Origin of the sequence: Haloimpatiens massiliensis (genome assembly GCF_900184255.1) — a bacterium.
Taxonomy (GTDB): Bacteria; Bacillota; Clostridia; order Clostridiales; family Clostridiaceae; genus Haloimpatiens; species Haloimpatiens massiliensis.
Map to the genome: position 1 here is coordinate 1095220 of NZ_LT854640.1, position 57671 is coordinate 1152890.

A 57671-nucleotide genomic window follows, 5' to 3' on the forward strand; every position below is an offset into this window, starting at 1 on the left:
GCAGAAACAGATGCAGAAATGGTAAATGAAGCTTTTCGTGATATGGAGGACTCTTTGCAGAAACAAAATCCATTGCATTCTAAAGAAAAGAAATGGAAACAAGCTGATGAAGAAACACTTGCTAAGTTATACGGATTAAAATAGATTAAAAGAATTATTCTGAGCATTTTAAGATAAAACCGTGCAATTTATGCCACTTTCTGGTGATGCTCAGAATAATTTATTGATAAGAATAAAGCAGCTTATTAAAACATAAGAATAAGCTGCGGAAAGAGCTATCAAACCTTTTGTAATAGGTAGAAAAAATTTCCTTTTTGCAAACACCGCTAAAGGTGCAACTGCAAGTAGCAATATTTATAGTATTGTTGAAACTGCCAAGGCTAATAAACTAGTTGTAGAAAGGTACTTAGTATATTTATTTGATAATCTATTAAAGATAGATATATCCGATAGCGAAAGCTTAGAGAATCTTATGCCTTGGAGTAATAAGATTCCTGAAAATATGAAAATTAAAGATAAGAAATAAATTAATCCTAGTAAAGCATATTCTTGCCTTACTAGGATATTTTAATACTATTCTTGGAATTATAAAAGGTGCTAAAACTTTGACGCTTACGACGCTGAAGGTGTTTTTTCTAAGAGGTTAAAACCGCAATTGTACCTAAGTACAGGATTAGTCGCAAGTCTATCGACTAACTTATTAAAGTATTTAATTTTTTCAACTTGCATGGCAACTAAAGCATACAATAGTGCTAGCTCATTATGCCCTTTCGGGCCACGCGTAGCGTGTAACTGGGCTAAACCATTTAATACATTTGAAAAATCTAGTTGAGCTAGAATTAATTCAAGCCTAGTTTTAGGCTGAAATTTCATTATTTCTTCAAAGGAAAATAAGCACTCTTGTCGAATATACATAAGTATTCACTCCTCTTTGTTGTTTATTTTGGGTGCTACTTAAATATTCGACTTTTGGGGTGAATTTCCTTTTTGAATAATAAAAAAGTTAGTAAAATCAATGATTATAAAATATGAAATTTACTCAATTATAAAAAAATAGGAGAATTAATTAAAAATTGTCCAAAATGAAATGGAGAATTCGTGAAACGCACTTGTCTTTTACTAGAGATTCCTGCTATCAAGAGCACAGTGTACTTTCAACACCAAGTTATTGCACTTGCTAAATCACTAAAAATAATATTATCTATAGCATTACTTATATTCAAATATATATCTAGGCATTATATTATTTTTTGACAATATTGTATTCTGTTCAAGTCTATTTAGTGTTTGTGTATTTAACACATCAACTTTTGTTATAATGCTATTAGGTTGAGTTATGCTAATTAAATAAAGTTTATTATCTATTATTTGTCCATCAATAATAATCCTATCTTTAAGTGTGACTACCTTATTTATTTCAAGAGTTTTTCTGTTAAGTTTAACAATATCTCCTGTAATGGAAATAAAAAATATATCTGAATCATTGTAAAGAATTTTGCAAACATCAATTCGATTTTTTATAAGATTATTAAATTTAATTGTTGAAAATGAGTTATTTTTTATATCATAATAAATAAAATAATTTACCTTGGCATCTATTCCAATAAAAAGTTTATTATCTACTATTTCAGAAGATAATACTCTCATATTACTTGGTAATTTTTTTTCTTTTACTATACTAAAATTAGATCTGTCTATTATAAATAAAAAAGTTTCGCCAAATTTATTATCGAATTTAGCTCCTAATACATAAATAAATCTCTCATCGAAATCTCCACATAATAAAAAAGAATTTTTAATATCAACTGTTTTAGTATTATCTTTATGAACAAATTGTATTCTGTTAATGTTTCCTTTAGGAAGGTTAAATAGCATTAATCGACAATTATCATGTAATTTAATAAAAGTAGCTCCATCATCAGTTATTGATTCTGATATTTTAAATTGTTCATTTACAGAAAGTAGCTTATTACTAATAGAGGTGGGAATAATCATAGACTTTCCTTGCATCGCTAACATTGGGGCATCGGCAATATCTAATTTAATTATTTTTTTAGCTTTTATTTTTTTATTAAAAAGTACTATTTCACTTTTGCTTGATGAACCATCTGAAAATAATATTCCAAGTACTGGCTTATTCACATTAATATTTAAAAAATAAATCATTAAAGATGTTAAAAATATTATTATTGTAATTATACCTAATTTTTTTTTCATATTATCACTCTCTTTCTAATATAAAATAGTTTATAGTGGTACTTTAATTATATTGTAAAAATTAAAGCTCTAGTAGTTTATACTAGAGCTTTAACCTTTACAACATTAAATTAATCTCCTATATTTTAATTATTTAGATTATTAATCCAAGTAATTGGATTATAAAATTATCATTACTTCAATTATGTTGAGAATTTTCTACATGCAAATTATTTTAACATAATTTACTAGAACAAGAGATTAAATTAATAACTTTTATAGAAAATGGTTAAATCATTATCAATTAAATCAGTAGGAAATACTGCATTACCGCCATCTTTATCTAAATCTATACCTTGATCTATATAAGCTCTCCATACAAGTTGAGAACAGTAAAATTTATCAGTTCTCCATTTGTTTGCAAATTGAGCGTTGTACCCATAATTAATTTTAGAAGTAGCATAGTTAATTGCATCTGTCATGTTCATAGCACTTCCAACATGACCTACAACAATTTTTGTGTATCTAGTTCGCCAATCATTTACACGACGTTGAACCCCATCACTAGGATAGCTTTCTACAGTATAATCTGAATTCCAGTCAACAAGACCTGCATGTCCTGTTAAACTTCCACCGCTTGCCCAAGATACAGGTGTTATTAATACATCACCATAGCTACCTATAGACGTAGAAGATGTAATTGCAGCTGCCCTAGAAGTTGCCAATTTTGAATCATATGAATTTTTTGTGAGTTTTTCTAAATACATGCTCTTTTCTTTTATAATTTGATTTTCCTGTTCAGGTGTAACATTAACTTTTATTTTGTCCCAATTTTCAATTATGTTTTTAGCTTCTTCTTTATTTCTTTGAAGTTCTAGTTGTTGAGATTCTTTTAAATTTGAAGTATTTAATGCTAGTGCATTAACGTTAGACGTTACTCCTAAAGTTGTCAAGGTAATGCTTAAACAAACTAAAGCTTTGGCAAATTTACCTTTCATTTTATACCAACCCTCCCAAAATTTATATTATAATTATATTATATTACAATTGTTTTAAAAAGTAAATGTATCTTTTATATAGGTCTGTTTTTGAATCTAAGTATAACTTTTCAATATTCAAGTGAATAAGAACTATAATTTATAAAATGAGTAATAAACAAATAATATTCTGCCTTATTTATATTCAGTACAATATTTATTATACTTTTATAAATCATTTTAAAACGAACTCTTGATAAACAAGAAATTTCAAAATAAAAAAAAGAGAGAATACAGTTTTTGAATATATAGAAATGTTCTATATTATAAAAATACTACATTCTTTATTAGTTTATTTTAACCAAATAAATTCGAAACTCCATTTTAATAAACTTAACTTAGTATAAATTAAATTTAAAAAATTCAAATCAAAATTAATTTTAGTACCTAACTTATGTTCTGCAATTTTAAAAGTCCAATTACCAATTATGGTTATAAATTTATTTTAGGTAATTTTAATCCAGTAACTAAGCTTAGACTTATCCTACATCAATACAATTAATTTTTTTAAGAAGCTAGTTTTAGTTCACCTAGTATTATCTCTATAGGAATATTGTCTTTAGCTTTTTTATATACGAGGTACACTAATTCTTTAGCCGATAGGCTTTGCATTACTTCAATAGTATCACCTAATGTTTCTACTTCATTAAGATGATATAACCTATACAACTCTAAAAAATTGATTGATAAAAATACAAGCAAGAAATATCTCCCGATAGAGAGTATACTTTGAACCTTATATTCATCAAAACCTAAATGATTTTTAAGATATTTATAGTTAGTTTCAATACACCATCTATTTTGATAGTATTCTATTATAGTTTGAACATCAAGTTCTATGTCCGTTGACATAAAGTATACAGGTGATTTAAAGCTTTCACCATTAGCTTCATAGCATATTAAAACTAATGCATTTTCAACTTTTGAAACTTTACCTTCGTATTTATATACTCTATACTCTTTACCTTTGACAGTAACTACATCTAAGGTAGAGGGATTAATATATTTTACAAATTCTTTAAGCTGCATTGTAATTCCTAACGGAGATATCTTTCTATTGGACTTCAAAGCACCAATTAGATGAAATCCTTGCATTAGACTGCTATCTACAAGCTTTTGGCTAGTATACCAACTATCAACGAGGCAATATATCTTATCACAATTAGATGGTTTTTCAAAAAAAGCTATAAAATCCACAGCTATATTATATTTACCCATGAAGGATTTGTTATATTCCAAGCAATTTTCTTTACTAAAGTAAGGTTTATAGTTTAAGGGGATAGATATATCTCCTACAACAAAATTAGAAGTAACCACACAGTGAGACCAAAGATTCTTACCTTCCGTATGGGAGTGATTATAGCTTAACCCCTGCATTTTCTTTGCTTGTACTTTAGGATTTACAGTATCATCTATAACTAAAAATCCTACGGATTTAGGTTTTACAAGCTTATCAAAATGTAGCTTTAAATAATTAATTCGGTTTCTATCGATGAGACTATCGTCCCATTTTGAGCGACTTAAAAATCTATATATAGAGCTGCTACTTTTAGCGGTCAATATATTTTTTGAAATTTTATATAAAGATTTTGTGCCAGATAAATTTATTAATCCATTTATAATGGTGGTTAGATGATGAACTTGTGGTTTATTCATTCCATAGTTTACATCATTTAAGTAGTTGTAAATTTTATCATCAATGGATACAATATGATTAGTAATTTTATTTGGCATACTGATAACCTCCCGTGCTTTTAATTGTGTGGTAACTTTTATATATCACGTAAAGCATCAGTGTGCCATATTTATTTTTTGGTAGTATTACCAGTTGAGTTTTTTATTTTGCAGAATTAAAGTACCTAATTAAATGTACAGTATTATTTAATCTTTTAATTTCTTAATGAAGTTTATGGATATCTTTAGTTTTATTAGTATATTTATTATTAAAGCTACAATCAAGGTATATGACCAAAATGTCACAAATTTAGGTTCGTTAACATTGTTTAGATTAAGCCAAAACACAATAAATAAAACTAATAAAGACAATATAGTTATAAAATCAATAGTGAAAATTAATTTAAGCTTTTTACCTTTGTTTACCAATACGCATAGTATTGTACTTAATAATAATATTATTAGAGACATAAAAGGACTACTCATTCAGATTCCTCCTTGTATAATAATGATGTAGTCATTAAGACTACTCATCTCAATTTAATTGTTTCTATAATAGATAACAGAAGAAGGATTTCTTCCTTCATCAGATGTTATCTTAGTTAATTATCATGCTTGACGGTTCCTATATAGACTCCAGACTTTTCATAAAGTATAATCTTCAAGGATAGGACAAATAATGTTTTCCTCCTTGGGAAGTCAGTATCTGCTGACTCATACCCGTGATTTAGTCAATTAGTCCATTCAATGAGGTTTTATGATTCGGCTGGTTGGGAGCCTCAGGCTATACCTGTATAACTCGCAAGGTTGTGTACTCATTAGATGGAAATGGATTCCTATCGGAAAGGAGCTTTTGCTCATGTCAAACATTTTATTTAAAAATTTATTTATCTCGGTCGGTATTGATGTTGGTGCAGATTTCAGTTGGATGTCTATCGCACTTCCTAACCAGACCTTTGTTGGAAAGCCTTTTAAAATACTACATTCAAACATTGATTCCCTTGAACTCGCTGTTTCTAAAATAAAAGAAGCAGAAGAGTTGTATTCTTTGGAAAGTCGCATTTTCCTAGAATCCACGGGAATTTATCATTACCCACTCTTCTGCTATCTTCGTGATACTGGATTTAATGTTAACCTAATTAATCCTATCATCACTAAGAATAGCACAAACATTAACATTAGAAAAGTGCATAATGACAGATTTGATTCAAAAAAAGCTGCCTTAATAGGCTTAAAGCCAGATTTAAAAGTATCTCTTATGCCATCAGATCTTGCTCTTGATTTAAGAAATCTTTCAAGAGAGTATTATGATTTGATGGACAACCGTTCTGCTTATGTGAACAAACTTCAAAGTGAACTTCGGATGGTATTTCCAGAATACCTTAAAATTTTTTCAAAAATAACTACTAATACATCATTAACCTTATTAGAAACATACACATCTCCAGATGCATTTTTAAATGCTTCCAAAGAAGAGATTATTGATTCTATAAGATCTACAGCTCGTTTTGGGCTTACATATGCTAATAATAAGTATAATGCCATTATAAAGGCTGCCAATGATGCAAAGACCTTCGGTTATTCTGTAAGTAGTAATTTTAAGCGTATTAGATTATACATAAGCTTTATTCGAAAGTATGATGAAGAGATTTCTTCTATACTCTCTGAAATGCATAAGCTTGTTGATGAAAATGAAAATACTGATTTTGTAAAGCAAATTCACTTGATTGAAACATTTAAAGGTGCAGGTTTTCTTTCTGCTGTAAGCCTCATGGGAGAAATCGGAGATTTCTCTGCGTTCAACTCACCAAAACAGCTTTTTGCTTATTTTGGTTTAGATCCAGCAGTAAAGCAATCTGGCAACTTTAATGGCACAAAAATCAGTATGTCAAAGCGAGGCTCTCGAATTGCCAGAAGAGTAATTCACACTATGGCATTAATCAGCATAAGCAAAAACAAAGATGGCTCCGCCAAAAATCAAGTACTTCGAGAATACTATCTTTTAAAGTGCCAAAGTAAGCCTAAAATGATTGCTCTTGGGGCAGTTATGCATAAAGTTTGTAACATATTATTTGCCATTCTTCGTGATGGGAAAGAATTTGAAATAATTACACCAGAAGAACACCAAAAGAATTATCTCAAAGCGAAATGCGGCTTCGCTGCGTAGTATAATTCCATAAATATAATTTCCGTTTTTTGTTAGTCTAACAAAAGTTTATTAAGGTTACCCTTTTTTAAGATAATAAAAATATTAATTATTTTTTTAATTCTTATTGACATTTCTTAGCTGGACTAAAATAATTCTTAGTTGTAACTATTCAGCCATCCTAAATAATTACTATTTTTAACAAGCTTGTTAATATAATTATATCACAATATTTACCATTTATGTATTTAAAATATTTAACGTTATAAATATTTCCTATATTTTACAAAATGAAAAACACCTTATTTTCAAATTTTCATAGACAGTAAGGTGCTAGTATTAAATTTGTGTACACTAAAAAAAGGTGGGACACCTCTCTTAGTGGAGTTTTAAATATTTTCAACCAATCAGATACCTCATTATTTGAACGAGCATAATTAAATAAACTAGCTTCGATATCATCAACTTTTGGAACTCTATTTACCCCTTCTTTAAGAATTAACCCATTTTACCTTTATTAGCAAGTTCGCTCTAATAACTATTGACGGTAATTCCCTTGTATAATTACTAAGAAACAAAAAAACTGACTTTGATGCAGAGCAATCAATTAAAACATCATATTGCCTTAAATCATTATTTTCAACATAATTGATAAATGATACAGTAAAACCTTCAAAATGTATATTTCTATCTAAAATCTACATTTTATTAAGCTTATTTGCAATATCTTCCGCTTTATTTCTAGATATTGAATCAGAAAATAATGCATGTCTTACAAGATTATGAGGTGATAATATATCCTTATCTATAATTGTAATATTTGTATATCCATTTCTTGCAAGATGAAATATCATCTTCGAGCCTAATGCACCAACACCAACAAATAATATTTTAGGATTTTTTTCAGATGCTAATGTTGATATATCAGCAGCTAATCTTCTACTTAGTGGTTCTAAATGACTAAGTGCTAAAGCCCTTCCATCTCCTTCTATCTTTGTTGTATTAGCAATAACATTTTCATCAAATCCAATTACCTTGGTAGGTCTATTTATTGCCGATATTAATAAAAACTTATCTGGTATATTTTTATCCTTAAGAATCTTTAAAGCCCTTTTAAACTCATTACCTAGTTTTTCATTAAACGCATATAGTTCTTCTAGTTCCATCGTAATTAATCTAAAATATTCACTATAGCGAGAGCTTTCTGTACTCCAAATAACTATGTCTAATATTTGAACTGAAAAACTATTTTTATCTATATCTAAAGAGTGAATTCCTCTCTATTATTAACGCAACATAAAGTATAAGCAACGCCACTTTTCCCTTTATTCTCACGCCAGTATGCTTCAATAAACTCTGTAAGCATATGATATGAAAATACTGCATTCCCCGTTTCTCCGTAAAGAATCATAGCTCAAAATCATCCCCTGTTCTTATTAGATTGCCACTTGCAGCATCACTAAACCAATTACGAATCCTATTAATAAAATCTTCAATTAAATGTTCTACATACCAATCGTCAATGCTACCTCTATGCAAACATATATAAGTAGGTCCCTTCCACAAAGCTACGGTGTGTGGTAACTTCTCTGAAGGGGAGTCTAATCTTCTAGAAAAAACAACAGGTGCCTTATATCTTATTTCGCTTGTAAAACATATTAAATCAATAGGCTCAACTAATTTAATATCTACATCCATTGTGGTTCTTCTGCAATGTAAGTTTATTTTCAGTTCTAATGTTACTATAACAGAATCCCTTGTATCTTCATACAACTTAACATTATTAACGTTATAACAAGATATCAACCCATTGTAAAAATTAGAAAAGTCATCACTTATGCTATATGGTTCAGATATAGCTTTTGGTTTATTTGCCATATCTTTTAGGTATTGAAGCTGTACTAATTAATACTAATGACATTTTCTTTTCTGTGACTTTTTCTGTTTCTTGCTTTAACGGTCCATTCTTAGTTAATGTAAAAGTTAATGGCTTTGGTTCATCTGTAGATGGATATTCGGATAAGCAATAAAAGTTATCATCTTCTACAGCCTTTTTATAAAGATTAGCAGCTCTATAGTGGGGAGGATTGTCCTCATTTCTTTTAATTTCTTTACATGAAGCTACTATTACTCTTACATTTCCATTATTTTGTTAATCACATATAGCAACTATTTATTGATTATAGGCAATTATTTTGTTCTAACCATTTGATTTTATTTAGTAAAAAAGCTGTTATACACTTTTTTTGTATTCTCTCTTACAGTTAGACTGTTATCTGAAGTTTTCTATCACTACTTGGATACTTACTTTCCCATTGAATTCATTAATACTTGGATAAAATGCCAAATCAAGAGTCATACGGGTTTGTCCAAAATATAATCTATCCAATCCATCAGCTCCGTATTTATCTATAATGATTTTCTCAAATTCTTCAATGTCACCAAAATATATGCCATCAATGTATATTCCATTTCTCATCAACATTTTTAATTTTAATACATTTTTAGTTTTACCAAATATTCTTCCTTTTACTACAGTAACTTCCTTTTCACCAAACAATGGTTTTGGATTATTTTTTCCAAATGGTTCTAATATGTTTAAGTCACCTATTAAGTCAAAATCTATTTTTTCTAAAGGAAGTTGCATATCAAGGTATATCTTAGGAATTATGTCTTCATCAGTTAAAATTGTCTGATCATTTAATTTTTTTCTTAATGGTTCTATATTACATTCTTCTAAAGATAATCCTGCTGCCATAGGATGTCCACCAAAACGTCCTAAGAGCTCTTTACACTTGTTTAATTCTTCAAACATATTGTAACCTTGTATTGACCTTCCAGAACCTTTAATGCATTCATCAGTTCGTGTAAGAACTATTGTTGGAACATTATAATATTCTCTAATTCTACCTGCTACAATACCTACTATACTTTCGTGAGTATTTGGAATATAGACTACCAATACTTTATCCTTTGACATATTATTAGATTCGATACTCTCAATTGCTTTCTCTATACCTTCTTGAGTCATATCTTTTCTTTGTTGATTAAGTTTATGTAACTCTGTAGCTAAGCTCTTTGCATCAGTATGGTTATCTGCCAGCAATAACTTTACTCCTTTTTTAGCATTATCAAGTCTACCCGAAGCATTTATACAAGGTCCTATAACAAAACCTAAATGATAGGCTGATATTTCCTTATTTTCAATGCCGGCTACTTTAATTAATTCAGTTAAACCAAGATTAGATGTTTCATTTAATAGTTTTAAGCCATTTTTTACAAATATTCTATTCTCGTCTACTAAATCCACAACATCACATACTGTTGCAATAGCAACATATTCAATTAATTTATATGCTTCACTTTTGTCTATACCCATTTCTTCATATAGAACTTCAATGAATTTAAAAGCTACGCCTGCACCACATAATGCTTTAAATTTATATTTACAGTCTTTTTGTTTAGGATTTATTATAGCATCAGCTTCAGATCTTACAAATTCTCTTTCTCCATTTTCCTTTTCTATAAAAGGAATATCATGATGATCAGTAACTATAATAGTTAGCCCTAATTTTTTGCTATATTCTATAGCTAAAATCGCTGAAGCCCCGTTATCACACGTGATTATTGTATCCACCCCTATATTATAGGCTTTGTCAATAATGTTAGTGTTTATTCCATAACCATCTTTAATTCTGTCTGGAATATCATAAACTACATTAGCACCACATCTTTTAAGGGCTGTATATAATTGGACTAAACTGGTAACCCCATCTACATCATAATCACCTACAACCATGATTTTCTTACCTTCTTCTATCTTTTGCTTCATAATCATGACACCTTTCACTAAATCTTTCATTTCACGAGGATTATGAAGATTTTCATAGCAAGGATTTAAAAAGCTTTTTATAGACTCTTCCTCTATAACATCCCTATTTACAAGAATCTTAGCTACTACTTCACTAATATCAAACTTCTCAGCTACTTTCTTGTAATCAGTCTTTTTATTTTTAACGAACCATTTTTTCAAATAAATTACCCCTTCCTTATTATTTAGACTTATTTTTGTTTAAACTTCTTACATTAGAATTGGATCTAGTTCTAAACTCACCTCTTACTTTAGTTAATTCAACCAATAAGTCCATATTTTTCTTGCTTAACGACTCCATTTGTTCTATTAAATTCTTATTTTCATACTCTAATGTCTCAATTCTATCTAAAAGAATCTGCTCATTTAAATTACTATATTGCATTTTTCGCAATGAATCTTTTAATTCTTGCATTTCATTATTTTTTTCTATGATCATATTACAAATATCTTGTTTATCAACTTCTTGTTGTCTCTTTGTTATATAATGAGTAATGCCATTATTATACATTGTTTGTCTTGACACTCCAATAGTCTTAACTATCCCATTAGTGCTTATTTTGCTATTTTTATAAATATTTAAGGCTTCTTCTTTTGCCTTTACGATACTCTGTATTCTTTCCTCGACATTTAGTAAATATTCTTGTATATTAGGCTTCAAATCTTTAAATAATGACATATCAAATTTTATTAAATTCTCATTTGTTATTTTTACTAAATCTTTCTTTTCCAATCTTTAACCTCCATCATTATCTTATCTATTTCTTCTGTTATTTCTTTCAATTGTGGATATTTACGAATTATTTCTGTCTCTCCTTGATTATCAATTTCCACTTTAAGTTCTTCAAGCTCGTATTTTAAATTTCTATCAATTAACCTTCTCAATTTCCCCTTTTCTATTTTAGCTTCCTGTTTAAAGTTATTCTCTTCATTGTATTTTATTGATTTAACTTGGTTCTTAAATCTTTTATAGGATATATCTGCGTTTATAAAGCATGTTATATGATTTGGGCACATATCGAAAGCACACATAACTTCATTATACTTACACTTCTTACCGAAAGCACTTTTTATACAAAATCCAAGGGCTCTTTCTCTTATAGGAATCTGTCCAGCTAAATAATCAGCTATATCATCTATGTCTACCTTTATATTAAAATGCCCTTTCTCTATGTATTCATTTATCTTTTCCATAAGCTGTTCTGCTTGATCCCCAATTGCTTTAAATTCCTTTTTTAAAACCCCCTTAAAGAATTTTCTGGATAGTTCTTTATTTTCAACTTTTTCTTTTCTAATATAATGTTTAGTCATTTCAGGGCTCAAGTGATTCATATGTTCCATAACCCAACCAATCTGAACGCCTTCATTGATTAACTTATTACAAACAGTAACACGGAATTGGTGTGAATTTGGAATAGCTATAAAATCTTCATCATTAATATTTTTTAGATATTTTCTATAATTAATCCAATCCTTTTTACTGTTTTTTGTCATTATATAAGATCCGTCACATTTTTTATTAAAAACTCCAATTTCTTTTGCATTTCTTACAATAAAGTTTCTTTCATATCTCCTTATTGTTGACTGATTAATCACATCTGCAGTTTTACCAATAAATATGTGATTATTATTACATAATTTTCTCTTTTCCTCTGTTAATTCTTCTAAAGTCACATACGCTAAATCTGCCAATTCTGTTAAAAAACTTTTTGTTACTACTCCACCTCGTTCCCTCCTTGTTGTCTTAAATGTCAAGAACCCCAAATATGAAATCTTCGTTTTGCCATCAAAACAGCTAATTTCTTTTCTTTTATTAGCTTCTAAAAACTGCAATTCTTTTATGCGCATTCCAACTTGAGTTAACAATAACACTATACAAGCTTCCATTTTATTTTTATTTGTGATGTTATTATTTTTTATTTCTTTTAATGCACACCTAATTATATTATCAAAGATATCATTTGGTATTTGCGGAGTTTTACCAGTCTCATTTTGAGCTTTTATCAACTCAATATTATTTTTATTTAAAATCTTCTTATACATTGAATAATCTACATTGTTATCCAATTCTATTAGAGAAAGCAATCTCCTAAAAATCATTCTAAGATGACTTCTTGATAATTCACTTTTATAACTTTCATTAATAAAGTTTTCAAATGAATCTATTACTACCTTATTGATGGCTACACAGCTATAAATCTTGTTTTCTATTAAAAAATTTACTATTCTCTTAATCATATAAAAATATTTATTAATTGATGTTGATTTATATTTATTTATTATCAATTCCAATATATATTCTTTTACATAATCTCTGTACTCTTCATTTATCTTGCTAAATTTATATATATTTTTAGTTTGACCATTATTTTCAAAATATAAACCAAAGTCCCAAGTATCATCACTAAAATATATTTCACAGTCGAAAAATGGCAACTTTCCTATATTTGAATTATTTATGACTTTAACATCACCATCATATGCAATTTCTTTTACTCTTTCTTCATCAATATTTAAAGTGCTATTCTTTAAATTACTATTCACCTAATTATTCTCCTTCTTCTTATAAGAATACATTGCTGATAAATAAGCAACATACAATTTTTTTATTGAAACCAAATGCTCTTTTTCGTGTAGAATTTGCTCATTTGCAATTTGATTATTTAATAAATCAAGCTTTTTCTCAAACAGTGGTATATTATCTACTGGCACAACATATTTTTTACAAATTAAACAATCAATATTTTCGATAATATCACATTCTCCAGTACATATTCCACCACATTCACCTACAGTTACTTCACGTAAATCTTTTGGCATTTCCATATTAATGTCACTAATATTATCAATTATTCTACCTTTAATATCAATATTTCCGATATTAACCTTGTAAAATGTTTCCAAGTAATTTCTTACATCTGGTCTAATATAATGTTTAATTGTAGTTGAAATATCCTTATGACCTGATGCCAAAATTGCAAGATTAACTTTATCATTTTTAACGGCATCCTCAAACAATTTTGTCATGTAGGTGTGCCTAAAATCATAAGCAGCATAAGGTCCATTCACCAATTCCAGTTTTTTATTAAGTTTATCTAAATGATATCTAATACTTTCATTACTAACTGGTACAATGTAACCACTTTTGTCTCTTTTAATAAAAATTAAATCTTTAATTTTATTAGGAGATTCATTTGCTAACTCTTGGGTAAACTCTATTGCTTCTTTGATAATTCTTAACGTATATTCAGACGGATTTACCTCAATACTCTTACCAGCAGAAGCTTTTGTTTTCATATTAATTCTATTTATATTTTCTGATACAACCTTGTATTCACCTGTTTTCATTGTTGATACAATACAATCTCTTTTTAAGCTTAGTATTTCACTAGGCCTGAAATTAGTTGAAATCGCAAGATAAAAGTAAAACCAAAATATCTTATCGTTATAACTTCCACTTTTCATATTTGTTTTGATTTCCTTTGCTATTTTTTCCAAATCTTCTTTTACTATAACCTTACTTGATAATTGTTTACTATCTCTTTTAAATTTAAAATAGTTATAAATCTTTGAGTCGATATTATATATTTTTTTATTATCAACAAACTCTATAAACCTTTTCAATTGTGATAAACTACCACCCGCTTTTGCGTATCCTGATGCCTTGCTACTTTTATACTCAATAAACATAAGTATTTTAAATTCGCTAAATATTTCATTATAGTTATCTTTTCGATTTCCAAAATTAATTACTTGGTTAGATTCCCTTTTTATTTTATCATTTTGGATAAATTTAAAATACCCAAAAATGCTACCTATCTCTGTTAATAAGGTTGCTAAGCTTTTATTACTATATATAAAATATTCTTTTACTAATTTCCTCATTTCAATATCTTCTATTACACTAAAATTAACCATCCTATATTCTAAAGGTTTAATTGAAACTGAACTCTTTTCATAGCCATTCGGATTAAGCATCCATTTGTCATGCTTAGGGATATCCTCATATTTGTTGTAATTGATAACTTTAAATCCTTTTTCATATAGATTATTAAACTTTTTATTCTTAAGGAAAACTCTATCTATGCCTGTACTTTCCTCAAATATTTTATATGTTTCCCCCATTTTTTCTAACATATCAAGTAAATATACATAAAAATGACGTAATTCATTAAAAGCAATGTCATTTTTCCTATTATGTGTCATTCCTTTTAAAACTTTATATTGTTCTATAAATGTCTCATAAGTAAAATCTGTATATGTTTCTGGCATTCGATCACACTTAGATAAACTAAGTTTAAACGATTTAATGAATATATTAAGTTGAGTAAAATTTTTAGTAAATTTGAATCTATTATTAATATATCCTTGTAATATTTTCCTTAAGCTTGGGCTATCTATATCTATATAAAATATTTTTTTAACGTTATCACTTGAATAAAGGAAAATTTTCTCTGGTCTGCTGCCTTCGAAAAAATTATCAAAATACAATGTGCTTTTACCTAGTTCCGGCAACGAAAATATCCATTTATTTTTTCTTAAATATTCTGTATCTTTTCCAAATTCAATGTTATTATCTAACAAATGACTATAAAATTCTAAAAGGACATTCTTTTGATATCTAATTTTATTTAGATGCTTACAAATAGTATCCCATGATAATTGATTTACTGAAATATCATTAAAACTATTTATAATACCTTTACGAAAATTTTTATCGGCATATTTAAAATAATTTTTAACATATTCATTAAACTCTTTATTCGTCATAACTATCTCCCTCATCATTATCTAATACTTGTAAATCATTTCTTGCAGTTTGAGACGCATAATTATTTGCATCAAACATATCCTTTTCAGTCGGTCTAAAGTAACACATGACAGATGATATTCCTTTATGTCTTAGAGCACTTGCAACATCTAAAGCTGTTGCTCCGTTTTTAATCAGCTTCATCGCAAAGCCATGTCTAAATCTGTGATTTAAATTATTTCTTTTAGAATTTCTATCTAACTTTAAACCTGCTTTCACAAAAATAGCTCTTAATATTTTATTCCACCCACTGATACTTAATGCAGCACCATTTTTATTTAAAAATACATAATAGTTGTCACCTTCAAGGTCCTCTCCATTAGTCACTTTATCGGATTTCGCATATTTAAAATAGTTATTTCTATTTACTTTACTCATTATTCCATGTGCTTCATCAATGTAATAAAACAATTTATCCATTGTATCCTCAGTAGGTAAGATAACTTGATAACCTATCATATATACCCCACATATACTGTTCTTATAATCTTTCTCATTTTTAGGTTTATAGCATGTTTTAGCTAACATATACGGCTTATCACTAAGTCTATTTCTTATTATAATCTTATTATTTTCTATATCTTCAAGCGTAAGACCAAGAACTTCACCTATTCTTAAACCATTTTCATACATTAATCCTACAATTATTTCTTCTCTTAGAGTATATTCTTTTTTAATTACCTCCATTATTATTGCAAACTCATCCTTACTTATATATCTTGGGACTACTCTATCATTTGAATAGCCTCTATCCGTAACAGCATACTTATCATACGCTTTTTTCTTAGTATGTGCTAAAAGTCCATCAGTGTTTTTTAATACAGCAACTACAGTTTTTTCATTTAGAACTTCATTTTTGATACCTAAGAATTTAAGATAATTTCTATAAAAGGCAATATATTTATTAACTGTATTAACACCTCTTTTTGAAGTTATATTAATTTCATATTCTTGACCCTTTTTACTCTCTCCATAAAGGAATTCTTTTAGCATATTTATTTCTTTAATACCTAAATTATTTATGTCAAAATTGAATACTCTAAGGTAAGAATAGAATAATTTTAAAGCTGTACCTACTATTTCTCTATAATTAAAAGAATATTTACCTAACTCAATATTCAGATATTTATAAACACTTCTTATTACACGCATATTCTCATCATAAAGTATGATATAATTAAACCCTTCCTTTTTAAGAACAACTTTAGCTATATTAACTTTAATGACAGAATTCTTATCTTTATTTCTATCACTAAAATATTCTTTTAAGAAAGATGTTGAATTTAGAGTTCTAATTTCAGTTACTCTTATCATTTTTCCCCTCCATTGTCTATATCTATGTTTTATATTATACTCAGTTTTGTACAATTATCCAAGTAATTATTCCTATGAATTTTAAACAAAAAAATATTTTAAAAATATATTAAACTATAATATTAGACAATTAGTTAAGTGATTATTTACCATTGTCACAAGTCAAAATAACTTCTACACCCTCTTCGCTAAGTTTCTTTATTCTTTCAGAATTCATACCATAACCTTCTAATTCTCTATCTGGCACATGATATTTAATATCTGCACCACAAGCCCTTAATGCCTTATACAATATAGCAGTACTAGTTACTCCATCAGCATCATAATCTCCATATATACATATTTTTTTGCCCATTTCTATAGATTTTTTTATTATTTCTGTTCCCTCTTCCATGTCTTCCATCAAAAGAGGATTGTGCAAATCTTTAACTGAAGATTCTATAAATCTCTTTATATCTTTAGTTTCTTTGATTCCTCTATGTATCAAAACTTTCACCACTGTAGGATTTAAATTTGTTTCTTTTGATAGCTTTTTAATATCTATTTTAGTAGTTCTAAGTAGCCATTTAGATTTCATTTTATACCTCTTCTCATATAATTTTCATGTAAATTTTATTATATATAATGATTATTTCACAAAAGCATTACATTACTTGAATTATGAAATTTCTCTGGAATGACTTTCATAAGAAGCGAAGGAACTGTTTAAATTTAATTTTAAAAATTCTTCTTTTAGACAGATAAAATTATCGTAAGCCTGGCAAGGACATCAGGCTAGCGAACCTGAGGCAGGACGCTGAATGTGAGTGTTAGATAATTTTATATGGCTAAAAGATTAGAATTTCTAAAATTAAATTTATTGTTCCGAGCTCTTATTAAAGGCATGGAGGAAAAATTTCATAATTCCATCGCATTGTACCTTTTTGTGGGTTAATCATATAATATTATCTTTAATCCTAAATTACAATTATACACTTCGCTTTATTTTATCATAAATTTTGAGTAGTGTGTCACAAAGTTAAAAAGGCTACTAAATTATACTTTACTTTATGTTATAATATTTATGCTGATTATTGTGGACAATATCAGATATGTTCACTAATGAAAGGATTGTTTAAAATGGATAAATTATTGTTTGGTATTTCAGGTCTCCCTTTAGGAGAAGATGAAAAAAAATTCACATACAAAACTGGTATAGAATATCTTAAAAACTATGGTTTGGATGCTATGGAACTTCCTTTCGTAAGATCTGTAAATGTAACAGAGAAAAATAAGGCTGGTATATTAAAAGCAAAGGAAGACAATAAATTTTACCTATCTGCTCATGGTTCTTATTTCATAAATTTGAATGCAGAAGAAGATGAAAAACAAGAAAAATCATTAGAAAGAATATTAAAGGGAGCTGAGGCACTACAAAAAGTTGGTGGAAGAAGCCTTATATTTCATCCTGGATTTTATTTAAAAAAAAGCAAGGATGAAACCCTTAATAAAATTAAAGAAAATCTAAGCAAGCTTCCTTATTTTGGAGTGGATTATAGACTTGAAACCACTGGTAAAGGCACACAATTTGGTTCTCTAGAAGAATTAGTCTCCCTATGTAAAGATTTGCCTCACTGTAAGCTTTGTATAGATTTCTCCCATTTACACGCTAGATATAATGGAGCTTTAAAAGATTATAATGACTTTGCCAATATTCTAAAATATATAAAAGATAATTTAGGACAAGAGGCTTTAGAAGATTTACACATGCATTTATCTGGAATAAATTATGGCCCCAAAGGAGAAAAAAATCACCTTCCCTTAATGGAAAGTGATTTTAACTATAAAGCTTGTCTAAAAGCTTTAAAGGATTTTCATGTAAAAGGATGCCTTATCTGTGAAAGCCCTATTTTAGAAAGAGATGCTATTCTCCTTAAGGAAACTTATTATAATTTTTGTTAGTTATAAGTAACAAAGATTATTTATATACTTGTTTTTCCAGAAAACTTTTTTACAAGTCCCTAATCCCAAATAAATAGTTTAGTTTAGTTTATTTTAATGCTAAGTGATTGTAAAATATAATTTATAGGTTATGATGCATTTCTTCGGTTTTTTTACCAGCACTTAATATAGTTGAATAAAAAGCCTAAACTCTCGAATAATTTCTTAATCAATAAGGTACATGAAAAGAAATAACAAGTCAAAGATGCTGGTATATTTTGTGTCAGACAAGGAAGCAGGTTCCGCCGCTAGTAGAACTATCGGCGGAACCTGCTGACGCAATATGACGCAAAATAGACTAGCATACTGACTTGTTATTTATTTAAATGCGCCTAAATGGATATTATGCATTGAGATTAGGGATTTACTTTAAAGGATTACTTTATTCAATATTAACTTTTTCCTTCTATGGCACCTTTTCTAGGATTCTTTTGAAATTCTTTATCTTCTATAACTTCTGGCTTTGCTGCTTGATGATTAGATTTTCTTTTAGCCTTTTTCCCTTGGCTATGCATTTTACACGCTCCTAATCTTTATAATATTATAAAGCACTCATGACCTACTGATATCTAAGTGCCAACTCCTAGTAATTATAATTTTTATTTTTCTTCTGGAGTATTTATTTCTCTTTTATTTTTCTTACCTTTATTTTGAGGTCTTGCACTTTCTTCCATTGAAGGTCTCTTCATACCTTTCTTAGCCATGATTTTCCCCCCTTTCTTAATCACTAATCGTATTTTATCCTAATTACAATAAATTATTCTAAATATTTTGTATCACTAAAAATTTTAAATTTAATATAATAATAATGGGAACTAAAACACTGCCCACAATTGAGGTGGAATATAATGTATAATAATATAAACAACAAAAATTTTAAAAAATTAATAGTTGGAGCCTACTGCAAAGTTCCTATATGTAATGGTACCTCAACCTACTATATAAATTTTGATAATGCCGCTACAACACCTGCTTTTTTAGCGGTTATGGATAAACTAAATAAATTCGCTCCATGGTATTCCTCTATTCATAGGGGTACTGGATACAAATCCAAGCTATCCACTGATATGTATAATTTATGTAGAACCGTAGTTGCAAATTTCGTTAAAGCTGATTTAAGTAAAGATGAGGTTCTATTTGTAAAAAATACTACCGAGGGTATTAACAAACTTTCTTATTTATTGAAAGGTGATAAAAGTAATGAGGATAAAGATATTGTACTATGTACGTTTATGGAGCATCACTCCAATGATTTACCTTGGAGAAATAAGTTTAATGTGATTTATATAAACGTGGACCAATATGGTAAACTTTGTATGGATGACTTAGAAGCTAAACTAAAAAAATATAGTGGCAGGATTAAATTAGTTGCAGTTTCTGGCGCCTCAAATGTAACTGGTTATATAAATCCAGTGCATCAAATAGCCTCCTTAGCTCATGAAAATGGGGCTAAGATTTTAGTAGATGGGGCTCAGCTTATACCACACGTACCATTTACTATGAAGCCTCACGATTCTTCCAGTCACATTGATTTTTTAGCTTTTTCCGCTCATAAAATGTACGCTCCATTTGGATGTGGAGTTCTAATTGGACCTAAAGATTTTTTTAATAACAATATTTCTGAGCAAGTAGGTGGCGGAACTATAAAAATAGTTACTCCAGAAGAAATAGCTTGGGCAGACTCTCCAGATAATCAAGAGGCAGGTACTCCAAACTTAATGGGTGCTCTTGCATTATGTGCTTCAATAGATGTTTTAAATTCCATTGGTATGGATGTAATTTACAAGCATGAAGACACTTTAAAAAAATACGCTCTTTCCAAACTTTATACCATAGAAGATGTAAAAATATATTGTAAAAAAGATGATTATCAAAATACAGTTTCTATAATTCCTTTTAATATAAATGGATTATATCATGGAAATGTAGCTAGGGCCCTTTCAGAGCATTGGGGTATTGGAGTTAGAAGTGGATGCTTTTGTGCACATCCTTATGTAGAAAGGCTTTTAAATGTTCCAAAAGATGAAATAGAGTACATGATGCGTAATCCTGACAATCCAAAGAAAGGCTTAGTAAGGATAAGCTTTGGTTTATATAACACCTTACAAGAAATAGATATTTTTGTAAATGCCATTAAATATATTGTAAAAAACAAACAAAAATTTAAAATTTCTGATGAATAGAAAGTTATTAAATAGAACAACCTTTCCAGTGAAAAATACTATCACTAGAAAGGTTGTTTTCTCTCTATTTAACTATATTTTCATTAGCCTTGAATTTACCACTAGTGTCCATATGTCCATTAATGGTTTCTATGTCTTTTCCATCTATTAAAAATTTAACTTCATTTATTCCCAAATCCTTGTTTAAGATTAATGTGTTAGATATAGAATACACAAACATACTTTCTCCTGTAGATCCAGCATTTATCTTTGTAGCGATATTCTTTTCCAAATCCACATAGGCAACATTTTCCTTTACACTTACCTTAATCTCAGCATCCTTTGGCACTGCAGGATAATGATTTTTTTCCTTTGGCCCTTCCTGTAACTTTTTAATTAAAATTTCTGGTGTAACTTCACCTAATTCTACTTCTTCCTTATTTAAATACATAGCTTGATCATCTACAAAATATAGAAAAACTTTCTTAACAGTTTCTTTTTTCGTATTCTCTTGCTTTTGTTCTGAATCCTTGTTGTCACCATCTTTTTCTGCAGACACTGCTGCTTTTTCTTTTTGTTCCTTTTCATTTGAATTGCTGCTAGTTTTACCACAGCCTACAAAACTTACAGCAAGTAAAGAACATAATATAAAGTACATAATTTTTTTCATATATTTTCGCCTCCATTTTAATTAAAATAACTATTCATAAGAAAAATTTTTCTATATCTTAACCATTTCTATGAATCATTAGTATCTAAAGCCCTTATTTCCAGTATATGTTTATGAATAAAGTACTATATGCTAGTTGCTATAAAATAATTTTTAGATATTATCTTACAGCTTGTTGCAACTCACTAATTTAGCCCTAGGTAATTAATTTCTTAGATAATTTATGTGATTCTAATATGGCTATAATTACCGTTTGTTAATTTTAAATTGCAAATCTTACATTACTTTCTACTATTTTTATATAAAAATTATATCATACTATTTTTAATAAAACCATTTTTACTAACTATTTTTCATTAAATTACATCTTTCCCAACACTCTCAGTACTACTTACCCTATTTAAATAATTTGGTAAGTGCTCTTGGCGAAATTTGTATCAATTTATCGTATTATACATTGATATTTCTATTGAAAAATTATAAAATATACTTAATATTAATTATTATCTATAAATGTGTAAACAGTTACACATTTATATTGTTACATTATTCAACTTTCGCAGTCATAAAATAAAAATATAAAATTTAAAATGAAGAATAAAGCTCTTTTAGAAATTAACTATAATTTGAAATTTGCAGGTAAGTAGTAGTTAATAGCTAATAGCTAAGAAATAAGAGTTAAGGATAAAACTCAAGGAGTTTTTTATAATTACTTTGCAAGTAACAGGTAATAAGTAATAGTTGTGATGAAAATTCAGCTTTGCTGAATTTTTTAAAGAAACTCTTACCTTTTACCTATTAGCTCTTACCTACTCTACAAATTTCTATTTTACATTCTAAATTTTAAATTAAGAACCCTTATTAATCTAATGTAGAGCTTGAACTTTATGTGCGAAAATTGAGTTATATTATACTATCGTATAGGAGTGTGAAAACTATGGACAAAATATTGAATATTATAAAAGACACTACTCTAACTTATGAACAAAAAGTCTTAAGTTTAGCAAGAGCTGCAGAAGATTCTTTAGATGTTTTAAATATAGATAAAGATTCAAAGGAATATTTGAATGAAGGAGTTATATGCGATTTAGGTGAAGGACATGCACCTTATAGGCCTAGATATATAGTTCCTGATTACGAAAAATTCATGAAAAATGGCAGCGAATTTTTAGGTCTTGAACCAGCCAAAGATATATTGGAAGCAGTTAACAACTTACTAATTTTATATAAACATGTACCATCTATAACCTCTTTTCCTGTATCATTAGGCAATATTGACTATTTATTAGAACCTTATGTACAAGATGAACAAGAGGCTTATGGGGCCATAAAGATGTTTTTACTTCACATAGATAGGACTTTGACTGATTCCTTCTGCCATGCAAATATAGGTCCAAGAGACTCTAAAGCAGGCAGAATAATATTGAAAGTACAAAGAGAACTTCAAACAGCTATTCCAAATATTACTGTTAAATACAACAAAAATACTCCAGAGGATTTTGCTATAGATTGTATAAATACAGCACTTGTAACTGCTAAGCCTAGTTTTGCTAATGATGAAATGTTCTCTAAAGAATTAGGTGAAAATTATAATATAGTAAGCTGCTATAATGGTCTTTATACAGGAGGTGGAAGTTATACTTTATGTAGACTTAACCTTGCTTTTCTAGCTAAAAAAGCTGAAAATAAAGAGGATTTCTTAAATAAAGTTCTACCTAACGCTGTAGATAGAATGGCACGATACATGGATAAAAGAGTTAAATTTCTTGTAGATGAAAGCGGATTTTTTGAGAGCAACTTTTTAGTAAAAGAAGGCTTAATCTCTAGGGAAAACTTTTCTGCCATGTTTGGAATGTTTGGTCTTGCTGAATGCGTAAATAGCTTTATTTTCTCTGATAAAAAGGAAGATAGATTTGGTCATGGAGAACAAGCTAATAAATTAGGATTAGATATAATTGAAAAACTATATGAAGAAGTCTCTAAACATAAAGCTCCTTACTGTGAAAAGTCAGATAATAAATACTTACTTCATGCTCAAGTAGGTATAGATAGTGATAAAAACATAAGTCCTGGATGTAGAATACCTATAGGTGAAGAACCAGAACTTCATGATCACATAGTACAATCTGCACCTTTCCATAAATATTTTCCATCAGGTATTGGTGATATATTCCCTTTTGAAGAAACTGCCAAGAGAAATCCTAAATTTATATTAGATATTATAAAAGGTGCTTTTAGTTTAAATATGAGATATTTTTCTCTTTATTCTTCTGATTCTGATGTTATTAGAATCACAGGATATTTAGTTAAAAAATCAGATATAGAAAAATTAGAAAAAGGCAAACAGGCCCTTCAGGACACTGTAGCTTTAGGCCTAGGAGCAGTTAAAAATCAAAGAGTTCTGGAAAGAAAGGTAAGAAAATATGAATAAAGCCCTAGTAAATAGGATAATACCTTTTAGCGCAGTAGATGGTCCTGGCAATAGAACCGCTATATTTCTTCAAGGTTGTAACTTCAATTGTCGTTATTGCCATAATCCTGAGACTATAAACAAGTGTGTACACTGCGGGAATTGTATTAATGTTTGTCCTACTGGTGCTCTTTATTTTGAAAACCACAAAGTTCACTGGAAAGAAGAGCTTTGTGTAAAATGTGACAACTGTTTAAAAAATTGCTCTTATAGCGCTTCGCCTAAAGTTAAAGAAATGTCTGTGGAAGATATTATTATACAGATAAAAAAAGTCAAACCTTTTATAGAAGGTATAACTGTTTCTGGTGGTGAATGCACTCTCCAAAAGGATTTTTTAGTTTCTTTATTTACTGAAGTTAAAAAACTAGGATTGACTTGCTTTGTGGACACCAATGCTTCCATACCTTTATATAAAGACTTTGCTCTTCTTGAAGTAATGGATAAGGCTATGATAGATTTAAAATCCTATTCTTTAGAAGAGCATAAAATGCTTACTTCTATGGAAAATAGTATTGTACTAAAAAATATAGAAAAACTTAGTAAATTAAATAAACTATATGAAATAAGAACTGTAATAGTTCCAGATTTGTTAGATAATAAATCTAATGTTCACAATACTAGCAAGTTACTAGCATCTTTAAATCCTAATATAATATATAAAATAATAAAATACAGACCATTAGGAGTTAGAGAAGAACTTATAAATAGTTCCACTCCTTCTAAAGAATTTATGGAAGAATTGCAACAGATATCAATAAATAACGGTTGTAAAAATGTGATTATAGTTTAAGCAAAAAAGAGATGATGACAAATTCATCTCTTTTTTTTGCTTTTTTGCATCACTTTTTCACTTTAGCACAATAATTTGTTGCAAAATTTATAGTAACATGAAAGAAAACTTTTAAAATTGTATAAAATTTTGAAATTTTAAAAAGGAATATGCGATTTTTTAGTGAATATATATAGTGTAGATTAAAAATTAATTAGTTACGGGGTGAGTTTTAATGATTACTAACTTAGATATTTCAAATGCTATGACTATTAAATTGGAGGAGAAACTTCCTGAAATGCCTGAATTTGTTGAAGGCATACGACGTGCACCAGATAGAGGATTTACTCTTACAAAAGCACAAGCGAAATTGGCTTTAAAAAACGCTCTTCGCTATGTACCTGAAAAATATCATGAACAGTTGGCACCAGAGTTCATGAATGAATTACTAACTAGAGGTAGAATTTACGGATACAGGTTCCGTCCAGAAGGAAGAATTTATGGTAAATCCATAAATGACTACAAGGGAAAATGTACTGAAGGTAAAGCTTTTCAAGTAATGGTAGATAACAACTTGGATTTTGAAGTTGCTCTTTATCCTTATGAACTTGTTACCTATGGAGAAACTGGCCAAGTATGTCAAAACTGGATGCAATACAGATTAATTAAAAAATATTTAGAAGAATTAACTGAAGATCAAACTCTTGTTATAGAATCAGGACATCCTCTAGGATTATTTAAATCAAAACCTGAAGCACCAAGAGTTGTAATAACTAACGGTCTTTTAATAGGTATGTTTAATGACCAAGAAAATTGGCACACTGCTATGCAGCTTGGAGTTTCTAACTATGGTCAAATGACTGCTGGTGGATGGATGTATATAGGACCTCAAGGTATAGTTCATGGTACATTCAACACTTTATTAAATGCCGGTAGATTAAAATTTGGCATTCCTCATGACGGAGATTTAAAAGGATATTTATTTGTTTCTTCTGGTCTTGGTGGAATGAGTGGTGCTCAACCAAAAGCTGTAGAAATAGCTAACGGCGTTGGAATTATAGCTGAAGTAGACTATTCAAGAATTCAAACAAGATTAGATCAAGGTTGGGTTAGCAAAGCTTCTTCTAATTTAGAAGAAGTAATTAAGTGGGCTCACGAAGCTATGGAAGCTAAAAAATCTATTTCCATAGCATATCATGGAAATATTGTTGATCTATTAGACTATGTAGTTAAAAACAATATAAAGGTTCATTTATTATCTGACCAAACTTCATGTCATGCACCTTACGATGGGGGCTATTGTCCTCAAGGTCTTACTTTTGAAGAAAGAACTGCTCTATTAAAAAGTGACAGAAACAAATACAGAGAACTAGTAGATAAAACTTTAAGAGAACATTTCAGACTTATAAAAATACTAGTAGAAAGAGGAACTTATTTCTTTGATTACGGTAACTCATTTATGAAATCTGTTTTTGATGCAGGTGCAAAAGAAATATCTAAAAATGGCGTAGATGAAAAAGATGGATTTATATTCCCATCATATGTGGAAGACATTATGGGACCTATGCTATTTGACTATGGCTATGGACCATTTAGATGGGTTTGCTTAAGCCATGATCATGAAGACCTAGTAAAGACAGATCATGCAGCTATGGAATGTATAGATCCAAATAGACGTGGACAAGATAGAGACAACTATATCTGGATTAGAGACGCTGAAAAGAACGGCTTAGTTGTAGGTACTGAAGCTAGAATTCTTTATCAAGATGCTGAAGGAAGAATGAGAATAGCACTTAAATTCAATGATATGGTTAGAAAAGGCGAAATAGGACCTGTTATGATAGGAAGAGACCATCATGATGTAAGTGGTACTGATTCACCATTTAGAGAAACTTCTAACATTAAAGATGGCAGCAACATAACTGCTGATATGGCAGTACAATGCTTTGCAGGTAATTCTGCTAGAGGCATGAGCCTAGTTGCTCTTCATAATGGTGGCGGTGTTGGCATAGGCAACTCTGTCAATGGAGGCTTTGGCTTAGTTTTAGATGGAAGTCAAAGAATTGATAATATCATTAAGTCTGCTATGGCATGGGACGTTATGAGCGGAGTTGCAAGACGTTCTTGGGCTAGAAATGAGAATGCCGTAGAAACAAGTATAGATTACAATCTAAAAACAAAAGGTGAAAACCACATTACCATACCTTATGTTGCTGATGAAAAACTTATCGACAAAATAATTTGTGATAATTTAAAATAGAACTTTAATTAATCCCCAATTGTTAATTTCAAATCCTCAGTAGCTGTGGCAACAGCTACTGAGGATTTAGAAACTAGCTACTGGGGATTAATTTTATAGTTTTAACCTTTTTCTTGAAAAAATTCACCTTACAATTACAACATTACTCCATTAACCTAAAACTCTATAGCATTAATGTGCTTTTCCACTATATATGAATAATCCTTTTCTTCTTCCTCACTTAATATAACACTAACTAGTATTACATAGGTTGGCAAATCATAAAGTCCCCAAACTATTTCCACTCCTAAAACTTCGTTACATATTCTGCATATGTCAAAGCCAAAGGATTCTAAAGATACTCTCATTATATTAGGATTTTTACATTCCCTATTTTCTTCTCTAGTACATTTTGAACAAAATAAGCATTTTCCGGAGAATACCGCTCTACTTTTAGGCATTTCCCCTTCTACCTTTAAAAGCTCTTTATCTAATTTTTTCCTAACTTCCGCCATCATTATTTCTGTGGCTTTTTCTATATCATAAGGATTTTCATTTACCAACTTCTGTATATGTTCTGGAAGCTCTTCTGAATAAATTAAAGTTCCTACTAAATATGCAGTTTTATACTTTCTCAAGGTTTCTTCTAGATTAAAGTTATGTGGTGGACATGTCCATACTTTACCATAGTTTGGACACTCCTTACAAAACATCTCTATGTACTGATTGTTAAAATACTCCATTAAATAGTTCATATCTACTCTTTTAAATAAATTTTCTACAAGCACTTTTATTCTCACCCCTTTTTTTAATTAGCTAGTCTAGTGCAATGAAAAAATCTGGCTTTAATAAAGTAAAAAAATTAAAACTTAATACTATTAATCAGCTTATTTTGCTAATCTACAGTATACCATCATAATTTTTTACAAATTTAAAGTCAGATTTTTCACATACACTATTACAATACTATTATTTAGAAGCCTTTTCTAGGTCATCCATTACATTGTTACAGAAAGTCATCATAGAACGAAGCATGTCAAATAACATTTCTTCGCTTACAGAATTTTCATAAGGCACTGTTATTTGAGCTACTACTGAACCCTCTTCATTTATGTAGAATTTAGGGAATCTATAAGATCCATTAATTCTATTTATTAAATTGTAAATTTCTGCGTTATTGCTTCCCTCAGATAATTGAATTAAATCAAATATATTAAAATCTACACAAGTATTATCTTCATCAAAATCTATTACCACATTGACATTGTGATTTTTTATTATTTGACCAAAAGCAAATATAGTTTCATTTTCATTTTCCTGTACCCTTATTATAGGCATAGGAAATCCATTCTTCTCTAAAAGCTTGCTAAATCTTGTAGCAGTATTATTCATTTTGGTACCTCCTCAATTTTCGCATTATTTATTTATTCTACATATGTTACTTAATTCCTTCTATATATTATTTTTACCTGCCAGATAATTTCTTCTTAATTTTGCTGCTTACACATTCACCTACTAATATAATCCTCTCTCTAATATTATATTAGTAGAATTTAAAATGTCCTAAAATAGTAATTAATTTTTCTAACTAATAATCTCCATCATTTTTTTTATATCTTCTGAAGCCATTTGAAACTTAGACTTTTCAATAAGTATATTACCTCCAGTCACTATATAGCAAGGTAATATACGAATATCATCATAATAAAAATTATCATTTCTTAACTTGTAAGTTGAAATTGATGAAATAACATTTTTACTACCATTTAAGAAAAGTACCATTTTATTAAATTTTCTCCCCAAAGCATAACTATCACTGATGCTACTGCTATAAATGGTACAAAAGCTACAGTATCCTTTCTTCCCTTCTTTTTAGTAATTAACAATATAGTTCCTATTACACCTCCTACTATGAAAGAAAGAAGCATTAATAATAAAGATTCTTTTATACCAAAAAATAAACCGCACATAAACATTATCTCTACGTCACCCCAGCCCATACCCTTAGTTGCAAAAGCTATTATTGCTATTATTGCTGCTGGAATTATTCCTCCTAAAATGTAATCTTTTAAAATATATCCATAGGGCGTAACTGTAGTTTTATACATAAAGGCTTCTACAATAATAAATATACTCCCACCCATTATGCCCACTAACGAAGTAGAAAAATAAACTTCTTGAGTATCATAATCTATTATTCCTATAACTAAGATACAACTAAATAAAAATATATATTTAATTGTTATAATAGAATATCCATAAATTACATAAATAATAAGCCATGTTAATGCAGTAAATAATTCAATCATAGGATACCTTAAGGATATCTTTTCCCCACAGTATCTACATTTCTTCTTTAAAAACAAATAACTTATCACTGGTATTAAATCTATAGGCTTAAGTTTATTTCCACAATTGGTACAGTGAGAAGGTGGAAATGCAATAGACTCCTCTCTAGGAATTCTATATATGCAAACATTAAAAAAGCTTCCAAACAATAAACCTAAAATGAAAATTAAAATATAGTTCATTAGTATGCCTCCAACAACTTATCCCATGGTCTTACGAACTTTTATAACACATAAAAATCACTAAAATATTAAAGATATAGTCATGGGATAAATTTTATAATTATTTTATTTATAATATAGAATATCGTATAGGAGCCTCCCATACGATATTCTATAATTAGTCTAAGTCTGGTAATGGTTGTATAGTTATATTTAGTAGCTTATTTATCTTTTGATTATTATCTATAGTACAAACAGCATCATTTGTCATATTTACATTATTAGATGAATTTTTTAGCTTAGGGCATACTTTATAAGATATAATGTATTCTCCTGGCTGAAGTTTCAAGTTTGTAAAAGTTATTATTGTTTTTTGTCCATGCTTTTCAACTTTTAACCTTCCACCATTATTTAATACATTTTCTAGTTGTATTTCCTTTAAAACTCCATTTTGTATTTTGTAAATAGATATATCTTTTTTATCTACTAATATTTGTTCCCCACTGTTTAAATTACTTCCATCACTATTTACAACTATATCCATAGAAAACACTTCATATACATTGGATTGCATTTGAACTCCAAAATTAGATTTTATTTCATTAGCCACTGATACATTTGAACTTTGACCTATTCCTGTATTTTCTAAAAATAGTCCATGATTTATTATAGAAATCACACTGCTATAAGGTCGTATTGTTATATTTTCTATTCCTTGAAAAACTCCCTGTTTGTTATTATCATATATATCTTTGTAACTTAATTTAGCTCTATTTCTTAAGTCTATGTTTCCGGAAATTGTTCCCTGTACTTTAATATTAAAATCTATTTTATCTGCAATATATTGTCCATTTTTCAAACTATATTTTACATTATCCAAGCTTCCTATTATTTTACCCTCTTGGTACTGAAATCCCTTAGGAATTTCTACTGGCTCTAATCCAGGTGGTAATTGAAATTCAAACCTTAGATTTTTAAGAGTCAAGTCTGCATTTATATCTTCTGCTATTTTAGAATAAACATCTTTTATATCCTCTGCCTTTAAAGCTTGCTTTATATTAAAATTAGGTAATTCACCATTTTGCTTTTTATGTTTTGCAAACTCTTCATTTACCGATTTTAAAATTTCTCTTTTACTACTATTTTCTGTAGTACTAGCATTTATCTCATCTATTATATCTTGGCGATTATAATTATTATACTTAGATGCTATGCTTTGCAATTGTTCTAAAGGAGAATCCTTAGAAAAACCTAATAAATAATTGTTAATGTTTGATGAATCCTTAGCTATATTATTAGCTGCAGTAATAGCATGATCTTTAGCAAAGGTGAAACTTTTTATAGGATCATACCTCCCTTGTCCAGTATCTTCTTCTGGAACTCCATCTGTAAGCATAACCAAATACTGTTCATGTGCCTTAGTGTCATACTTTTGCTGCCTTTTTAATATATCTTCACTCTCTTCTAACGCCGCTCCAATATTAGTTCCTCCACTTGACCTCAAACTACTTATCCATTTTTTTGCTTTTTCAATATTAATCTCATTAATATCTTTATTTTCACCTAATTTTATAGTTGGATATTGCTGACTAATATCATAAGAAAAAGTGTTCAATGTTATACTTATACCTTCACTATAGGATTTATCTTTAAAGCTATCTAAAAATTTATATAATGCCTCCTTAACTATATCCAATCTAGATTTATTAAAATTAAATTTTTCATAGTAGTTTTGAATTTTCTCTACCATTTTTATTATTTGGTCATCAGCTCTAACCCATCTGTAATCCCATCCACCCCAAGTATAATACCATTGCTTACACCACCATGAATATTTATTGGGATTACTCAAAAGGTTAAAGTTAACTACAGTATATCTATCATTAGCAAAGCTTATATCTTTTTCCTCTAAATATCTAATATCATTTAAAATTTGCTTTGACTCATTATCATCATAATTATTTTTTTCTAAAAACCCTTTAAAATCTTCTATACTCTTAATTTTACTTATTTTACTTCCATACCAATCTATATTAAATTCATTCCCGTATAAATCCCACGCCATACTTCCAGAAGTATCTATCATTAAAACTACATCTTTAGGCTTTGAAATTAAACCACTTACCTCACTATTTTTTATTTCTCTTGGTGTTATAGAATAATTTAAATTAAATTCTTCATTTAACTTATACTCACTCTTTTCACTCCCTTGAGTTAACGTTAATAAATCCTTTAATTCATTACTTTCTATTTTTACTTTAAGTGAACAATCTAAATCTATAGCTATCTTTTCTATATTTCCTCCATCTTTCACATGGCAAGTTAACTTGGTTTCTTTACTTACAGGGACTTTTTGCCCTTCATTTATAATCAATCCATCCTTTAATCTTATATTATAGGTAACCTTTATTTCCTGAAGGTTATTTTGAAGTTTTTTAAAAACTCCTCTTACTGTATTAGTCCTATCATCAAAACTTATATCTTCCTTGGATGAACCATTAGGATACTGAATCTCCAAAGTTTCTGGAACTATTTGAAAATAATCATAATTTATTTTATCTTCAAATAGAAAATTTTCAAATTTCGTTTTACTATTACTCTTATCCAAATTTAATGTAATAGTTATCTTAAATTCTTGTGGATTGTTTCCTGCTAAAATCTCTGGTTTTTTATCATAATCTAATTTATTTGTTAATTCTTCTTCATATGAACCCTTGTACCCGTTATTTTTTGAAAATGCTTTATGAGAAGGCAAGAACAAACTTACAATAAATAATATCAAAGTAAACAAAGCAAATAATCTTTTTTTCACACTCTTCACCCCTTTCCTCTTATTTTAGTTTCTAAAATATATTTCCGTTTCAACTATCTTTTTTGTACTCTTTTTTCTTCCTTTAGATAGCTGTAATTTCACATAAATACCCTTAGTTCCTGCGAAATATCTTTCATTTCCTGCTGGCTTAATCATAAGTTTGTCCACATCTTTTGCAATTGCTTTTTCATTCTTATCATCACCAGTACTCATATATAATTTGTTTTCCTTTAAATAAAATTGGTAATATGCATTTTTCTTAAATACATTGTCTATTTTTATGCTTTTAATTGAAATAAAATCTTTTTTCTCTTCTTCACTCCTTTCATCACTATGTGAATATACAGTTAAATCATTTTCATTAACCACCTGCAATACCATACTGCATCCCATAGCTTTTTCTGTTATTTTTTCTATAGCCTTATCTCCTTCTTCTTGCAAATTTATTTCCGTTTCTGTACTACTGTAACTTTTATAATTTGTATTGAAAAAAGTATACAAAATTGAAAGGACTATGAAAAATATAGCAGCAGTTATTAAAGTTTCTACGAGAGTAAATCCCTTCTTATTCATATAAACACCTAATTTCTATTTAAGTATTTTCCACTTTGAAACTTTTATTACCTTTTCTCTAGTAAATCTATTTCCCATACTCCACTTTGGATTTATATTTACATAAGAATATTCTCCATTTTCACTTTCAGGGAACATTATTTTGAACGTCTCATAATTATCCGCTATAAGCTTTTTTACTAAAGCATCATTATAAGTTATCTTACACTTCTGTGATAAATTTAAATTTCCTGTAGCTATTATTGTTCCAGTGAAATTTATTTCCTGGTCAATATTTAAATCTCCATCAACAATAAGTATTCCTTTTTTAAAATCTTTAGGTAATGAGTAGCCATCTTTGACTACCAGTATTTTACTGCCATCCTTATAGGACTTTTCCATTGATTTAAAGTTATTCTTATACTCATCTAAACTCTTCAGCTTATCACTCTGAATGGTTACCTCATCATTATAATCCTTTAGCCCATCACCCATATTAAGCACTTCAGTTATATATGTTTTTTTAGCCTCTATAACCTTCTCTTCCCCAGAAACATTATAGCTTCCTGCTCCAACCTCTCCATTAGAAACTACTGCTCCTGCAGTGAAGTATCCTCCAAGTTTAACCTTGTTAAGAATAGATTTACTTTCACTATATTCCTCTTTATTTTTATACTGATTATGATATTCTTTAAAATACTCACTTTTATCCTTAGAAGTTAGCTTGTTTCCATCCTTAAAACTATCTGCCAATGCCAACGGATTATAGTATTTAAACTGTACATCTTTTAAATTTCTATTGCCATTAGATGTATATGAATCCTTAAGAGGATAAGTATACGCTAAATAATTTCCCTTTATTGATAGTGACTCACCTGTTTGATACATAGGTAAAGTTTTAATATAAGATGTACCTAGAATATACGCTGTTCCCCCTACCTTAAGTCTTACATCATTTTCTTTTTCATCTCTTACATCCTCTGAATTAATTATAATAGAACTAGAACTATCTGGGGTATCAGTATCTTGTCCATCCTCTAATCCATAATAGTCTCCTTCTATAAGTGCCTTGCAGTTATTCCCATTAATCTCCAGGTCATCTTTTGTATATATGCTACCATTAAATTTTTCATTTTTATTCACATTTAACTGGGCATCATAAACATTTTTATTTAATATTACATTTCTAGCATATATATCGCCTAATACATTATTCTTAGAAGAATTATTTATAATAAAATCCTCAAAAGCACTTATTTTACCTTGTGAACTTAAATCTCCATTTTCCATAATTTCTAAACTCTTGCCTATATAAGTATTCCCTTCTAAGGTAGCTGAAGCTTTAACATTTATGTTTTCACCCACATTTATTGCCTTTGACCATACACCATTGTTTTGAATTTTAACAGTATTAGAACTTATTTTATTTCCACTATATTTGGGTATACCTATATTAAAATTACAACTTACAACCTTCGTAATACCTTTTTGCGTAAAATCTGATTTTAAATTTAAATCTATACTATTTCTTGAACTATCTTTCAAAAAATCATCTACATCTGTTTCTATTTCATTTCTATTTTCTACTGTAACCTTAGGTATTTCTTGTACCTTTTTTGTTTTTTCAATAATTGCCCTATATTCTTTAGCATCCTCTAAGTCTTCTAATAAAGTTATTGTGTCTTTCTTATCTTCTGAAGCATCTTCATTTTCTTTTAATAATGATATTTTATATTTTTCCTTAAACACCCTATTTTGTTCTTTAAATAATTCTTCTGTATTTAAACTAAAATCCTTATTTATGTAAGGGCTCGAATGTTCCTCTCTAGCTTTATTTAATTCCTTTTGAATAAAATCTTGCATGTACTTTTCTACTTCTTTGTTTGCTTCTTCCGTAGCTCTTTTCACATGTCCATTTACTATGCTATAAGCTATATCTAGCCCTGATTCTGCCCCATAAAGATTTCCCTTAATATCACTTTTTAAATATCTGGTATTATTAGTGGATAGTGCTAATGCCATCATTGCAGTTCCAAATACAAAAAGTATGGACATTATTATTAGCACCATGTACATGGTAGATCCCTTTTTCTTTTTAAACATCTCTCCACCTCCATCAATACCTTTTATATCCCTGTAGTATTTGAAGAATATCTTCATTACCTTTAAAATTCTTTTTACTTACAGTTATATTAATCTTGAATAAATCTCCATAAATATCTTCACTATTTTCTCTGTAATTAAACACATAATTTATCTTTCCTAAACTACTATTTATATTATAAAATTCCTGTAAATCCATATATAAATTTAATTCGCCTTCATAATTTTTTGTATCCAAATTAATTTTATTACCATCAATTTTATTTCCATTAATTTTATTTCCATTAATATTATGCAGTCGTATACTTAAACTTTGTAAATTATTTATATTATCTTCTACTTTAACTTCATGTTCTTTTCCATCATTTGTATTTATATTAAAAGTTATTTTATTACTTTCTTTATTAATAACTAATTTTTCAGTTTCATTAGATAAACTCCCAATGTCTCCTAATGCTATCCTCTTTTCTTCTTCATTTTCTCTATAAATTTTATAAACTTCTACACTATCACCTATTTCCAATAGGTATTGAAAATTAACCTTTTCTATCTTCTCCTCTTCCTTTAAAGGTTTTATTTTATACTTAACTAAATATTTTTTGCCATTTCTTTCTATTTTATGTGAAATTCCATCTGTAATTTCCTTAGCGTCCAATTCACTAATCTTAAATTCTGGAGATTTTATCTTTTCCATATACTCTTGAGCTATAGCCAATGCTTGTTGTTTTTCTTCTGATTTTTCCCCTAAGCTTACTGTAGATAAACCCATGGATAAAAATGGGGTAATTATTATACCCAATATGGCCAAACTTATAAGTACTTCAATTAATGTCAGCCCACTTTTTCTTTTATATACTAATCTCATGTATAATTCCCCCAAAAATTTATTGCACAATTTCGAACTATTTTATCCATTATATTGTAAAATTCTACTCTAATCATAGTCTTACTCTACATAACAATTAAATAACAATTTCTATTTTTCACATATAAAATAAAAAACTCTATATGAAATTAAAAATTTCATTTATCTATATTAATACTTCCTGATTCTTTTATAATATTAACTCTTGGATTAACTTTATCATCATTTTCAACTACTATATTTAAATTTGAGCTTGTTTTATTATTAATTTTAAAATTAACTCCTGCCATATCCCCACTGGATTTTCTAGGATTTGAATATACTTTTATATTTATTTCATTTCCCATTGGATTAAATTTAAAACCTGACTGGTAGCTCATTGGATACTTGTCCCTTGAAGTTTTATATCTATAGTAATACTCTCCGGATTTTTTCCAAACCTCCATAGATACCTGTTCTATATCATTTTTATCTCCATATACATAGGTCTTTTCCTTATTATCTCTAGCCTCTCCTAATATAACTGTTGGCAAATCAGAAGTTTCTGCCCTAACACTCATTAAAAAATCATATTCTTTCTTTTTAATTTCATTTAGATTGGCTTTTGCTATTATTCCCCCTGTAAAAGGATCACTTTTCCCATGTGGTACATCAAAATTATATGGAATATATTCATCAACATTAAATTGAGGTATTCCGTAAATATCTAATGTTAAAGTTCCTGATAAATCACTTCCATTTGAAGTATTTACATTTATATTGGATATTACTATTTTCTTTTGAAAGCTTTCAACAGATTTTATAAAATTCATCAAAGCTGTATGATTTCCATTAAAACTTATATTAATACTCATTTTTTCCGCTTCACCATTTGGAATTTTCTTATTTTTTTTAGTTATATTTTTATTATTTTTTTCATTATTTTCTTGTTTATTAATATCATTATATTTTTGCACTAAATTTGTTAACTCATTAGAATTTGAAACTTGGTCTTCTTTTTTCTTTTTACTATCTTTATTATCCTCTGCCGACAACTTAGTTAATTTAGGCTCTGTAAAATTTATTACATTTCCTGTTAAGTTTGAATCATTTAAAAGCTTATTTATAGCTATTATTATTCTTTCCTGCTCTATTTTAGGAAAAATTTTTCTAACATCTTCCATTATTTTAGAATTAATCTTTTTTATATCACTTTTTATTTGAGGTTGCCTAGCTATTTTCTTTTTTATTTTATAAACTTTTTCTTCACAAGTAGTTTTTTTACTCATAAGAACATTAATTCGTTTATTTTGCTTTACAAGAATTAATTTATAGTATAAAAATATTAAGCATAAAACTATTAAGATGCTCAAAAGTACTTGCTCTCTTTTACTTATTTTCATTAATATCCACATCCTTTAATGTGCATTTTAAATTAAAAATATATTTTCCACTCTCTAATTGGCTTATATTAGAAACAAATATGTTTGTAAATAAGTTTGTTTCTTTTAAATTATATTGAAATTCTGCAATGTCTTCTCTCCTATTTCCTTGTGCTTGTATTTGAATATTGTTATTATCCATATTTATGCTCTTAAAATACACATCTTTAGGTATTGAAATATAAATATTATTTATTAAATAGCTATTTATACGTCCAGATTTCTTTATAAAATCAGCAATAGGAGAAACTTTTTGTTTATATTCCTCTAAAACCATCAATTTCTCCTGCTGTTTCTCAGCTTCTTCTAGTTTTTTAATGTTCTGTTTAGAATTTATGTAACTTTCCATAGTTTCAATCTGTTTATTTAATTTAGCAGTTTTTATTAATTTATATCCAGATGTTAATGCCATAATAAGAACTAGAACTCCTGCTGCAGCTAATATATAATTTTTTTTATTATTTTTTTCCTTTTCATCATAGGATTCTATTTGGAAAAAGTTAAAGTCTTTCATTTTAACCCCCCATTTAAAGTCTAATAGCTGCACCAGCAGCATTTATATAGTCCATTATATTTTCTTGATGTTTGTCCATATTAAAATTAGGCATATTATTTATAGAATTAACTGAAATACCTAAACTTTTACTCATATATTTTGCTAAGCCTTTTAACCTTGACCCTCCACCATATATAAATATCTCCTCTATTGTATCTCCAGAATTTTTCTTTCGATAATATTGTATTATTTTATCTATCTCTACCACAAGATTACTTGTCCATATTTTTCCAAAATCATTTAAAACTTCTTTTAAAGATCCTTTATCTATTTCTTCATTTAAATTTAAAAGGTTTAATTTTTTTTCTTCTCCTTCTTCCTCAGATATAAATAAATTTTTTGATATGTCTACATCTATATATGAACTGCCAATAGATATAATTCTTGAAAATTCTACATTATAATTTTTAAGTATGCTTATTTCACTATACTCACTACCTATATCTATAAATGCAATAGATTTTTCTTTTTCGTATTCTTCTCCATTAATATTACATGTTGCATAAAAAAGTTTGCATATACTATTGCTATTTATGTCTAATGCCAAAGGTGTAAATTTTAATTCCTTACATAAAGCTAAATACCCTTGTGCAATACTTTTAGGGTATGCAACCACATTTACTCTAGATTTCTCCACATCATTTTCTATGAAAGTATCCATTATTTTATGTTGAATAATATAATCCTCCGACATTATAGGAAGGTATCTCTCTATTTGAAATTTTATTAAGGCCTCCATGTCCTTTTCATCTGCAGCAGGTACCAAAATTTCTCTAGTTATAATAGAAGTACTTTTTGATGTAAACACTGCCTTCTTAGTTTTTATATTTTTAAGCTCCAGATTCTTTTCTAAAACAGCTTTTATTTTTCCAATATCATTTATTTCACCATCATTATAAGAATTTTCAGGTGTCTTTATAGAAAAAGCATTGTTTACACTAATATTTTTCTTGTTTACTTTTAAATCTAATATTTTTATGTTTTTTGCTCCTATATCTATAGATAAAATATCGTTTTTGAACATGTTTTTAAACAAGTTATCACCTCTAACATTTAGAAATATATAATTTTCTTATGTTTAAATACTACTCCTTAAGCATATCCTAATAGTATTCAATAAATTATTACTACTACCATAAGGCTTATATTGAAAATTTAATTACTGTATTTTACCAATTTATATTTGACTTTTTCTCTTAAAATTTCAAGTATATTTTTTAATAAAGCACAGCTTTAGATTATAAGTTTAATATCATCCAAGCTATGCTTTACAATGAATCTTGTAGTTAATTTTAACACTATCTCTACTTAGCTTTATCAGGATATATCTGCTGCGCCTTATCTTTATTTTCTCCTATAAGCACCGATACATCACCTTCATTATTTATTTCAACAAAAAACTCGCCTTTAGTGGACTTAGGTTTAGGTACATTTTGAAGTTGCTCTGCTACCAATTTTCCTTCTTCATCCGCACTTGAACTACTAATTTCAAAATTTTGTCCCCCTTCTTTTAAGCCAATTTCCCCTTTAGTAATCAACATAGAAGTGGCATTAGCTATTGTTTTAGCACTAGCTATATCTGCATTTGTTTTTGCTTCCTTTTGAGCGCCTCCAAATTTAGGTATAGCAATCAAAGCCAATATTCCTATAATAGCTATTACTATTATAAGTTCAATTAATGTAAAGCCTTTCTTTTTTGATTTTTTTAAATTTAAACTTGTTTTCATTTTGTATTTATTCCTCCTTCAATATTATATTTATTTTAAGCTTAGAAGGATTTATCTAAAGTCTAGCTAACTCTCTACTTCATCCTATAAAAAATGGGTATTTTAGCCGCTAAACATAGAATAAATCTTTTCATCAGCTTTCTTACTTTTTATGCTGGTATGGTTCTAAATACGTCAAACATTGGGAGCATCATGGATATAACTATAAATCCAATTATTACACCCATTATTAAAATCATTAAAGGTTCCATCATAGCTGTCATTCTCTTTAGCGCAGTATCTAGCTCCTCATCATAGAAGTTGGCAGTTTTGTCCAATATGTCATCTAGTGCACCTGATTCCTCTCCTATACTTATCATAGACATTAGCATGGGAGGAAATAATTTTATTTCCTTAAGAGAATCTGATAGATTTTCTCCCTTCACTACTCTAGTTTTCACATGTTCCATTCTATTTTCCACCACTTTATTTCCTAAAACTTTAGCAGTGATTTCTATTGACTGAACTAAAGGTATACCGCTGTATAGTAATGTGGATAGTGTTCTTGTAAATCTAGCAGTTATTATCTTGGTATTCATGTCCTTAGTTAAAGGATTAGTTAATTTTAAACTATGAAAAAATAATTTACCATTTTCACTTTTTGAATAAGTCTTTATGAAAAAAATAGCTGCTGTAATTATCAATATTATCATATACCAATTTTTCCTTATGCCCGAGCTTATGGCTAAGGAAATTCTAGTTGGCAGTGGCAGTTGGATTCCACTACCCTGAAACATCTCTATAAATATTGGCATTATAAAAGTTACTAAAAAAGTTACTATACCTATGGACAATACCCCCAGTATTATAGGATAAAGCATAGCATTTTTGATTTTATTGTTTATCTTGTTTTCTCTTTCGTAATGAGCTGCCATTCTTTCCATAATCAATTCTAGCTTACCACTGGTTTCTCCGGTTTCTACCATATTCACTAAAAGTTCTGGAAATATAGCTGGCTGCTTTTTTAAAGCCTCAGATAAAGTTATACCCTTTTGTATATCTTCATATACCTGCTTAAGAGCTTCTCTCATTAAAACATTGGAACTTTGCATCTTTAAAGTATCTATGCATGCGGCTATATTAGCTCCTGCATTTATCATGGTATGAAATTGCCTGCAAAAAATATATAAATCTCTAGTCTTAATTTTTTTAAGACTTTGAAATACGTCCTTTTCATTTATTTCAGATATTTCTTCTATACTTATAGGATAATAATTATTATCTTGAATCATTGCCAATACTTCATTTCTGTTAGCACCTTTAAAACTTCCTTCTAACTTTTTGCCTTCATTATTCATTACTTTATATTTATAGTTAGGCATACGTACACCTCATTTTCTTTAATCTTTTAAAAAGCTTATATTTAAAAGCTCATCTACAGTGGTTACCCCCTGCAAAACTAATTCTTTGCATGAGCTTTTTAAAGTTTTCATGCCTTTTTCTATGCTAATTTCTCTTAATCCCTCTACATCAATACTTTTAACCATATATTCCCTATGTTCTTTCGTAATTTCCATTATTTCATACACTCCAACTCTACCCATATATCCACTGCCATTACAATAAGTACAGCCTGTCCCTCTAAATAATTGTAAATTTTCTTGTTCTTTAACACCTATGATATTTTTTTCTAAAGTATTAGCTTTATATTTTTGTTTACAATGTGGGCATATTTTTCTTACAAGCCTCTGTGATATTACTCCTGATAAAGAACTTGCCACCATGTATGGTTCAATGCCCATATCTATAAGTCTTATAACAGACGATGGAGCATCATTAGTATGTATTGTGCTTAACATTAAATGCCCCGTTATAGATGCTCTAATGGATATTTCTGCAGTTTCTTTATCCCTTATTTCTCCTATCATGACTATGTCTGGATCTTGCCTTAATATGGATCTAAGAGATGATGCAAAAGTAAGTCCTACTTTGGGATTTACATTTACTTGATTTACCCCTTCCAGCATGTACTCCACTGGATCCTCCACAGTTATTATATTTTTTCCGCTGCTATTTATTTCATTTAATAATGTATATAGTGTAGTAGATTTACCACTGCCAGTAGGTCCTGTAACTAATATAATTCCGTAGGGGCTCTTTATCATTTTCCCTACTTTTTCTATATCTTCTAAGCGCATACCCAGTTGCTCCTTATGAATCAAAAAATTGCTTCTATCTAATATTCTAAGCACTGCCTTTTCACCATAAACTGTAGGCAAAGTGGATACTCTAAGATCTATAGGCTTGTCCTCAACTGTAGTTAAAATTCTCCCATCCTGTGGTACTCTCTTTTCTGCAATATTTAAATCTGCCAATATCTTTATACGGGTAATGAAAGCATTAAAAATATCCCTATTATATTTAAAAACCTCATGAAGTACTCCATCCACTCTATACCTAACTCTCACATATTCTTCAAAAGGCTCTATATGTATATCACTAGCTTTCATCTTTACTGCATTATTTATAACAGAATCAACCAATCTAACTGCAGGCGCATTCTTTATATCATCTATTTTAATAATATCTTCTTGCGTTTTTTGAAAAACATTTTGTTGTTTAGACAAATCTTCTGCTGCTTTTTTAATATATTGACTAGAATAATACTTGTTTATAGCTTTCTTTATTTCTTCATCCCCAGCTATGTATGGTTCTACTTCACGAGTAGATGATAACCTTACATCGTCTATAGCAAATATGTTCAAAGGGTCAGACATAGCAACTTTTATCTTTTCATTATCAATGCCAATGGGGAGCAAATTATATTTTAATGCTATGCTCTCTGGAACCATTTTGACACATTCTTCATCTATACTAATAGAATCTATATATACTCTAGTAATTCCTAACTGCTCTTCTAATGTATTTATTATATCTTCCTCTGTTACTACATGTTCCTCTATAAGTATTTCACCTAATCTTTTACCAGTACCCTTTTGTTTTTCCAATGCTAATTTAAGCTGTTCGGGATTTATTTTACTCTGCTGTAAAAGTAAGTCTCCTAGTTTTTTTTTCATTTTTCCTCCCATTTCAATACATATTTTACTTTAATTCTCATATTACTTTTATTATATTAGACTCTATAATACTTTTCAATAAAAATCAATTAATTATTTTCAACAAAAAAAGGCCTTTGTAATCAAAGGCCGGTTGCACTATAAACTCCACATATACAAAGTGCCCACATAAGTACATGCTTCCTAGTTTCCTTTTAAATATGCTTAAGCATATTTATATTAACTTTTACTAATTGTATGTTTTTAATTTTTCTTATATCTGCCATTTTAAACGTAACTTTTCTTTAATTTCCATATTTATTCTATTATATTAAACTATATTATACTTTTCAATAGTAATATGAATTTTAGTCATATTAAAAAAATCTCTGATGTTTTCGACATTTTCTGTATATCTTTTTTGAACATTCTCCATAAAATAAAAGAATTTAAATACAACTATAAATTCAAATTATAATTATATTTAAATTCTAATATTTAGTATTTTTTCAAGTAGTAATTAACAACAAATAAGGTCCTAAATTTATCTTTTCTGAGTAACAGCTATCTAGTATTTTTCTTAAGTAATTGCTATCTAACATATTTTTTCCAATTTAAACATATCTGAAATAAGCTAACTACATCCTGTTCATTGTAAAGAAGTATTTTTTCCTTTTTTTCCTGAGGCATTCTATGGATATAATCACTGTCCCTAACTATTTTATTAAAAGTTTTAGCTAGATTTTGTCCACCTATAACTTCTGTTTCTCTATTTATATTAAATTCCTTTTCTAAATTTTTAAGTCCTATGCCAGAACCTTTTTTCTTTTCATATTCCTTTTGTAAATCTATTTCTTTAAAATTTTCCCTAATATTAAATTTTATATTATTTTTTTTAAACAAATAATCTATTACAGTAAAATCATTATTTCCTGCAAAAGTAACTATATGTTTCTTATTTAAAGAACTTTTCATTTTAATAAAATATTTTTCTGCAATAAAAAGCACCTCTTCTGCATCCCTCTTGTTTTCTATCATATACTGATTTACTACAAGTTCTTCTCTTTCATCATCATAATAGCTGCATCCGAATACCCCTACACATATAGGCTTTTTATTCACACAATGCTCCAAATCGAAAAATAATGACTTCTTATAGAACTCCTTATCATATTCTATGGGCAAAAGAAATGCTGTGTCCTTTACAAATATTTTTTCTCGCTTTTCTCTTACAATCATTCTACCACTCTTTCTACTAATGCTATATTTTCTCCTGTCATATTATAAACTACATCTTTTCTTTCTACGATTATATTTGCTCTTTTCTTTATTTCACTGCTATTTAATACCTTCATAATTAATTCCCTTGTTGGATTTATACATACAGGATATCCTACTAGCTGAAACATGGAAAAATCCCCTGAAGTATCACCATAAGCATAACTTTCATTTAAATCTATATTGTATTTTTCTACAAAGTCCATTATTGCTTCTTTCTTACTAATACTATCCCACATAGGTGTAACTTCCCCAGTATATATGTCATTTTTTATAGTATATACTGCACCTCGGTAATCGTGAAATCCATGTTTTGAAGCCATTTCCCTTACTAATTCCACAGGACTTCCTGATATAGTTATAATTTTATGACCTTTTTCTTTGTGCCACTTTATTCTATCTCTAGTGTAAGTATACACTCTATCTCCCTTTTGTTCTACTACCTTTTTTGCTATAAATTCAATTTGGGATTTATGCATTCCTTTTATAGCCTCTATATATATATTTGCTACTTTTAATAAATAATTATCATAGTTTCCCCTTCTATTATCCCATTTTAGATATTCTGGTCTCACCTCATTATACCATTTTTCAGGCTTTATTATTTCATATTTTACAAGCTTTTTAAAAACTTCTGATATTAAACCCTCTCTATATAAAGTTCCGTCTATGTCAAAAAAAGCTGCTATATTTTTTTCCATGCCTACCACCTCTTATAAATTATTTTTACCATAGATTTAAAAAAATTATTAATTGATTCTTAATATATAATAGATAACTTACAAATTATCTATTATATATTCTCTTATATTACTTAATTGATTTAAAGAAAGCAAATAAAATTCACAACCTAATAAAAAAATATTATCTTGATGATTTCTAACCCACTTAACTTGACATAAGCACCAGAATGATGGTTTATTTCCAACCTTCATTAAAAATGATATGAAATCCCCCTCATTAAGCTTAACGATACTTTTAAAACATATGCCAGTTTCAGATATATTTATAGCACTTAAAATAGGTCTCCTTCCATCAAAGTTTTTATATATACTTTCATTGTTCACTAACGGATAATATAGTTCTTGTTTAAAATCTACTCTTATATATTTTCTCTTTTCATAAGAATTTTTATTAATAAAATTACCTTTCATGTTTCCCCTCCCAATAATTTATTGCCATACTTATCATTATAATATGGTATTGACAAAAAATGAAGTTAATGATAATATTTTATTGAGAACTATTTTCATTCGCATTTACCCGACAATTATATTCTATGTTGCTTCCATATTATGCAAACTGAAGTAACTGTAGTTATACCAAGATAAATACTTTTAATGTTTAGGTAAAAGATTATCTAAGTATTAAAATCACTTGATAAGGAGGTCACAGTATGTGTTTATGTGATTTAAAGCCTGGTAAAACAGCTTATATTAATAATATTAGTGGAAATGAAAAACTTACAAAGAGACTTTTAGCTTTAGGTTGTATAGAAGGAACTGAGGTATTGTTAAAAAGAACCGCTCCTTTAGGTGATCCTCTAGTAATTAATTTTAGAGGCTTTGACTTAGCTATAAGAAAAAAGGATGCTAAAAATATAATAATTAAGGAGGACTAAACACCTGATGTTTACTGCAGCTTTAGTAGGCAACCCAAATGTAGGTAAAACTACTCTTTTTAACTCATTAACTGGTTCCAATCAATATGTAGGAAATTGGGCTGGAGTTACCGTAGAAAAAAAGGAGGGTTTTTTAGACTCTAATTTTAAAATTGTAGATTTGCCTGGAATATATGCTATGGATACTTTTTCTAATGAAGAAAAGGTATCAAAAGATTTTTTATTAAATGGAAATGTTGACGTTATTATAAATATAGTAGATGCATCAAATTTAAATAGGAACTTATATCTAACTACTCAGTTAAAAGAATTTAATATACCTATTATATTAGTTTTAAATATGATTGACGTGGCTGAGTCTAAGGGAATAGAAATAAATTACTCTATACTTTCTAAAGAATTAGGAGTTATGGTAATACCTATATCCGCCTCTAAAAACAAGGGCCTAGCTGAGGTGAAAAATGCTCTTTTAAAATCAAGTTTTAAAAATTATATTTCAAATTCAAACTTTAATTTTAGTAGTGAAAAAAAAGCCTATGATTATATAGGTACCATTTTGGATAAATGTCTAAAAAATAAATTTAATAATACTGAAACTATATCAGAAAAAATTGACAAGGTCCTATTACATAAGTTCTTGTCCTATCCAATTTTTCTGATTATATTTTTCCTTATATTTAAATTTACATTTAGTTGGGTTGGACAACCTTTATCTGATTTACTAGATGATGGCTTAAACAAAATTTTAATTCCAAAACTAGGTTCTTTATTATCTAATTCAAGTCCATGGTTTAAATCATTATTGTTAGATGGTATTGTATCTGGTGTAGGTTCTGTGGTAGTATTTTTACCAATTATATTGGCCTTATTCATAGGCATATCCTTCTTAGAAGATAGTGGCTATATGGCAAGAGCTGCTTTTATAATGGATAAATTCATGAGAGCCATGGGCCTTTCCGGAAAGGCCTTTATACCTCTTGTAGTAGGTTTTGGTTGCTCTGTTCCTGGTATTATGTCTGCTAGGACCCTTGAAAGTGAAAAGGACAGAAAATTAACAGCTCTTTTAGTACCTTTAATGTCCTGCAACGCTAGATTACCAGTATATGCTCTTATGTCCTCAATATTTTTCCCAGGTAAGCAAACCACAGTTATATTCACATTATATCTCATAGGAATCTTCCTATCCTTTATAATTGGACTTCTATTTAAAAATACTTTGTTTAAAAAAGATGAAGAACCTTTTTTAATAGAATTACCTGAATATAAAATGCCTGAGCTTAAAAATCTTTTTAATCATACTTGGGACAAGGGTAAGGGTTTTCTAAAAAAAGCTGGTACCATAATTTTCTCTATTTCAATTGTAGTTTGGCTTTTGTCTAACTTTAATTTTAATGGAATGACAGATATTAATAGCAGTTTTTTAGCTTCCATTGGTAGGTTTTTATCACCTTTATTTAAACCTCTTGGCTTTGGAACTTGGGAAACCTCAGTTTCCTTACTTACTGGACTTATGGCTAAAGAAGTAATTGTAGGTAGCATGGGTGTAATATACGGCGGAGATTTAGCTACTATATTGCCTTCGTATTTTACTCCAGTATCTGCCTTCAGTTTTCTAGTATTTGTACTTTTATATACACCTTGTATTTCAACTGTGGCTATAATGAGAAAAGAATACGGAAGAAAAATGGCTATATTTTCAGTGGTATACCAAATTTCACTAGCATGGATTATTTCATTTTTAGTATTTAACGTAGGTAAACTATTGTTTTAATTTTAAAACTTTCTATTATCTAAAATGTAGTTTTCTAATAAGTATTTATCCATATAATATTAATGGTTGTTATTAAAACTATTAATTTGGTTTATACTAAAATTGTAACCTATAAATGAGGTGTTTTTATGGAAATATTAATAACATTACTACTAGTTTCTATAGCTTTCTATTTCTTATATAAAACCATAAGAAATAAGGCAAAAGGAAAATGTGACTGCAGTTCCTGCTCTTCTCACTGTCCTTATTATGAAAATAAACATATAATTAGGCCGGATGAAAAACATAAAGAATAATCATAAAGCCAGAGTTGGTCTCTAAATTAATTTTAATAACCCGCTCTGGCCTTTAATATATATTATTTAATATATTAAATATATATTTTTTATCTCCTTTACCTTTGTTTAACATATTTATTATTTTATATGCCTGCTTCTTTTTCATTCTGTGAAAATTACACTCTACTGATATCTCATTTTTATTTAAAAGGAACTTTAAATAATCTATCTGCCTTTTATTTGCTAAATTATTTCTTATTAAACTAGTATCTTTATCTATTCTATATACTAAATTAAACAAATATGGTAAATCTAAAACATCTTCATAATTATGGAGTAACATTACATTCCTTATTTTTCCATCTCCCGTATTCAAAAATTTATTATACAGTTGAACACTTTCTTCCCCTGTAATGGTATCTTGACGCTGTATACCCACAAATTTTTCTACAGTTTTAAGATTGCATCTATTTATACCTAATTGTTCATAATATGGTCTTATTATTCTGTATAAATCCATATGATAAACAGGAACTCTAAAATTTATAAAATACTTGTCCATTCTATTTGTAATAAAGGGCTCATCAAATGCGATGCCATTATATGAACACCATCTAGTAAATCTTTCTACTTCCTCTTTAAACTTTAATAGTATGCTATTTTCTTCATTTAATTTTTCTGCAAAAAATTGCTTTATTTTAAAACTATCGTTCCCTGTAAAATAACCTATGGATATCAACATTATATAATCCCTATCCTTATCAAAACCAGTGGTTTCTATATCATAATAACACATGCTTAGCATATTATACTTTTTTAATATATTCTCATTTATATGAATCTCATTTTCATATTCCTTAATAATCATAAGTGGCTCCTTAAAAATTTCTGTAAAATAATTTAAAAATCTATTTGTACCGTGGTTATTTACCTTTATATCCTACCTATTAAAGCAGTATATAAAGGTATTTAATCCACTAGATATTAATTTATAAATCTCAATTGCAATTTAACTACATTTTTTCTACTGTTGAAATTCCTAGTAAATTTAGAGCATTTACTATAACTGTACAAGTAGCTTCAACCATTTTCAATCTAGCATTCTTAGTTTCTTCATCTTCTGCATTAGCAATGCTATGAGAATTGTAGAATTTATTGAAAGCTTTAGCTACATCCACCACATATCTCGTAACTATAGAAGGCTCTAACTTTTCTATAGAGTTATCTATAGCATCTTTGAATCCACCTAAAAGCTTAATTAACTCAAATTCTTCTTTAGAATTCAATTTAGAATAATCTACCTCTGAAGAAGCATTTCCTAACTTTCTTAATATACTCTTACCTCTTGCATAAGTATATTGAACATAAGGACCAGTTTCTCCATCGAAGTTAAGCATTTCTTTCCAATCAAATACTATATCTCTTTCTCTGTTGTTCTTTAAATAAGTGAATATAACTGCACCTATTCCTATGTTCCTAGCAACTTCTTCTTTATTTTCTAGTTGAGGATTCTTAGCATCTATTACTTCGAGAGTCTTTGTAACTGCTTCATTTAGTAAATCTTCAAGAAAAATAACCTCTCCTTTTCGTGTAGAAAGTTTTCTGTCAGCAAATTTTACAAGACCAAAACCTACGTGAACACAGTCTTTAGCCCATTCATTTCCCATAAGCTTTAAAGTAGTAAATATTTGCTTAAAGTGAAGAGCCTGCGGTGTTCCAACTACATATATATTTTTGTAAAAATCATAAGTTTTCTTTCTATAAATAGCCGCTGCCAAATCCCTTGTAGCATATATAGTAGCACCATCAGATTTTTTAACAATACATGGAGGCATGTTATATTCATCAAGCATTACAACTTTAGCTCCATTACTTTCTGTAAGAATTCCCTTATTATCTATTTCCTCTACCACTGCGTCCATTTTATCATTGTAGAAACTTTCTCCTGCATAAGAGTCGAATTCTACTCCTAATATATCATAAACATTTTTAAATTCTTTTAAACTTAAATCTCTGAATCTCTTCCAAAGAGCTGTTTCCTCTTCTGCTCCATCTTCAAGCTTTTTGAAATATGCTCTTCCTTCATCATCTAGTGAAGGATCCTTTTCTGCTTCTTCGTGAAACTTAACATAAATTCTTAAAAGTTCTTTTATTGGTTCTTTTTCTAAAGCTTCTTCATTTCCCCACCTTTTATATGCAGAAATTAATTTTCCAAACTGAGTTCCCCAATCACCTAGATGATTTATTCTAACTACATCATAGCCTTGTGAAGAGAGTATTTTATAAAGTGAATTTCCTATAACTGTAGTAAATAAATGTCCTACATGGAAAGGTTTTGCTATATTAGGAGAAGAATACTCTACCACTACTCTTTTCCCTTCTCCTTCATTTGAAACTCCATAGTTTTTTCCATCATTTAATACTTTTTCTATAATATCTTTAGCAACATTACTCTTTTCTAAAAAGAAATTTAAATAAGGTCCTAAATTTTCTACCTTTTCAAATGCAGTCTTATCTATTTTATCCTTAAGCTCTTCTGATATTAAATTTGGAGCTTTTCTAAAGGTTTTTGCCAATTTAAAACATGGAAATGCATAATCACCCATATCTGACTTTGGTGGTATTTCAATTAAAGCCATTATATCTTCTATTTCCATATCTACATGAGCTTTGATTTTTTCTGCAACATAATTTTTATAATCCATATATTATACCTCCATTTTAAAATTTATATAAACTAAAACTTAGGTACATGAAAAGAAATAACAAGTCAAAGATGCTAGTATATTTTGTGTCAGACAAGGAAGCAGGTTCCGCCTTTAGTAGGACTATTGGCGGGTTCTGCTGACGCAGTATGACGCAAAATAGACTAACATACTGACTTACTATTTATTTGAATGTGCCTTACTCAAATATAAAAATCCGCCTCTACATTACTGTAGAGACGGAATATCCGCGGTACCACTCTAGTTGACTACTATAATTAGTCCACTTAAAAATTTAACGCTTAATGCGACTTACCTTACTTGAAATATATTTTTCCTTTTGGGTAGTTTCTCCAAGACTCTCTTCCTTTTTTATCTTCTACAGGTCTCACACCATCTCCTGCTCGCTTGAAGTTAGATTAAAAAAGTACTCTTCTCTTCATAGAATTTATATATTCGAATTTACACTACATTATATTACCATATATAAGCTTTTGTCAAGGGTTATTTAGAATTCTGATGGAGTTAATTTACTGTAGGAAAATGAACGATAGAAATCACCCTGAATAAAATAAAGATTTGAATTAATAAAAATATATAACTATTCTATCTCATATTATACCATGATTTCATATTTATGTATCAAATAATGACCATATTATTTAGTTTCACATGCCTATTATTGACCTTAATGCATTGTATAATCCAGTCTTTTGACCTCTGTCAATAGCCGTCAGGCTGATATCATACGGACTCTTAGATTTATTTGCTGAACATCTTAATTCGCTGATTAATTTATCCTGTATATGCTCTTTGTTTTCTCTCTTTTTCTTAATTTTTTGAGCCATCACAAGATCATATATTTTGCCGCCATTTTTCTTATATATTAATAATTTAGACATCTGAGATACTCCTATTTTACTCCAGCCTCTTGGTCTACTACTTAATCGTTCAGAAAATATATGGCTAATATGGCCTTCGGCACTGCATCCTATTATTTCATAACCTTTATCAGCTTTTATTTCTATACCATCCCAGTTATTTAGGATGTAACGTTGAGCTTCTTTTACTGCTTGTATTTTTGTTTCATTTTCAGTTAAACTTATTATTTTTTTGAACACTTTTCGTGTTTCTTCTCTATCGGGCCAATCTATAGCATCCTTTAATTCTTGTGCAATTAATTCATTATTTAAGTGTGCTGTTGCAGTTCTTAAGTATTTACTTAAATGATAAGAATCCAGTACAAATTTACTCTTTGGAATCCAATTTACTCCTTCACGTATCCATGAAGCACCATCACCAGATAAATATATTGTTTCGATAAAATCAGTATTATATTGATCATAAATATAATTTGCTACTTCAAGCCATAAATCTTCCGATTTTTTATACATGCCACCAAAATAACGTAAATTTTTCAATACTTTTCTTGCTTTGCTGCTTTTATCTTGATCAATGCCTTCATGTACATATACTAATTTAGGCATAGCTATATTTCGCATATTTTGCTTATTATTGTTATTATTTTTACTTTGAAGATGTACATGATCTTCATCCGCTTCTACATACAATATTCTAATATTTCTTTTTTTAGATTCCTTAATTTTAGGTTGAACTACATCAACATTATGTATTTTATCCATAACAGCTTGTTTGCTTATTTTATCAGTGTAAGATGCCTTCTCACCTGCTTTTCTATAACTACTTTCTAACGCTTCTTCAATTGCATTAATAACAACATCTGAACTCACTCTATCGTGAGGTTCTATTCCACTAACGCTATCAACAAGATACTGTCTTTTTCCATCTTGTTTAGATTTAAAATACGTTCTCTTATAATTTATCATTCCAAAACTAGTCAATAAACTTGTTTTGTCTTTTCTGATTATCTCATAATATTGTTTCCTTATCCCGCTGCTACGCAGATAATCATCCATATCCTTCAAAACCTCTATCAGTATATTTCTACCTAGTTCAAATAGATTTTCTTTTAAATCTATAATCAAATCAGCAATATCCTTTCTTTCACAAACAAAACTTTTTATCTCTTTTTTAATTTCTTTTACCCCAAATTCATTAAAATGTTGTATACTATTATACATAGAAGATATCAATCCTTTCTAATTTTTATTTGTTTCTCAACTTATATTTTAGTAGGATGATATCTTCTTTTCAACTCTATATGGAAATATATTCTATTTCTAATTCCCTACAATAACTTTACGCTAACTAGAATTCTCCATCTTTTAGTACCTGTTTTAATTTTTCTCCAGAATCTATTAACTTTTCCTTTTCTTCTTTGTTTAAAGGCACTTGTATTATTTCCTTCACACCACCTATTCCAACTATAGATGGTACACCTAAATATACATCATTCATGCCGTATTCACCCTGAAGCAAAGTGGACACTGTAAGTATAGAATTTTCATCTCTTATTATAGCCTCAACTATTCTCTTTATAGCTAAAGCAACCGCATAATAAGTTGCACCTTTTTTCTCTATTATCTCATAAGCCGCGTTTTTAACATCCTCTGCAAATCTATATTTAAAATTCCCATTACATTTTCCACAGGAAGCACTACAATAGTCTTCTATATTAACACCTGCTATGTTAGTCAAGCTCCATGTGGCTATTTCAGAATCACCATGTTCGCCCATTATGTAAGTATGTATATTTCTCACATCTATTTTAAAGTGTTCTCCCAATAGATATCTAAATCTTGAAGTATCTAGAACTGTTCCTGAACCTATAACCCTTTCCTTTGGAAACCCTGATAACTTGTAAGTTATATATGATAAAATATCCACTGGATTTGAAACCACTAAAAGTATAGAGTCAGGGCTATATTCAACCACTTCTGGAATTATGGTTTTAAATATCTTTATATTTTTATTAACTAAATCAAGCCTAGTTTCTCCTTCCTTTTGTGCTGCTCCTGCTGTAATTATAACTATATCTGAATTTTTAGTATCCTTATAACTTCCAGATTTTATTTCCACTGGTTGAACAAAGGAGGCCCCATGAGCTAAGTCCATAGCTTCTCCATGAGCCTTCTGCTTATTTATATCTACCAATACGATTTCAGAAGCTACCCCGCCTATCATTAAAGCATAAGCGGTAGTTGCCCCTACAAAACCAGCTCCTATTATAGATATCTTAACACCTTTTTGCTTCATAAAATTGTCACCTCCATAATTAAGTATTTTTAGCCTTGAGCATAACTCTAAGGCCTTGATATCACTAGCCCCGTAGGGCTATTTTTTTTTAATCACTCAAATATATATCATAGGATTTCCTCACATTTTTGTCGAATTATACTATATTACCACACATAATATAAAAACAATAAGGAGGAAACCTCTATGTACCAACGTCAAGAAATCTTTAACATAATTGAACTTTTTACTTCTCAAAAGCTTATCAATTTTTATACAAAAATCTTTGATAATCTTGATTTATCTCCATTACCCGATAGGGTTCCTTCTAAATATGGCCCTACTGGATTTTCACGCCATGCTCTTTTTAGAGCTTTCATCGTCATGAAATGTGAGAAGTTTGCCCAAATTACTGATCTTAAAGATTTTTTAGAAAATAATTTAATTATAGCCCAACTTTGTGGTTTTAACATNGTATTTTAGATATTACTATTGTATTTTATTCAATAATAATTATCAATATTATTATAATTGATAAACTTAATTACAATTTCATTTCTTTTCATTAATTCTATTTTACTCTAATATTTCATTTAAATACTTTCTTTTTGTAATAAAATAAAACGAAGTTTGTAGCATAAGATATATTAAAGATACTATAATTGAAACTAATAGCAACTTTTTGTACATTGAATAATTAGAAGCCATAATAGCAATATATCCTATTCCTACAATGCTTCCTAAAATAATAGGAATAAAGAAAGTAGGTCTTAGTTCCTTCGAAATAATCCTCTTCATCTCGCAATCTGTAATACCTATTTTAAATAGTTTTTTATATTTTTCTTTTTCATTTTCTATATCTGTATATACCTTAAAATATAATACAACTCCACTAGATATTAAAAACAGTAACCCCATAAAACTTATTACAAAGAATAAAAAACCATATTTACTTATATCAATTTTGTAGCTCTCTAATTTAGACACAGGTCTATATACTTCTATGCCTTCTGCATCCCATCGCTCACGCTTCTCAATATTATTCCATATATTATTATCAGAAATTCCATTACTCTTTTTTAAAGCTGTAATTAAATTTTCTAAATTAGCTTCAGTATTATTCCAATTTTCAAATTTCAATAAATTGAATGACCCAACATTTTTACTACTCTTTTCAGTCATCATATTATAATCTTCATCATTTAAAATAATTAACTGTAAAGTATCATATTTACCCGTAGCCATATAATTTAATGTATTTTCATATATTTCTTCTTGTACTTTAAATTCATGAAACTTTCCTTTATCTTCTCCCTTTATCTTTAGAATTTCGCCTTCTTTACACCATGCTTTTTTCTCTTTTCTATAACAACAACTTACAGCATTATCTTTTTTAACATGAACTTTTTTTCTTGATATTTTATTAATCTCACTTTCAGAAAAAATTATGCTATTTCTATCCCAAAGCTCATATTTACCAACATAATATTTATGAAGTTCCATTGTAGTAAAATTTACTTTCTTTTGCTCATTAAGTGGATTTTCTTTTGTATTCACCACTTCTTTTAATTTATTCTGATATAACTTATTCATACTTAAAGTCTCTACATACATAATATCATAAGGATATTCCTTCATTATGTTATCCCTTACTGTCATATAAAATCCAAAGGTTAACCCTATAAAAAATATAGCTGCACTACTTAAAATGGATAAAGTATATAATATTTTCTTATACTCATTAAATTTATAATTTATCTCATTTAAACTTATAATTCGTTTAAAATATATTGTAATATTTTTTTTATACAATTTTATACCTAAAGAACCAAACTCTGAAATTATAAAATATAATCCTATTCCCAATATACACATAAAAACTACTACCATAAAAGGTTGATGTTTAAAAATATCTCCTAAAATTGTATAATAGGTTAGTATAAATGAAGCCCCTATTAAAATCACACCTAAAATTCCCAACATAGGGTGAGTAACTTTTTTATTTACACACTTTCTACTATTTTTTAAAAGCTCTGTTACTTCCAATTTTCTTATATACATTTTTATTATAAACATTACAGCTACATATATTAGAAAAAATAATCCTATACTTAAAATGTAGCTCTTATAACTTAAAGTATAATTTATATTCTTAAGTTCCAATATTCTAGTTACTATCATAAAAAATAATCTAGAAAAAACTGAAGCTACTAACAAACCCAAAGTTAAAGCTCCCAAAATAATAATGCTGTTTTCAATATTTACTATTCTATTTATATCTTTCTCTGTCATACCTAAAGTTAAAAATAATCCAAATTCTTTACTCCTAGATTTTATAAATGAAGAATGAGCATAGCTTATAAAGAAAAAGCAAAATGCACCAATAATTATAAGACAACTTTTTATAGTATTGTATAGATTAGGGCTAACACCCTTTATTATGCTGTCATTAAATAATAGCGTGCTATACATAAATAAAACTGTTATACAAAAACTACTACATAAAAAATACGCAAAATATTTTTTAATATTAAATCTAAAATTTTTAATTGCAATATCTTTAAATGTCACTTCTCTCACCACCCATAATAACTTGACAATCAAGTATTTCATCAAAAAACTGTTTTCTATCACCTTTTTTTACAATTTCCATATGAATGTTCCCATCTTTTATAAATATAATTCTCTTACAAAAGCTAGCAGCAAATGGATCATGAGTTACCATTAAAATAGTGCTATTCATACATTCATTCATTTTACTAAGGCATTTCATTACGTTATTTGAGGACTTTGAATCTAAATTTCCTGTAGGCTCATCTGCAAGTACAATAGCAGGATCATTTACAAGTGCTCTACTTGCTGCTACCCTTTGCTGCTGACCACCAGACACATTATAAGGGTATTTATTTGCAATATCCTGTATTTCAAAAAATTTCATAATTTCTTTTGTCTTTTTTTCCATAACATCGGGTTTGATTTTGTCCAGTATCATTGGCAACATTACATTTTCTTTTAAAGTTAAACTATCCATGAGATTAAAATCTTGAAACACAAATCCTAGGCTCTTTCTTCTAAATATGGCTAACTCATCTTTACCTAAAGTTTCAATATTTTTACCCATAATTTTTACATTACCGGATGTAGGCTTGTCTATGCCTCCTAAAATATTTAAAAGTGTACTCTTTCCACTTCCAGAAGGCCCCATAACTCCTACGAACTCTCCCTCTTCAATTTTCACATCTACTCCATTTAAGGCATGAGTAGAATTGCTATCATTTTTTCCTCCATAAATCTTAGTTAGTTGTTTTGTATCCACTACTATCATGTTTTCCCCTCCAAATGTAATATATAATTAAACCACAAAAAGATACAATGTAGTGAAATTTCATAATTCAAGTAATGTAATACTTTTTGTGCCATAATCAATATATTATTTTAATTATTCAATTCATTCCTTATAGCTAAATTATATATCTTACAACTTAAAGGAGTAATGCATTTACCTTACCCTAACCTTACGATTTTGAAAGGTACTTTATTTTTATTTCTGTTTCTTTCTTCACTTCACTTCTTACAGATATTTCATGTCCCAATTTCCCACATATTATTTTACATATGTATAATCCTATTCCCGTACTTTGTTTATGTCTTCTACCATTAGTTCCTGTAAAAAATGCCTCAAAAACCCTATTAATATCATAACTTGGTATACCTATACCTTCATCCTTTATATTAAGAACTATATGATTTTCCTCCCTCTCAATTCTACAAATCACAAATTTACTTACATCTTTCTCTACTTCACCCGCTCTACTATACTTAATAGCATTGGAAATAATTTGACCGATCATAAATTCATTCCATTTTCTATCCGTTAGAATTTTCGTATTTTTACATTCACACAACACCTTTGGAAAAACCTTGTTATATATGAATTTATTTT

Annotated in this window: 51 protein-coding genes, 1 pseudogene, 1 riboswitch and 1 other annotated feature (2 of these 54 only partly in view); of the genes and pseudogenes, 12 read left to right on the forward strand and 40 right to left on the reverse strand. The window is 28.5% G+C overall.

All coding sequences use genetic code 11. The features are described from left to right. Positions 1-144 carry the end of a tyrosine-type recombinase/integrase gene (locus C1715_RS13475; protein WP_102400991.1) on the forward strand. 906 nt of this gene lie to the left of the window's left edge, so the window shows 144 of its 1050 coding nt (coding positions 907-1050); its start codon lies off the left edge, out of view; it ends in the stop codon at positions 142-144. Between the two features lie 121 nt (positions 145-265). Further along, positions 266-526, forward strand: a pseudogene (locus C1715_RS13480) (transposase domain-containing protein); the annotation flags it as partial. A gap of 86 nt (positions 527-612) precedes the next feature. Here C1715_RS13480 and C1715_RS13485 read toward each other — a convergent pair. From C1715_RS13485 to C1715_RS13505, 5 genes are all read right to left on the reverse strand, one after another. Then, positions 613-915, reverse strand: a complete 303-nt coding sequence (locus C1715_RS13485; protein ID WP_102400992.1) for a transposase — start codon at positions 913-915, stop codon at positions 613-615. 294 nt (positions 916-1209) lie between these two features. Further along, the gene (locus tag C1715_RS13490; RefSeq protein ID WP_102400993.1) at positions 1210-2217 is read right to left on the reverse strand and encodes a hypothetical protein; all 1008 of its coding nucleotides are present in this window, start codon (positions 2215-2217) and stop codon (positions 1210-1212) included. Between the two features lie 245 nt (positions 2218-2462). Then, positions 2463-3194, reverse strand: coding sequence for a YiiX/YebB-like N1pC/P60 family cysteine hydrolase (locus tag C1715_RS13495; RefSeq protein ID WP_102400994.1), 732 nt, complete (start codon positions 3192-3194; stop codon positions 2463-2465). 546 nt (positions 3195-3740) lie between these two features. Continuing rightward, positions 3741-4967 (reverse strand): IS701 family transposase, encoded by a 1227-nt coding sequence (locus C1715_RS13500; RefSeq protein ID WP_102400995.1) that lies wholly within the window; start codon positions 4965-4967, stop codon positions 3741-3743. Positions 4968-5114: 147 nt separating this feature from the next. Next, on the reverse strand, positions 5115-5393 hold the full coding sequence (locus C1715_RS13505) for a hypothetical protein (RefSeq protein ID WP_102400996.1): 279 nt from the start codon (positions 5391-5393) through the stop codon (positions 5115-5117). A gap of 373 nt (positions 5394-5766) precedes the next feature. On the opposite strand from C1715_RS13505, the gene C1715_RS13510 reads away from it, so the two are divergent. Next, positions 5767-7074: an IS110 family RNA-guided transposase gene (locus C1715_RS13510; protein WP_035287686.1), complete on the forward strand. Its 1308-nt coding sequence runs from the start codon at positions 5767-5769 to the stop codon at positions 7072-7074. 677 nt (positions 7075-7751) lie between these two features. On the opposite strand, the gene C1715_RS19825 is transcribed toward C1715_RS13510, so the two are convergent. The 3 genes from C1715_RS19825 to C1715_RS19835 form a co-directional block, all read right to left on the reverse strand. Continuing rightward, positions 7752-8219, reverse strand: a complete 468-nt coding sequence (locus C1715_RS19825) for a ThiF family adenylyltransferase (RefSeq protein ID WP_242971957.1) — start codon at positions 8217-8219, stop codon at positions 7752-7754. Between the two features lie 95 nt (positions 8220-8314). Then, positions 8315-8464 carry a hypothetical protein gene (locus C1715_RS19830; RefSeq protein WP_242971958.1) on the reverse strand — a complete coding sequence of 50 codons (150 nt, stop codon included), beginning with the start codon at positions 8462-8464 and terminating at the stop codon, positions 8315-8317. Next, positions 8461-8931, reverse strand: a complete 471-nt coding sequence (locus C1715_RS19835) for a hypothetical protein (protein WP_242971959.1) — start codon at positions 8929-8931, stop codon at positions 8461-8463. The genes C1715_RS19830 and C1715_RS19835 overlap by 4 nt, the downstream gene beginning before the upstream one ends. Between C1715_RS19835 and C1715_RS19500 the strand changes: the two genes are divergently transcribed. Continuing rightward, complete coding sequence (locus C1715_RS19500) at positions 8925-9083, forward strand: hypothetical protein (protein ID WP_180964092.1); 159 nt, start codon at positions 8925-8927, stop codon at positions 9081-9083. The two genes, C1715_RS19835 and C1715_RS19500, sit on opposite strands and share 7 nt — an antisense overlap. A 242-nt stretch (positions 9084-9325) precedes the next feature. Here the strand turns inward: C1715_RS19500 and recJ are convergent, their stop codons facing one another. The 6 genes from recJ to C1715_RS13545 all read right to left on the reverse strand — a co-directional run bounded on the left by recJ (position 9326) and on the right by C1715_RS13545 (position 17625). Further along, positions 9326-11086, reverse strand: a complete 1761-nt coding sequence (recJ, locus tag C1715_RS13520; RefSeq protein ID WP_102400997.1) for a single-stranded-DNA-specific exonuclease RecJ — start codon at positions 11084-11086, stop codon at positions 9326-9328. A 19-nt stretch (positions 11087-11105) separates the two neighbouring features. Then, a complete protein-coding gene (locus C1715_RS13525) occupies positions 11106-11657 on the reverse strand; it encodes a hypothetical protein (protein ID WP_102400998.1) in 552 nt (183 codons plus the stop codon). After that, complete coding sequence (locus C1715_RS13530) at positions 11639-13468, reverse strand: tyrosine-type recombinase/integrase (RefSeq protein WP_102400999.1); 1830 nt, start codon at positions 13466-13468, stop codon at positions 11639-11641. Before C1715_RS13530 ends, C1715_RS13525 begins: the two co-directional genes overlap by 19 nt. After that, positions 13469-15694, reverse strand: a complete 2226-nt coding sequence (locus C1715_RS13535) for a site-specific integrase (RefSeq protein WP_180964093.1) — start codon at positions 15692-15694, stop codon at positions 13469-13471. Then, the gene (locus C1715_RS13540; RefSeq protein WP_102401001.1) at positions 15684-17048 is read right to left on the reverse strand and encodes a tyrosine-type recombinase/integrase; all 1365 of its coding nucleotides are present in this window, start codon (positions 17046-17048) and stop codon (positions 15684-15686) included. Before C1715_RS13540 ends, C1715_RS13535 begins: the two co-directional genes overlap by 11 nt. Before the next feature lie 142 nt (positions 17049-17190). Beyond that, entirely contained in the window at positions 17191-17625 is a 435-nt protein-coding gene (locus tag C1715_RS13545; RefSeq protein ID WP_102401002.1) for a DHH family phosphoesterase, read from the reverse strand. Positions 17626-18167: 542 nt separating this feature from the next. On the opposite strand from C1715_RS13545, the gene C1715_RS13550 reads away from it, so the two are divergent. Next, positions 18168-18989, forward strand: coding sequence for a TIM barrel protein (locus C1715_RS13550; RefSeq protein ID WP_102401003.1), 822 nt, complete (start codon positions 18168-18170; stop codon positions 18987-18989). Between the two features lie 431 nt (positions 18990-19420). Here the strand turns inward: C1715_RS13550 and C1715_RS20075 are convergent, their stop codons facing one another. Then, the gene (locus C1715_RS20075) at positions 19421-19543 is read right to left on the reverse strand and encodes a hypothetical protein (RefSeq protein ID WP_278320113.1); all 123 of its coding nucleotides are present in this window, start codon (positions 19541-19543) and stop codon (positions 19421-19423) included. Positions 19544-19876: 333 nt separating this feature from the next. On the opposite strand from C1715_RS20075, the gene C1715_RS13555 reads away from it, so the two are divergent. After that, positions 19877-21211, forward strand: coding sequence for an aminotransferase class V-fold PLP-dependent enzyme (locus C1715_RS13555; protein WP_102401004.1), 1335 nt, complete (start codon positions 19877-19879; stop codon positions 21209-21211). A 64-nt stretch (positions 21212-21275) separates the two neighbouring features. Here C1715_RS13555 and C1715_RS13560 read toward each other — a convergent pair whose 3' ends face one another. Further along, the gene (locus C1715_RS13560) at positions 21276-21860 is read right to left on the reverse strand and encodes a GerMN domain-containing protein (protein WP_102401005.1); all 585 of its coding nucleotides are present in this window, start codon (positions 21858-21860) and stop codon (positions 21276-21278) included. Between the two features lie 937 nt (positions 21861-22797). Here C1715_RS13560 and C1715_RS13565 point away from each other — a divergent pair. The 3 genes from C1715_RS13565 to C1715_RS13575 all read left to right on the forward strand — a co-directional run bounded on the left by C1715_RS13565 (position 22798) and on the right by C1715_RS13575 (position 27359). Next, positions 22798-24291 (forward strand): YjjI family glycine radical enzyme, encoded by a 1494-nt coding sequence (locus C1715_RS13565; protein WP_102401006.1) that lies wholly within the window; start codon positions 22798-22800, stop codon positions 24289-24291. Then, on the forward strand, positions 24284-25120 hold the full coding sequence (locus C1715_RS13570; RefSeq protein ID WP_102401007.1) for a YjjW family glycine radical enzyme activase: 837 nt from the start codon (positions 24284-24286) through the stop codon (positions 25118-25120). Before C1715_RS13565 ends, C1715_RS13570 begins: the two co-directional genes overlap by 8 nt. A 214-nt stretch (positions 25121-25334) precedes the next feature. Beyond that, positions 25335-27359 (forward strand): urocanate hydratase, encoded by a 2025-nt coding sequence (locus C1715_RS13575; protein WP_102401008.1) that lies wholly within the window; start codon positions 25335-25337, stop codon positions 27357-27359. A gap of 155 nt (positions 27360-27514) precedes the next feature. Here the strand turns inward: C1715_RS13575 and C1715_RS13580 are convergent, their stop codons facing one another. The 17 genes from C1715_RS13580 to C1715_RS13660 form a co-directional block, all read right to left on the reverse strand. Further along, a complete protein-coding gene (locus C1715_RS13580) occupies positions 27515-28126 on the reverse strand; it encodes a DUF2284 domain-containing protein (protein WP_102401009.1) in 612 nt (203 codons plus the stop codon). A gap of 181 nt (positions 28127-28307) precedes the next feature. Further along, positions 28308-28730 carry a YbjN domain-containing protein gene (locus C1715_RS13585; protein WP_102401010.1) on the reverse strand — a complete coding sequence of 141 codons (423 nt, stop codon included), beginning with the start codon at positions 28728-28730 and terminating at the stop codon, positions 28308-28310. A gap of 192 nt (positions 28731-28922) precedes the next feature. Then, positions 28923-29120 (reverse strand): hypothetical protein, encoded by a 198-nt coding sequence (locus tag C1715_RS13590; protein ID WP_102401011.1) that lies wholly within the window; start codon positions 29118-29120, stop codon positions 28923-28925. After that, a complete protein-coding gene (locus C1715_RS13595) occupies positions 29105-29869 on the reverse strand; it encodes a prepilin peptidase (RefSeq protein ID WP_102401012.1) in 765 nt (254 codons plus the stop codon). The genes C1715_RS13590 and C1715_RS13595 overlap by 16 nt, the downstream gene beginning before the upstream one ends. Positions 29870-30026: 157 nt before the next feature. Next, complete coding sequence (locus C1715_RS13600; RefSeq protein WP_102401013.1) at positions 30027-32660, reverse strand: vWA domain-containing protein; 2634 nt, start codon at positions 32658-32660, stop codon at positions 30027-30029. A 24-nt stretch (positions 32661-32684) separates the two neighbouring features. After that, on the reverse strand, positions 32685-33233 hold the full coding sequence (locus tag C1715_RS13605) for a PilW family protein (protein ID WP_102401014.1): 549 nt from the start codon (positions 33231-33233) through the stop codon (positions 32685-32687). 15 nt (positions 33234-33248) lie between these two features. Then, positions 33249-35315 carry a DUF2572 family protein gene (locus C1715_RS13610; RefSeq protein WP_102401015.1) on the reverse strand — a complete coding sequence of 689 codons (2067 nt, stop codon included), beginning with the start codon at positions 35313-35315 and terminating at the stop codon, positions 33249-33251. A gap of 13 nt (positions 35316-35328) precedes the next feature. Beyond that, positions 35329-36180, reverse strand: coding sequence for a type IV pilus modification PilV family protein (locus tag C1715_RS13615; RefSeq protein ID WP_102401016.1), 852 nt, complete (start codon positions 36178-36180; stop codon positions 35329-35331). Between the two features lie 158 nt (positions 36181-36338). Beyond that, entirely contained in the window at positions 36339-37562 is a 1224-nt protein-coding gene (locus C1715_RS13620) for a hypothetical protein (protein WP_102401017.1), read from the reverse strand. After that, positions 37549-38115, reverse strand: a complete 567-nt coding sequence (locus tag C1715_RS13625) for a PilN domain-containing protein (RefSeq protein WP_180964094.1) — start codon at positions 38113-38115, stop codon at positions 37549-37551. The genes C1715_RS13620 and C1715_RS13625 overlap by 14 nt, the downstream gene beginning before the upstream one ends. Positions 38116-38128: 13 nt before the next feature. Next, on the reverse strand, positions 38129-39181 hold the full coding sequence (gene pilM, locus C1715_RS13630; RefSeq protein ID WP_207654981.1) for a type IV pilus assembly protein PilM: 1053 nt from the start codon (positions 39179-39181) through the stop codon (positions 38129-38131). 280 nt (positions 39182-39461) lie between these two features. Continuing rightward, positions 39462-39884 (reverse strand): prepilin-type N-terminal cleavage/methylation domain-containing protein, encoded by a 423-nt coding sequence (locus C1715_RS20080; protein ID WP_102401020.1) that lies wholly within the window; start codon positions 39882-39884, stop codon positions 39462-39464. Positions 39885-40033: 149 nt separating this feature from the next. Continuing rightward, the gene (locus tag C1715_RS13640) at positions 40034-41245 is read right to left on the reverse strand and encodes a type II secretion system F family protein (protein ID WP_102401021.1); all 1212 of its coding nucleotides are present in this window, start codon (positions 41243-41245) and stop codon (positions 40034-40036) included. A gap of 18 nt (positions 41246-41263) precedes the next feature. Continuing rightward, the gene (locus tag C1715_RS13645; protein ID WP_102401022.1) at positions 41264-42940 is read right to left on the reverse strand and encodes a GspE/PulE family protein; all 1677 of its coding nucleotides are present in this window, start codon (positions 42938-42940) and stop codon (positions 41264-41266) included. 119 nt (positions 42941-43059) lie between these two features. Next, positions 43060-43141: riboswitch (cyclic di-GMP riboswitch) on the reverse strand. 369 nt (positions 43142-43510) lie between these two features. Further along, entirely contained in the window at positions 43511-44158 is a 648-nt protein-coding gene (locus C1715_RS13650) for a ribonuclease H-like domain-containing protein (RefSeq protein ID WP_102401023.1), read from the reverse strand. Further along, positions 44155-44898 carry an HAD-IB family hydrolase gene (locus C1715_RS13655; RefSeq protein ID WP_102401024.1) on the reverse strand — a complete coding sequence of 248 codons (744 nt, stop codon included), beginning with the start codon at positions 44896-44898 and terminating at the stop codon, positions 44155-44157. Before C1715_RS13655 ends, C1715_RS13650 begins: the two co-directional genes overlap by 4 nt. A 78-nt stretch (positions 44899-44976) precedes the next feature. Beyond that, a complete protein-coding gene (locus C1715_RS13660; RefSeq protein WP_102401025.1) occupies positions 44977-45351 on the reverse strand; it encodes a PilZ domain-containing protein in 375 nt (124 codons plus the stop codon). Between the two features lie 242 nt (positions 45352-45593). Here C1715_RS13660 and C1715_RS13665 point away from each other — a divergent pair, with 242 nt between their 5' ends. The 3 genes from C1715_RS13665 (at position 45594) to C1715_RS13675 (ending at position 47885) form a co-directional block, all read left to right on the forward strand. Next, positions 45594-45818: a FeoA family protein gene (locus C1715_RS13665; RefSeq protein ID WP_102401026.1), complete on the forward strand. Its 225-nt coding sequence runs from the start codon at positions 45594-45596 to the stop codon at positions 45816-45818. Between the two features lie 7 nt (positions 45819-45825). Further along, positions 45826-47589: a ferrous iron transport protein B gene (gene feoB, locus C1715_RS13670; RefSeq protein WP_102401027.1), complete on the forward strand. Its 1764-nt coding sequence runs from the start codon at positions 45826-45828 to the stop codon at positions 47587-47589. Between the two features lie 128 nt (positions 47590-47717). After that, positions 47718-47885, forward strand: a complete 168-nt coding sequence (locus C1715_RS13675; RefSeq protein WP_102401028.1) for a FeoB-associated Cys-rich membrane protein — start codon at positions 47718-47720, stop codon at positions 47883-47885. Between the two features lie 52 nt (positions 47886-47937). On the opposite strand, the gene C1715_RS13680 is transcribed toward C1715_RS13675, so the two are convergent. The 7 genes from C1715_RS13680 to C1715_RS13715 form a co-directional block, all read right to left on the reverse strand. Beyond that, positions 47938-48735, reverse strand: a complete 798-nt coding sequence (locus C1715_RS13680) for a ribonuclease H-like domain-containing protein (RefSeq protein WP_102401029.1) — start codon at positions 48733-48735, stop codon at positions 47938-47940. A gap of 145 nt (positions 48736-48880) precedes the next feature. Next, the gene (gene argS, locus C1715_RS13685; protein ID WP_102401030.1) at positions 48881-50572 is read right to left on the reverse strand and encodes an arginine--tRNA ligase; all 1692 of its coding nucleotides are present in this window, start codon (positions 50570-50572) and stop codon (positions 48881-48883) included. Between the two features lie 232 nt (positions 50573-50804). Then, positions 50805-51024, reverse strand: a binding site (T-box leader). A gap of 216 nt (positions 51025-51240) precedes the next feature. Beyond that, the gene (locus C1715_RS13690; protein ID WP_102398661.1) at positions 51241-52674 is read right to left on the reverse strand and encodes an ISLre2 family transposase; all 1434 of its coding nucleotides are present in this window, start codon (positions 52672-52674) and stop codon (positions 51241-51243) included. Between the two features lie 127 nt (positions 52675-52801). Continuing rightward, positions 52802-53749 carry an L-lactate dehydrogenase gene (locus tag C1715_RS13695; RefSeq protein WP_102401031.1) on the reverse strand — a complete coding sequence of 316 codons (948 nt, stop codon included), beginning with the start codon at positions 53747-53749 and terminating at the stop codon, positions 52802-52804. A 555-nt stretch (positions 53750-54304) separates the two neighbouring features. After that, on the reverse strand, positions 54305-56299 hold the full coding sequence (locus tag C1715_RS13705; protein WP_180964095.1) for an ABC transporter permease: 1995 nt from the start codon (positions 56297-56299) through the stop codon (positions 54305-54307). Then, positions 56289-57053 carry an ABC transporter ATP-binding protein gene (locus tag C1715_RS13710; RefSeq protein WP_102401034.1) on the reverse strand — a complete coding sequence of 255 codons (765 nt, stop codon included), beginning with the start codon at positions 57051-57053 and terminating at the stop codon, positions 56289-56291. The genes C1715_RS13705 and C1715_RS13710 overlap by 11 nt, the downstream gene beginning before the upstream one ends. A 190-nt stretch (positions 57054-57243) precedes the next feature. After that, on the reverse strand, positions 57244-57671 hold the 3' portion of the coding sequence (locus C1715_RS13715) for a sensor histidine kinase (RefSeq protein WP_180964096.1). It continues 424 nt past the right edge of the window; only the last 428 of its 852 coding nucleotides appear in the window; its start codon lies off the right edge, out of view; its stop codon occupies positions 57244-57246.

Excerpts from the sequence above, each read along its gene's own strand:
- C1715_RS13485 (WP_102400992.1), bottom strand. The coding sequence starts at position 915 with ATGTATATTCGACAAGAGTGCTTATTTTCCTTTGAAGAAATAATGAAA.
- C1715_RS13490 (WP_102400993.1), bottom strand. The coding sequence starts at position 2,217 with ATGAAAAAAAAATTAGGTATAATTACAATAATAATATTTTTAACATCT.
- C1715_RS13495 (WP_102400994.1), bottom strand. The coding sequence starts at position 3,194 with ATGAAAGGTAAATTTGCCAAAGCTTTAGTTTGTTTAAGCATTACCTTG.
- C1715_RS13500 (WP_102400995.1), bottom strand. The coding sequence starts at position 4,967 with ATGCCAAATAAAATTACTAATCATATTGTATCCATTGATGATAAAATT.
- C1715_RS13505 (WP_102400996.1), bottom strand. The coding sequence starts at position 5,393 with ATGAGTAGTCCTTTTATGTCTCTAATAATATTATTATTAAGTACAATA.
- C1715_RS13510 (WP_035287686.1), top strand. The coding sequence starts at position 5,767 with ATGTCAAACATTTTATTTAAAAATTTATTTATCTCGGTCGGTATTGAT.
- C1715_RS19825 (WP_242971957.1), bottom strand. The coding sequence starts at position 8,219 with ATGGAACTAGAAGAACTATATGCGTTTAATGAAAAACTAGGTAATGAG.
- C1715_RS19830 (WP_242971958.1), bottom strand. The coding sequence starts at position 8,464 with ATGATTCTTTACGGAGAAACGGGGAATGCAGTATTTTCATATCATATG.
- C1715_RS19835 (WP_242971959.1), bottom strand. The coding sequence starts at position 8,931 with ATGGCAAATAAACCAAAAGCTATATCTGAACCATATAGCATAAGTGAT.
- C1715_RS13535 (WP_180964093.1), bottom strand. The coding sequence starts at position 15,694 with ATGACGAATAAAGAGTTTAATGAATATGTTAAAAATTATTTTAAATAT.
- C1715_RS13540 (WP_102401001.1), bottom strand. The coding sequence starts at position 17,048 with ATGATAAGAGTAACTGAAATTAGAACTCTAAATTCAACATCTTTCTTA.
- C1715_RS13545 (WP_102401002.1), bottom strand. The coding sequence starts at position 17,625 with ATGAAATCTAAATGGCTACTTAGAACTACTAAAATAGATATTAAAAAG.
- C1715_RS13550 (WP_102401003.1), top strand. The coding sequence starts at position 18,168 with ATGGATAAATTATTGTTTGGTATTTCAGGTCTCCCTTTAGGAGAAGAT.
- C1715_RS20075 (WP_278320113.1), bottom strand. The coding sequence starts at position 19,543 with ATGCATAGCCAAGGGAAAAAGGCTAAAAGAAAATCTAATCATCAAGCA.
- C1715_RS13555 (WP_102401004.1), top strand. The coding sequence starts at position 19,877 with ATGTATAATAATATAAACAACAAAAATTTTAAAAAATTAATAGTTGGA.
- C1715_RS13560 (WP_102401005.1), bottom strand. The coding sequence starts at position 21,860 with ATGAAAAAAATTATGTACTTTATATTATGTTCTTTACTTGCTGTAAGT.
- C1715_RS13565 (WP_102401006.1), top strand. The coding sequence starts at position 22,798 with ATGGACAAAATATTGAATATTATAAAAGACACTACTCTAACTTATGAA.
- C1715_RS13570 (WP_102401007.1), top strand. The coding sequence starts at position 24,284 with ATGAATAAAGCCCTAGTAAATAGGATAATACCTTTTAGCGCAGTAGAT.
- C1715_RS13575 (WP_102401008.1), top strand. The coding sequence starts at position 25,335 with ATGATTACTAACTTAGATATTTCAAATGCTATGACTATTAAATTGGAG.
- C1715_RS13585 (WP_102401010.1), bottom strand. The coding sequence starts at position 28,730 with ATGAATAATACTGCTACAAGATTTAGCAAGCTTTTAGAGAAGAATGGA.
- C1715_RS13590 (WP_102401011.1), bottom strand. The coding sequence starts at position 29,120 with ATGGTACTTTTCTTAAATGGTAGTAAAAATGTTATTTCATCAATTTCA.
- C1715_RS13595 (WP_102401012.1), bottom strand. The coding sequence starts at position 29,869 with ATGAACTATATTTTAATTTTCATTTTAGGTTTATTGTTTGGAAGCTTT.
- C1715_RS13605 (WP_102401014.1), bottom strand. The coding sequence starts at position 33,233 with ATGAATAAGAAGGGATTTACTCTCGTAGAAACTTTAATAACTGCTGCT.
- C1715_RS13610 (WP_102401015.1), bottom strand. The coding sequence starts at position 35,315 with ATGTTTAAAAAGAAAAAGGGATCTACCATGTACATGGTGCTAATAATA.
- C1715_RS13615 (WP_102401016.1), bottom strand. The coding sequence starts at position 36,180 with ATGAGATTAGTATATAAAAGAAAAAGTGGGCTGACATTAATTGAAGTA.
- C1715_RS13620 (WP_102401017.1), bottom strand. The coding sequence starts at position 37,562 with ATGAAAATAAGTAAAAGAGAGCAAGTACTTTTGAGCATCTTAATAGTT.
- C1715_RS13625 (WP_180964094.1), bottom strand. The coding sequence starts at position 38,115 with ATGAAAGACTTTAACTTTTTCCAAATAGAATCCTATGATGAAAAGGAA.
- pilM (WP_207654981.1), bottom strand. The coding sequence starts at position 39,181 with ATGTTCAAAAACGATATTTTATCTATAGATATAGGAGCAAAAAACATA.
- C1715_RS20080 (WP_102401020.1), bottom strand. The coding sequence starts at position 39,884 with ATGAAAACAAGTTTAAATTTAAAAAAATCAAAAAAGAAAGGCTTTACA.
- C1715_RS13640 (WP_102401021.1), bottom strand. The coding sequence starts at position 41,245 with ATGCCTAACTATAAATATAAAGTAATGAATAATGAAGGCAAAAAGTTA.
- C1715_RS13645 (WP_102401022.1), bottom strand. The coding sequence starts at position 42,940 with ATGAAAAAAAAACTAGGAGACTTACTTTTACAGCAGAGTAAAATAAAT.
- C1715_RS13650 (WP_102401023.1), bottom strand. The coding sequence starts at position 44,158 with ATGATTGTAAGAGAAAAGCGAGAAAAAATATTTGTAAAGGACACAGCA.
- C1715_RS13655 (WP_102401024.1), bottom strand. The coding sequence starts at position 44,898 with ATGGAAAAAAATATAGCAGCTTTTTTTGACATAGACGGAACTTTATAT.
- C1715_RS13660 (WP_102401025.1), bottom strand. The coding sequence starts at position 45,351 with ATGAAAGGTAATTTTATTAATAAAAATTCTTATGAAAAGAGAAAATAT.
- C1715_RS13665 (WP_102401026.1), top strand. The coding sequence starts at position 45,594 with ATGTGTTTATGTGATTTAAAGCCTGGTAAAACAGCTTATATTAATAAT.
- feoB (WP_102401027.1), top strand. The coding sequence starts at position 45,826 with ATGTTTACTGCAGCTTTAGTAGGCAACCCAAATGTAGGTAAAACTACT.
- C1715_RS13675 (WP_102401028.1), top strand. The coding sequence starts at position 47,718 with ATGGAAATATTAATAACATTACTACTAGTTTCTATAGCTTTCTATTTC.
- C1715_RS13680 (WP_102401029.1), bottom strand. The coding sequence starts at position 48,735 with ATGATTATTAAGGAATATGAAAATGAGATTCATATAAATGAGAATATA.
- argS (WP_102401030.1), bottom strand. The coding sequence starts at position 50,572 with ATGGATTATAAAAATTATGTTGCAGAAAAAATCAAAGCTCATGTAGAT.
- C1715_RS13690 (WP_102398661.1), bottom strand. The coding sequence starts at position 52,674 with ATGTATAATAGTATACAACATTTTAATGAATTTGGGGTAAAAGAAATT.
- C1715_RS13695 (WP_102401031.1), bottom strand. The coding sequence starts at position 53,749 with ATGAAGCAAAAAGGTGTTAAGATATCTATAATAGGAGCTGGTTTTGTA.
- C1715_RS13710 (WP_102401034.1), bottom strand. The coding sequence starts at position 57,053 with ATGATAGTAGTGGATACAAAACAACTAACTAAGATTTATGGAGGAAAA.